General features: G+C 66.1%; 60 protein-coding genes and 1 riboswitch (1 of these 61 running past the window's edge). Of the genes, 37 read left to right on the top strand and 23 right to left on the bottom strand.

What is annotated here, in order from left to right:
- On the bottom strand, positions 1-1,629 hold a 1,629-nt coding region (locus AC5Y6X_RS05965; RefSeq protein ID WP_499985279.1), incomplete at its 3' end, for a condensation domain-containing protein.
- Between the two features lie 689 nt (positions 1,630-2,318).
- On the opposite strand from AC5Y6X_RS05965, the gene AC5Y6X_RS05970 reads away from it, so the two are divergent.
- Positions 2,319-2,555, top strand: coding sequence for a hypothetical protein (locus tag AC5Y6X_RS05970; protein ID WP_324681156.1), 237 nt, complete (start codon positions 2,319-2,321; stop codon positions 2,553-2,555).
- Positions 2,556-2,587: 32 nt separating this feature from the next.
- Here AC5Y6X_RS05970 and AC5Y6X_RS05975 read toward each other — a convergent pair whose 3' ends face one another.
- Complete coding sequence (locus AC5Y6X_RS05975) at positions 2,588-3,307, bottom strand: hypothetical protein (protein WP_324681157.1); 720 nt, start codon at positions 3,305-3,307, stop codon at positions 2,588-2,590.
- The gene (locus tag AC5Y6X_RS05980; RefSeq protein ID WP_499985281.1) at positions 3,268-3,957 is read right to left on the bottom strand and encodes a C39 family peptidase; all 690 of its coding nucleotides are present in this window, start codon (positions 3,955-3,957) and stop codon (positions 3,268-3,270) included. Before AC5Y6X_RS05980 ends, AC5Y6X_RS05975 begins: the two co-directional genes overlap by 40 nt.
- Positions 3,958-4,102: 145 nt before the next feature.
- On the opposite strand from AC5Y6X_RS05980, the gene AC5Y6X_RS05985 reads away from it, so the two are divergent.
- Positions 4,103-4,456, top strand: coding sequence for a VOC family protein (locus AC5Y6X_RS05985; protein WP_324681159.1), 354 nt, complete (start codon positions 4,103-4,105; stop codon positions 4,454-4,456).
- 19 nt (positions 4,457-4,475) lie between these two features.
- On the opposite strand, the gene AC5Y6X_RS05990 is transcribed toward AC5Y6X_RS05985, so the two are convergent.
- On the bottom strand, positions 4,476-5,111 hold the full coding sequence (locus AC5Y6X_RS05990) for an HD domain-containing protein (protein ID WP_499985283.1): 636 nt from the start codon (positions 5,109-5,111) through the stop codon (positions 4,476-4,478).
- Positions 5,112-5,288: 177 nt separating this feature from the next.
- Between AC5Y6X_RS05990 and AC5Y6X_RS05995 the strand changes: the two genes are divergently transcribed.
- The 3 genes from AC5Y6X_RS05995 to AC5Y6X_RS06005 all read left to right on the top strand — a co-directional run bounded on the left by AC5Y6X_RS05995 (position 5,289) and on the right by AC5Y6X_RS06005 (position 8,197).
- The gene (locus AC5Y6X_RS05995) at positions 5,289-6,095 is read left to right on the top strand and encodes an SDR family NAD(P)-dependent oxidoreductase (RefSeq protein ID WP_324681161.1); all 807 of its coding nucleotides are present in this window, start codon (positions 5,289-5,291) and stop codon (positions 6,093-6,095) included.
- The gene (locus AC5Y6X_RS06000) at positions 6,092-7,051 is read left to right on the top strand and encodes a phosphotransferase family protein (protein WP_499985285.1); all 960 of its coding nucleotides are present in this window, start codon (positions 6,092-6,094) and stop codon (positions 7,049-7,051) included. Before AC5Y6X_RS05995 ends, AC5Y6X_RS06000 begins: the two co-directional genes overlap by 4 nt.
- A 462-nt stretch (positions 7,052-7,513) precedes the next feature.
- On the top strand, positions 7,514-8,197 hold the full coding sequence (locus tag AC5Y6X_RS06005) for an MspA family porin (protein WP_324681294.1): 684 nt from the start codon (positions 7,514-7,516) through the stop codon (positions 8,195-8,197).
- Here AC5Y6X_RS06005 and AC5Y6X_RS06010 read toward each other — a convergent pair.
- The 8 genes from AC5Y6X_RS06010 to AC5Y6X_RS06045 all read right to left on the bottom strand — a co-directional run bounded on the left by AC5Y6X_RS06010 (position 8,194) and on the right by AC5Y6X_RS06045 (position 16,009).
- A complete protein-coding gene (locus tag AC5Y6X_RS06010; RefSeq protein WP_324681164.1) occupies positions 8,194-9,489 on the bottom strand; it encodes an acyl-CoA dehydrogenase family protein in 1,296 nt (431 codons plus the stop codon). The genes AC5Y6X_RS06005 and AC5Y6X_RS06010 overlap by 4 nt on opposite strands.
- A 24-nt stretch (positions 9,490-9,513) precedes the next feature.
- Positions 9,514-10,290: an enoyl-CoA hydratase/isomerase family protein gene (locus AC5Y6X_RS06015; protein ID WP_499986450.1), complete on the bottom strand. Its 777-nt coding sequence runs from the start codon at positions 10,288-10,290 to the stop codon at positions 9,514-9,516.
- Between the two features lie 101 nt (positions 10,291-10,391).
- Positions 10,392-10,634 carry a DUF1918 domain-containing protein gene (locus AC5Y6X_RS06020; RefSeq protein ID WP_324681165.1) on the bottom strand — a complete coding sequence of 81 codons (243 nt, stop codon included), beginning with the start codon at positions 10,632-10,634 and terminating at the stop codon, positions 10,392-10,394.
- A gap of 105 nt (positions 10,635-10,739) precedes the next feature.
- Positions 10,740-11,570 (bottom strand): oxidoreductase, encoded by an 831-nt coding sequence (locus AC5Y6X_RS06025; protein ID WP_499985286.1) that lies wholly within the window; start codon positions 11,568-11,570, stop codon positions 10,740-10,742.
- A gap of 27 nt (positions 11,571-11,597) precedes the next feature.
- Positions 11,598-13,847, bottom strand: a complete 2,250-nt coding sequence (locus tag AC5Y6X_RS06030) for a carbon starvation CstA family protein (RefSeq protein ID WP_499985288.1) — start codon at positions 13,845-13,847, stop codon at positions 11,598-11,600.
- Between the two features lie 37 nt (positions 13,848-13,884).
- Positions 13,885-15,438 carry an ATP-dependent DNA ligase gene (locus AC5Y6X_RS06035; RefSeq protein ID WP_499985290.1) on the bottom strand — a complete coding sequence of 518 codons (1,554 nt, stop codon included), beginning with the start codon at positions 15,436-15,438 and terminating at the stop codon, positions 13,885-13,887.
- A gap of 35 nt (positions 15,439-15,473) precedes the next feature.
- Positions 15,474-15,665 carry an Rv3202a family protein gene (locus tag AC5Y6X_RS06040; protein WP_499985291.1) on the bottom strand — a complete coding sequence of 64 codons (192 nt, stop codon included), beginning with the start codon at positions 15,663-15,665 and terminating at the stop codon, positions 15,474-15,476.
- Positions 15,662-16,009 (bottom strand): MerR family transcriptional regulator, encoded by a 348-nt coding sequence (locus AC5Y6X_RS06045; protein WP_499985292.1) that lies wholly within the window; start codon positions 16,007-16,009, stop codon positions 15,662-15,664. The genes AC5Y6X_RS06040 and AC5Y6X_RS06045 overlap by 4 nt, the downstream gene beginning before the upstream one ends.
- Positions 16,010-16,121: 112 nt before the next feature.
- Here AC5Y6X_RS06045 and AC5Y6X_RS06050 point away from each other — a divergent pair, with 112 nt between their 5' ends.
- From AC5Y6X_RS06050 to AC5Y6X_RS06065, 4 genes are all read left to right on the top strand, one after another.
- Complete coding sequence (locus tag AC5Y6X_RS06050) at positions 16,122-16,544, top strand: Hsp20/alpha crystallin family protein (RefSeq protein WP_324681172.1); 423 nt, start codon at positions 16,122-16,124, stop codon at positions 16,542-16,544.
- Between the two features lie 111 nt (positions 16,545-16,655).
- A complete protein-coding gene (locus AC5Y6X_RS06055; protein ID WP_499985294.1) occupies positions 16,656-17,024 on the top strand; it encodes a J domain-containing protein in 369 nt (122 codons plus the stop codon).
- 142 nt (positions 17,025-17,166) lie between these two features.
- Complete coding sequence (locus AC5Y6X_RS06060; protein WP_324681174.1) at positions 17,167-17,925, top strand: SDR family NAD(P)-dependent oxidoreductase; 759 nt, start codon at positions 17,167-17,169, stop codon at positions 17,923-17,925.
- A gap of 105 nt (positions 17,926-18,030) precedes the next feature.
- The gene (locus AC5Y6X_RS06065) at positions 18,031-20,214 is read left to right on the top strand and encodes an acyl-CoA dehydrogenase family protein (RefSeq protein ID WP_499985296.1); all 2,184 of its coding nucleotides are present in this window, start codon (positions 18,031-18,033) and stop codon (positions 20,212-20,214) included.
- A 75-nt stretch (positions 20,215-20,289) separates the two neighbouring features.
- Here AC5Y6X_RS06065 and AC5Y6X_RS06070 read toward each other — a convergent pair whose 3' ends face one another.
- Complete coding sequence (locus AC5Y6X_RS06070) at positions 20,290-20,634, bottom strand: Zn-ribbon domain-containing OB-fold protein (protein WP_499985297.1); 345 nt, start codon at positions 20,632-20,634, stop codon at positions 20,290-20,292.
- A 65-nt stretch (positions 20,635-20,699) separates the two neighbouring features.
- On the opposite strand from AC5Y6X_RS06070, the gene AC5Y6X_RS06075 reads away from it, so the two are divergent.
- From AC5Y6X_RS06075 to AC5Y6X_RS06085, 3 genes are all read left to right on the top strand, one after another.
- Complete coding sequence (locus tag AC5Y6X_RS06075; RefSeq protein ID WP_499985298.1) at positions 20,700-21,890, top strand: thiolase family protein; 1,191 nt, start codon at positions 20,700-20,702, stop codon at positions 21,888-21,890.
- Between the two features lie 7 nt (positions 21,891-21,897).
- On the top strand, positions 21,898-23,361 hold the full coding sequence (locus AC5Y6X_RS06080; protein ID WP_499985300.1) for a FadR/GntR family transcriptional regulator: 1,464 nt from the start codon (positions 21,898-21,900) through the stop codon (positions 23,359-23,361).
- A gap of 118 nt (positions 23,362-23,479) precedes the next feature.
- A complete protein-coding gene (locus tag AC5Y6X_RS06085) occupies positions 23,480-24,475 on the top strand; it encodes an anti-sigma factor RsbA family regulatory protein (RefSeq protein WP_499985301.1) in 996 nt (331 codons plus the stop codon).
- Positions 24,476-24,490: 15 nt separating this feature from the next.
- Here the strand turns inward: AC5Y6X_RS06085 and AC5Y6X_RS06090 are convergent, their stop codons facing one another.
- Positions 24,491-24,619, bottom strand: a complete 129-nt coding sequence (locus AC5Y6X_RS06090) for a hypothetical protein (protein ID WP_324681180.1) — start codon at positions 24,617-24,619, stop codon at positions 24,491-24,493.
- 244 nt (positions 24,620-24,863) lie between these two features.
- Here AC5Y6X_RS06090 and AC5Y6X_RS06095 point away from each other — a divergent pair, with 244 nt between their 5' ends.
- Together AC5Y6X_RS06095 and AC5Y6X_RS06100 are read left to right on the top strand one after the other, a co-directional pair.
- Entirely contained in the window at positions 24,864-25,013 is a 150-nt protein-coding gene (locus AC5Y6X_RS06095) for a hypothetical protein (protein WP_499985303.1), read from the top strand.
- 201 nt (positions 25,014-25,214) lie between these two features.
- Positions 25,215-25,718, top strand: coding sequence for a homocitrate synthase (locus AC5Y6X_RS06100; protein ID WP_499985305.1), 504 nt, complete (start codon positions 25,215-25,217; stop codon positions 25,716-25,718).
- Positions 25,719-25,743: 25 nt separating this feature from the next.
- Here AC5Y6X_RS06100 and AC5Y6X_RS06105 read toward each other — a convergent pair whose 3' ends face one another.
- A complete protein-coding gene (locus AC5Y6X_RS06105) occupies positions 25,744-27,225 on the bottom strand; it encodes a cytochrome P450 (protein WP_499985307.1) in 1,482 nt (493 codons plus the stop codon).
- Positions 27,226-27,329: 104 nt separating this feature from the next.
- Here AC5Y6X_RS06105 and AC5Y6X_RS06110 point away from each other — a divergent pair, with 104 nt between their 5' ends.
- A complete protein-coding gene (locus tag AC5Y6X_RS06110) occupies positions 27,330-27,968 on the top strand; it encodes a TetR/AcrR family transcriptional regulator (protein ID WP_499985308.1) in 639 nt (212 codons plus the stop codon).
- Between the two features lie 14 nt (positions 27,969-27,982).
- A complete protein-coding gene (locus AC5Y6X_RS06115) occupies positions 27,983-28,879 on the top strand; it encodes an SDR family oxidoreductase (RefSeq protein WP_499985309.1) in 897 nt (298 codons plus the stop codon).
- On the opposite strand, the gene AC5Y6X_RS06120 is transcribed toward AC5Y6X_RS06115, so the two are convergent.
- Together AC5Y6X_RS06120 and AC5Y6X_RS06125 are read right to left on the bottom strand one after the other, a co-directional pair.
- A complete protein-coding gene (locus AC5Y6X_RS06120) occupies positions 28,841-29,878 on the bottom strand; it encodes a DNA polymerase IV (protein WP_499985311.1) in 1,038 nt (345 codons plus the stop codon). The two genes, AC5Y6X_RS06115 and AC5Y6X_RS06120, sit on opposite strands and share 39 nt — an antisense overlap.
- Complete coding sequence (locus tag AC5Y6X_RS06125; protein ID WP_499985313.1) at positions 29,875-30,483, bottom strand: TetR/AcrR family transcriptional regulator; 609 nt, start codon at positions 30,481-30,483, stop codon at positions 29,875-29,877. The genes AC5Y6X_RS06120 and AC5Y6X_RS06125 overlap by 4 nt, the downstream gene beginning before the upstream one ends.
- Positions 30,484-30,574: 91 nt before the next feature.
- On the opposite strand from AC5Y6X_RS06125, the gene AC5Y6X_RS06130 reads away from it, so the two are divergent.
- From AC5Y6X_RS06130 to AC5Y6X_RS06155, 6 genes are all read left to right on the top strand, one after another.
- A complete protein-coding gene (locus tag AC5Y6X_RS06130; RefSeq protein ID WP_499985315.1) occupies positions 30,575-31,132 on the top strand; it encodes an NAD(P)H-dependent oxidoreductase in 558 nt (185 codons plus the stop codon).
- Between the two features lie 478 nt (positions 31,133-31,610).
- Positions 31,611-31,850, top strand: coding sequence for a redoxin NrdH (locus AC5Y6X_RS06135; protein WP_324681188.1), 240 nt, complete (start codon positions 31,611-31,613; stop codon positions 31,848-31,850).
- 39 nt (positions 31,851-31,889) lie between these two features.
- The gene (gene nrdI, locus AC5Y6X_RS06140; protein ID WP_324681189.1) at positions 31,890-32,342 is read left to right on the top strand and encodes a class Ib ribonucleoside-diphosphate reductase assembly flavoprotein NrdI; all 453 of its coding nucleotides are present in this window, start codon (positions 31,890-31,892) and stop codon (positions 32,340-32,342) included.
- The gene (nrdE, locus tag AC5Y6X_RS06145; RefSeq protein ID WP_499985316.1) at positions 32,312-34,480 is read left to right on the top strand and encodes a class 1b ribonucleoside-diphosphate reductase subunit alpha; all 2,169 of its coding nucleotides are present in this window, start codon (positions 32,312-32,314) and stop codon (positions 34,478-34,480) included. The genes nrdI and nrdE overlap by 31 nt, the downstream gene beginning before the upstream one ends.
- Before the next feature lie 117 nt (positions 34,481-34,597).
- Positions 34,598-35,326 (top strand): TetR/AcrR family transcriptional regulator, encoded by a 729-nt coding sequence (locus AC5Y6X_RS06150; RefSeq protein WP_499985317.1) that lies wholly within the window; start codon positions 34,598-34,600, stop codon positions 35,324-35,326.
- Between the two features lie 117 nt (positions 35,327-35,443).
- Positions 35,444-36,979: a flavin-containing monooxygenase gene (locus AC5Y6X_RS06155; protein WP_499986451.1), complete on the top strand. Its 1,536-nt coding sequence runs from the start codon at positions 35,444-35,446 to the stop codon at positions 36,977-36,979.
- Here AC5Y6X_RS06155 and AC5Y6X_RS06160 read toward each other — a convergent pair.
- Positions 36,947-37,507, bottom strand: coding sequence for a TetR/AcrR family transcriptional regulator (locus tag AC5Y6X_RS06160; RefSeq protein ID WP_499985319.1), 561 nt, complete (start codon positions 37,505-37,507; stop codon positions 36,947-36,949). The genes AC5Y6X_RS06155 and AC5Y6X_RS06160 overlap by 33 nt on opposite strands.
- Positions 37,491-37,937, bottom strand: a complete 447-nt coding sequence (locus tag AC5Y6X_RS06165) for an SRPBCC family protein (protein ID WP_499985320.1) — start codon at positions 37,935-37,937, stop codon at positions 37,491-37,493. The genes AC5Y6X_RS06160 and AC5Y6X_RS06165 overlap by 17 nt, the downstream gene beginning before the upstream one ends.
- Before the next feature lie 143 nt (positions 37,938-38,080).
- Here AC5Y6X_RS06165 and nrdF point away from each other — a divergent pair, with 143 nt between their 5' ends.
- The 9 genes from nrdF (at position 38,081) to AC5Y6X_RS06210 (ending at position 44,109) form a co-directional block, all read left to right on the top strand.
- Positions 38,081-39,055: a class 1b ribonucleoside-diphosphate reductase subunit beta gene (gene nrdF, locus AC5Y6X_RS06170; protein ID WP_324681195.1), complete on the top strand. Its 975-nt coding sequence runs from the start codon at positions 38,081-38,083 to the stop codon at positions 39,053-39,055.
- A 126-nt stretch (positions 39,056-39,181) separates the two neighbouring features.
- The gene (locus tag AC5Y6X_RS06175; RefSeq protein ID WP_499985322.1) at positions 39,182-40,282 is read left to right on the top strand and encodes a site-specific integrase; all 1,101 of its coding nucleotides are present in this window, start codon (positions 39,182-39,184) and stop codon (positions 40,280-40,282) included.
- Between the two features lie 249 nt (positions 40,283-40,531).
- Positions 40,532-40,720, top strand: a complete 189-nt coding sequence (locus AC5Y6X_RS06180; protein WP_499985324.1) for a helix-turn-helix transcriptional regulator — start codon at positions 40,532-40,534, stop codon at positions 40,718-40,720.
- A complete protein-coding gene (locus AC5Y6X_RS06185) occupies positions 40,717-41,112 on the top strand; it encodes a hypothetical protein (protein WP_499985326.1) in 396 nt (131 codons plus the stop codon). Before AC5Y6X_RS06180 ends, AC5Y6X_RS06185 begins: the two co-directional genes overlap by 4 nt.
- Positions 41,109-41,807 carry a phage antirepressor N-terminal domain-containing protein gene (locus AC5Y6X_RS06190; protein WP_499985327.1) on the top strand — a complete coding sequence of 233 codons (699 nt, stop codon included), beginning with the start codon at positions 41,109-41,111 and terminating at the stop codon, positions 41,805-41,807. The genes AC5Y6X_RS06185 and AC5Y6X_RS06190 overlap by 4 nt, the downstream gene beginning before the upstream one ends.
- Positions 41,808-41,946: 139 nt before the next feature.
- Entirely contained in the window at positions 41,947-42,231 is a 285-nt protein-coding gene (locus AC5Y6X_RS06195; protein ID WP_499985329.1) for a hypothetical protein, read from the top strand.
- Positions 42,228-42,554: a hypothetical protein gene (locus AC5Y6X_RS06200; protein ID WP_499985331.1), complete on the top strand. Its 327-nt coding sequence runs from the start codon at positions 42,228-42,230 to the stop codon at positions 42,552-42,554. The genes AC5Y6X_RS06195 and AC5Y6X_RS06200 overlap by 4 nt, the downstream gene beginning before the upstream one ends.
- A complete protein-coding gene (locus AC5Y6X_RS06205; protein ID WP_499985332.1) occupies positions 42,551-43,771 on the top strand; it encodes a phage replication protein O in 1,221 nt (406 codons plus the stop codon). The genes AC5Y6X_RS06200 and AC5Y6X_RS06205 overlap by 4 nt, the downstream gene beginning before the upstream one ends.
- On the top strand, positions 43,768-44,109 hold the full coding sequence (locus AC5Y6X_RS06210) for a hypothetical protein (RefSeq protein ID WP_499985334.1): 342 nt from the start codon (positions 43,768-43,770) through the stop codon (positions 44,107-44,109). The genes AC5Y6X_RS06205 and AC5Y6X_RS06210 overlap by 4 nt, the downstream gene beginning before the upstream one ends.
- A gap of 528 nt (positions 44,110-44,637) precedes the next feature.
- Here AC5Y6X_RS06210 and AC5Y6X_RS06215 read toward each other — a convergent pair.
- The gene (locus AC5Y6X_RS06215; protein WP_499985335.1) at positions 44,638-44,955 is read right to left on the bottom strand and encodes a DUF732 domain-containing protein; all 318 of its coding nucleotides are present in this window, start codon (positions 44,953-44,955) and stop codon (positions 44,638-44,640) included.
- 393 nt (positions 44,956-45,348) lie between these two features.
- Here AC5Y6X_RS06215 and AC5Y6X_RS06220 point away from each other — a divergent pair, with 393 nt between their 5' ends.
- Positions 45,349-45,795 (top strand): DUF732 domain-containing protein, encoded by a 447-nt coding sequence (locus AC5Y6X_RS06220; RefSeq protein ID WP_499985337.1) that lies wholly within the window; start codon positions 45,349-45,351, stop codon positions 45,793-45,795.
- A 582-nt stretch (positions 45,796-46,377) separates the two neighbouring features.
- Here AC5Y6X_RS06220 and AC5Y6X_RS06225 read toward each other — a convergent pair.
- Positions 46,378-46,857: a hypothetical protein gene (locus tag AC5Y6X_RS06225; RefSeq protein ID WP_499985338.1), complete on the bottom strand. Its 480-nt coding sequence runs from the start codon at positions 46,855-46,857 to the stop codon at positions 46,378-46,380.
- Between the two features lie 294 nt (positions 46,858-47,151).
- Here AC5Y6X_RS06225 and AC5Y6X_RS06230 point away from each other — a divergent pair, with 294 nt between their 5' ends.
- Entirely contained in the window at positions 47,152-50,157 is a 3,006-nt protein-coding gene (locus AC5Y6X_RS06230) for a DEAD/DEAH box helicase (protein WP_499985340.1), read from the top strand.
- Positions 50,158-50,506: 349 nt separating this feature from the next.
- Positions 50,507-51,109: a recombinase family protein gene (locus tag AC5Y6X_RS06235; RefSeq protein ID WP_499985342.1), complete on the top strand. Its 603-nt coding sequence runs from the start codon at positions 50,507-50,509 to the stop codon at positions 51,107-51,109.
- Positions 51,110-51,202: 93 nt separating this feature from the next.
- Here the strand turns inward: AC5Y6X_RS06235 and AC5Y6X_RS06240 are convergent, their stop codons facing one another.
- Both AC5Y6X_RS06240 and AC5Y6X_RS06245 read right to left on the bottom strand, forming a co-directional pair.
- On the bottom strand, positions 51,203-51,355 hold the full coding sequence (locus AC5Y6X_RS06240) for a DUF2510 domain-containing protein (RefSeq protein WP_499986452.1): 153 nt from the start codon (positions 51,353-51,355) through the stop codon (positions 51,203-51,205).
- Positions 51,356-52,087: 732 nt separating this feature from the next.
- Positions 52,088-52,375: a hypothetical protein gene (locus tag AC5Y6X_RS06245; RefSeq protein WP_499985344.1), complete on the bottom strand. Its 288-nt coding sequence runs from the start codon at positions 52,373-52,375 to the stop codon at positions 52,088-52,090.
- Between the two features lie 120 nt (positions 52,376-52,495).
- Positions 52,496-52,608, top strand: a riboswitch (SAM riboswitch).
- An 893-nt stretch (positions 52,609-53,501) separates the two neighbouring features.
- Between AC5Y6X_RS06245 and AC5Y6X_RS06250 the strand changes: the two genes are divergently transcribed.
- From AC5Y6X_RS06250 to AC5Y6X_RS06260, 3 genes are all read left to right on the top strand, one after another.
- Positions 53,502-53,759 carry a hypothetical protein gene (locus AC5Y6X_RS06250; RefSeq protein ID WP_499985346.1) on the top strand — a complete coding sequence of 86 codons (258 nt, stop codon included), beginning with the start codon at positions 53,502-53,504 and terminating at the stop codon, positions 53,757-53,759.
- A gap of 191 nt (positions 53,760-53,950) precedes the next feature.
- Entirely contained in the window at positions 53,951-54,175 is a 225-nt protein-coding gene (locus tag AC5Y6X_RS06255) for a helix-turn-helix domain-containing protein (RefSeq protein WP_499985348.1), read from the top strand.
- A protein-coding gene (locus tag AC5Y6X_RS06260) for a DUF2637 domain-containing protein (protein WP_499985349.1) crosses the window boundary here: on the top strand, positions 54,172-54,509 show its beginning. It continues 469 nt past the right edge of the window; 338 of the gene's 807 nt are visible here — the first part of the coding sequence; the start codon lies at positions 54,172-54,174; its stop codon lies off the right edge, out of view. Before AC5Y6X_RS06255 ends, AC5Y6X_RS06260 begins: the two co-directional genes overlap by 4 nt.

Below are 54,509 nucleotides of genomic sequence, written 5' to 3' on the forward strand. Positions count from 1 at the left end.
GATCGGCAGGTAGGCGGCCCCGGTTTTGAGCACCCCGAGCATCGCGGTGATCGCCTGGCCCGAGCGGCCCAGCAGCAGCGCCACACACCCGCCCGGGCCCACCCCCCGCCCGGCCAGCATGCGCGCGATGCCGGTGGCGGCCGCATCCAACTCCGCGTACGTCATCGACTGGTCCAGGTAGGTCAGGGCCGGCGCGGTCGGGGTGGCCGCGACTTGGGCGGCGAATAACACCGGCACCGACACCCCGGCATCCGAAGCCGGCGCGGGTGCGCTGGCCACCGCGGTGTGGTTGCCCCACCCGGCCAGCCGGGTGTGCTCGACGACATCACACACGTCGATCGCCGACACCGGCCGGGCAAGGTCGCCGGCCATCGCCACGAGTACGCGCTGCAACCGCTTGACCAAATCGTGGACGTCAGAATTGGAAAATAATTGCCCGGCACCCGGCGTGCTGAGAAACAGCCGGTCACCGTCCCTAAAGAAAACCAGCCTGAACCGATCCCCGAGGCCATCATGGGTCACGGTCGCCGATACCGCAGAACCACCGAGATCCGCCATGTGTGTGGTCGGGATGAAATTAACGACTACTCGATTCGACGCCTGGTCGAAGCCGCGGAAAGACGCCTCGTTTGCAATGGTGCGCACCGGGAACCGCTGATGCTGCAACGCTTTTCGGATTTGGGCATCGACATGCTCACAAAAACCGGCAACGGTAGCACGCGGCGAAGCTTTCAACACCAGCGGAACCATCCCGGAAATCATTCCGGGCACCAGCTTTGACTCCGGACGCACACGCTTGCTTACCGGGAAATCGAACACGACATCCGAACTCCCGCCGTCACACCCGCGCACCAGCAGCGCACATGCCGCGGTAATCACCGAAGATCGGCGTATCCCCAGCGCTTGCGCCAACTCGTCGATTCCGGAAACCGCCAAAGGGTCCACCTGGACCGGTGCGGACGATTCATCCGGATCACGCCCGCCCGCGTCGTGCGTCAACCGAAAAAACGGTTCACTTTCCGGCGGGAGGTTGCTAGTCCAATAGGCCTTGTCATCGAGATAATCGGCGGACGCTTCGTAGTCCAATTCGCACTCAATAAGATCACGGAGCGACCCGAAAAAATTAGGAGGGAGCGACGCGCCGGAGGCAAGTGCGTTGTAAACAGTTGCGATTCGATGAAGAACAAAGGCGAGGCCGATGCCATCTACCACAATATGATGGCAGCACGCAAACCAATAAAATTCGTCCGCGCGCGTTTGCAACAACGCAAATTTGAACAGCGGGCCACTAAGCGGCATCACCGTGCGTTGGATCGACGACGCCAACCGATAAGCCGCGTCCGCAGGATCCGTCGAACCTCTGAGGTCGTGGCGAGCAAGCTCGACCTCCGGGTTATCGACCAACTGCTGGAAAACTCGGCCGTCCACCTCGAAAAACACAGCTCGCAGCGGTTCGGCTTCGCGCAGCACATGACGGATCGCCGACTCCAGCAGAGCAGGGTCGACCGGGCCCGCGATTCGCATGAGCACGCCGAGCTGCGAACCGGCATCGAAGCGACCCGTTTGCTCCGCAAGCCATATATCCAGCTGTGCGCGCGTAAGCGGAAGCGCCCGTTCGTCGAGTTTCATCCGGCGTCTGCCCCCCACACGCTCAGGCCCTCATGGCCCTGCCCACCGCGGCTCTGCCTCGCGCGCCGCTGATGGAGTTGTGTCGAGCTGGCGCCGCGCCTCCGGGCGCGCTTCTCGAGCGCGTCAGGGCGCTATGCATCGCGACGGTGTTCGGCCGTCGTTGACCAGCGGGAGTTTCCACACCCTGGGCGCAGCCAAGAGTGCAGGTCAAAGCGCAGTGCAGCCGAAACCACACGTCGAGGACACGCCGAGATCCAACCCATATCGATAGATCCGCCCCATGTCGATAGGTCCGCCCCATGCCGATAGATCCACGGTTTATATATCAAAATGCGCAGCCCCGCGGGCCTCTTCGGACCAGACTCTTTGTCCGCAATCTCGATCGCCGGTGGGCCTGCGCCGCGCAAGTCCGTGCTCCAGGGGGTTTCGATGCGGTTTTGCGGCCGCACACCTGGGGCGATGTGCCCTTGGGCGGTCCTTCGTACCATGCGACGACGATCCGACGATGCGTTTGCTGCACGCGGATGGGCTTGGCGAAGGCATCCAGCGGCGAATCGCGGTTCACGATCAGGCTTTGTCACGCGAAGAAGGCCCCTGGACTCCACCGTGTACACGACCTTCGACTTATTGGCCCAGATGTGTCCCGCGTGTGACCGCACCGCGACGATGACGAAGGACGCTCGATCATCGTGACGGTGCTCGCCGGACTCGCCGCTCTCGCCGCGGCAGCATGGGTCGGCTACTACTTCGGCCGGCGTATGGGTTCGACGCCGTCAACCTGGAAGAAGCGAACGAGCCGGATCGCGCTGGGGAGGCTCGCGATCACCCTGCTCGTGTTGATGACGGCACGGCGCATCCGCCGAGGCGTCCGGGTCGCGCCACTTGGATTGGCGCGGGGTTCCGGCGCGCGAATGCGGTGGTATTGAGATGCCCCGGCCGACGACGAGCGCAGCGAATCTTACTTGGCGCCAGGTGATTTCGTCGTCTCCACGTATCCGCGGGGTAACACCGAAAAGTCGACGCACGCAGCGGCCAATACGTCGCCCAACGCTGGAGCGACCGGCGCGTCGAGTTTGAGCCGCGCCCCGGCCGACGGCGCCTTCAAGGCGGCGACGTTGCGGTTGGTCAGCAATTGAATGGCTTCGGCTTCGATATCGCTCCACCCGGTGTGAACCGTCATCAGGGTGAGGACGCCGATGTCGTGACCGGCCGGGGACAGTATCCGATGATGCCAGGCGCTGTCGGCCTTTGATCCGGCGTGCGCCAATACCGTTGCCAGCATGTTGCCGCTGCCGTCTTCGAACCGTGCGGCTCCGTCGGCGGGCAGAATTCTTCCGACGGGCATGTCCCGCCTTGTGATGGTCGTGGTTCCTGCCACCGCGATCCGGAGTTCATCGCCCGAGGCGCCGGACAACGTGTGGTCGCCATTTCCACCGTTCTTCAAACCCAACAACACCGCGGCGCCGCCCTTTTGTCGGGCGTGCGCCAATTCCGCGCCGTCGGGCGTGGCGAGCTGGACCCGCAGGGCATTGGACATCGACCTCGTCACGCGCGCGACAACGACGGTGGCGTCTCCAAGTATCGGCATGCCGAAATCGTAGGCCGGATGGACGGATTCGTCTGGCGATGCCTCTCTGCCTATGCGGTGACGGTCATTTCGTCGTCGCTGCTGGCCCACGATCGGATGAAGATGTCGATCGGCACCCGGGCGTCTCGCCCGTCCTCGCTGCCGCTGTCGTTGAGGTGCACGACGCCGTCCGCGGTGTCGACACCGGTCACCACCACGGCGTGGTTGGCCTCGGGCTTGCCGTCGGGGGTCTTGTCCTCGACGGGTTCGCCCCAGATGAGTTCGGCGTTGACGGCGACGATCACCTTGCGGCCCTGGGCCAGATCCTGCTCGAGGGCCGGCATGCCCGTGGGCACACCGGTTTTGGCCGCGCTTTGCGTGTCGGTTTCGGCGGCGTGGACGCCGTAGTGCGCCAGCAGCGCCGGTTCATCCGCAAACGAGGTGCCGCTGCCCGGCTTGCGCTTCTTCGGCGTGGTGTAGATCGGCCCGGGGTGGACGGTGCTGGGCGTCGATTGGGCCACCCTGATGATGGCCTCCTCGGAGGGCTGGCCGCCGGTCAGTTCACCGACCACGTCGGCGACCGCCATGGGCACGCAGTCGTCGTCGTATTGCTGGTAACGCCAGAACGGGGCGGCGGCCGCGGGGTCACCGTAGAGCGTGCCCGGGGCGCCTTGCGCCTCGCCCGTCGCCGATCCCAGCACCGCCACACCGGCCAGCGCGACGGCGCCGGCGATCCGGGCCGCGGTTGCGATGCCGATCATGCGGTGTCCTGTTCGACGTGACAAGGTGGGTGTCCGCAGAAATGCTCTCGCCGGTGCCTCCACGAATTCTTGGAAGATTCTCTGCAGTGACCACCCGGCGCGATCGGGCTGTTAAATAGGCACACCGTTACCCATCGGAGGCACAGTGAGCGAACACGAAGTAAAGATGGTCGTCTTGTCCACCGACGACCTGGACGAATCGATCCGGTTTTACAGCGAGACCCTGGGGATGCCGCTGAAGTTCCGCGACGGAGCTCATTTCGCGGCGCTCGACGGCGGACCGATCACCCTGGCACTGGCGACCGCGGTGGACCATCCGATACCCGGGCAGGTCGTCGTCGGCATCAAGACGGCCGACGTCGATGGCGCGGCGAAGGCCGTCGAGGCCAGCGGAGGCGGCATTGTGAAGGGCCCGTACGACGACGCACACGAACGTCGCGCCGTCGTCTACGACAACAAGGGCAACGGCCTGGTCTTCTACAAGCCACTGGCCCGGTAGCCCACGCCCGGGGCTGACCTCAGTCGCCCCACCGGCCGTGCGACGCGGCGAGCTCGAGCAGGGTGACGCCGTCGGTGTTGCGTTCACGCAGCAGGTAGGCCGGGAATGAATAGGGCGGCGCCGCCCCGGGGCTGCGCTTTGCGTGCGTGGCGATGGCGTCTATCAGCGTGCGCGCCATGGCCAGCCGCGGGTAGCGCGCGTGGATCGCGGCGGCGGTCTGCTCGTCGACGAAGTCGGCGTTGACGCCGAAGTCCACGCCCACCCCGGTGCGGACCAGGTAGCACAGCGCTCCCCGCCGCTCGGCGAGGCCGCCGGAGGTATGCAGCGCGATGGCCTCCCACACGGCGTCGACGACGCCGCGGTCGCAGCCGTGTTCGGTCAGCAGGTTCGCGGCGAGGTCCGCGCCCTCCACCTCGAACCGCTCCTTGCCCGCGGCGGCCGCGCCGACACCAAGATCGTGGAGCACACAGCCCAGGAACAAGGCCTCGCTGGAGTAATCGGCGCCCGGGCGCATCCCCTCGGGCGCGGCGAGCAGTTCGGCGAACAAATAGCTGCGCACGCTGTGGTTGAACACCGATGGCGACTCGGTGGATCGCGCCAACTCGATAGCGGCCTGCCCGACGGGGGTGTCGACGAGATCGGGGACTTGCTGCATGAGCAATCACGTTAGGGCCGCCGCGCGGACGGGGGGAGTGGCCACAACGCCATGCCGCCCACGATTTAGGCCACGACGGACACGCCGCGGCCACAGACGGCCGCACTTCCGATCGCGCGACGATAATGACATTCTCTGTTCAGGAGAAGCCATTTCCAGACGGTGAGGAGGTCGAGGATGGGCGCTGGCCGACGGTGCGACGGGATGGTCGCCCTGGTCACCGGGAGCAGCCGGGGGTTGGGCAAGGCGATCGCGGCGCGCCTCGCGGCGGAGGGGGCCACCGTGGCGCTCACCGCGCGCACGATGGACCCCGACCCCAAGTACCAAGGCTCGCTGAGCCAGACCCGCGACGAGATCACGGCCGCGGGCGGCCGGGCCGTCGCGGTGCAGGCGGACCTGTCCCAATCCGACGAGCGGGCAAGGCTTTTCGCCGAGGTGGTGCAGGCCGTCGGCGCGCCCGACATCCTGGTCAACAACGCCGCGGTGACCTTCCTGCGGCCCCTGGACGGCTTTCCCGAGCGGCGCGCCCGGCTGATGATGGAAATGCATGTGCTCGGGCCGCTGCACTTGTGCCAGTTGGCAATCCCCGCAATGCGCGACCGCGGGCGGGGCTGGATCCTGAACCTCACCTCGGTGGGCGGGGACCTGCCGCCCGGGCCGCCGTTCTCCGAGTTCGACCGGACCGCGGGCTTCGGCGTCTACGGTACGGCCAAGGCCGCGCTCAACCGGCTGACCAAAAGCCTTGCCGCCGAGCTCTACGACGACGGGATCGCCGTCAACGCCGCCGCGCCGTCCAACCCCGTCGCGACGCCCGGGGCCGGCACCCTCGATCTGGCCAAGACCGACACCGAGGACATCGAGCTGATCACCGAGACCGCCTTCCGCCTGTGCACGGGCGATCCGAAGACCCTCACCGGTCGCATCGCGCACACCCAGGCCTTCCTCGCCGAGGTCGGCTGGACGAAGCCGGCCCCCCCTGAATGACCGAGCTCGACCTGCAGGACTTGCGACGGCGGCTCGGTGGTGCCGGGGTCACCGGCGTCGAACCGCTGGCCGGGGGAGCGTCCAGCCTCACCTTTCGCGGGGCGCGGGACGGCAGGGCGGTGGTGATCAAGGTCGCACAGCCCGGCGTCGAGCCCGTCGCGCATCGCGACGTGCTGCGCCAGGCGCGGATCATGAAAGCTCTTGCGGCCACACGAGTTCCGGTTCCCGAGGTGTTGTGGGAGGACGCCGGTGACCCGCCGCTCACGCCGCCGCTGTTCGTGATGTCCCATGTCGAAGGCGACTGCGTGGAGCCGCTGTTCGACGGTTGCGCACCGACGGCCGATCTGCCCGACCGCTATCGCAACGCAAGCCGGGTCATGGCGGCCCTGCACGGCCTGTCGCCGCCCGATCTTGGCCTGAGCGGCGAACCGGTCGTCGATCCGGTCGCGGAGGTCCGGCGGTGGTGCGACACGCTGCAAACCGTCGACGAAGCGTTGGTGTCCGGCTGGCAGGGTGTCCGCGAGGCGTTATTAGCCAGTGCGCCAACGGGTGTCGGGCCGAGCGTGGTGCACGGCGACTTCCGGGTCGGGAATCTCATCGCCGTCGGGGACCGCATCGACGCCGTGGTCGACTGGGAGATCTGGTCGATCGGCGATCCACGCGTCGACGTCGGGTGGTTCTTGATCAACTGCGACCCGGACACCTACCAACGCGTTCCGGCCTCGGCCGGCATGGCACCGCCGATCACCGAACTCGCCGAGATCTATCAACGCGAGCTGGGTCGCGAAGTCACCGACCTGCCCTGGTTCACCGCGTTGGCCTGCTTCAAGTCGGCCGCGACGTGGTCACTCATCGTCAAGCACAACCGCCGAAGGCGCTCTCCGCGAGGCGAATTGGAAGCGATGGCGACCGGCCTGCCCAGATTGTTGGCGCGCGCAGAGTCGATCGTGAGCTGACCCGCCGTTTACCGGCACCGCACGAATAGATTTTCGCAATACATGCCGACGCCACCCCAATTCTGCCCCGGACCGCCCTCGTCTTGCGTATCCACTCGCAGCGCCGGGGCCGCCCCCGAGATCATCTGGTTGATGACGATGTTGGCGCCGCCGGACCCATCGGTTTGTGGGTCCGCGTTGGCCACGCCGGTGGCGCCGAAGAGGTTCGCGACACACACCGCGCCGGCAAATAGTCCGGCAGCGCACGCGTGAAGTTTCATCGCCGCCCTCTCGGATCGTCTGCCCGAACCACTGATTACCAGAGACGCCATTCTACCCCTCGGCGAATGAGGAGGGTACACGTTCTGGCGCGGCAACATCGCATATCGATCACGAGCGTGCAACAACTTTGTCCGGCTAGCCAGCAAATTTCGCAACTCGAATCTCACGCTGCGTACGGTGTCGCCCGTGAGGCCGGTCGCTGTGGTTGTCCGCCGCGTTGCGGTTGTCGCCGTCTGCTTCGTCATGTCGGTGACCATGGCGCCCCCGGGAACCGCGGATCCTGACGTCGAGCCTGCCGCCGCCGAGGCGCAACCGGCCGACGGGCAGGTCCCCTCGGCCGAGCCGGCAACCCTCAACACCCCCGACGGCTGGGTCTTGACCCTCGGGGCGAAGGACGAGTCGCAAGTTCCCGTGGCGCCGTTGACCACCGCGGTCTCGTCACGCGAATACCTCGCCAGCGGGACATTCGTTGCTTCGCTGAGAGGACCGGAACCAGCTCGAGGCGTCCTCGAGGTGGGTTACGAGATCGGCTGCGGAATCGACATGAGCACGTCCAACGGCGTCACGATGGCGGGTAGCCAGGGCCTCAGCCCGGGCCTCGGCTTTACGGGACTGTTCACCGGTGTGCCCGGTGTTGTGCCGCTGGTTACCGCGCCGATGAACGGCGTGCTCAGCGTGGGGCTCAAGCCCGGGCTGATAATCGTGGTGCCGGTGGCCAAGAAGGAGTTCAGGGGTTCCGATCCCTGGGTCATGGTCAGCAACTTCCACGTCAAGATCGACGGGTGCGTGGGCCAGTCGTTCATCCGCTCCTACTCGACCCTGACCCGCGTGACCGATGAATCCGACGTGGTGCTGTCCTACGTCGGCGTCACCAAAGCGGTCTAACCGCGCGGGATACCGGCCAGCTTGTCCGCAAACTTGGCCTCGGCGGCCGCCCGCAACCGCAGCAGGTGCTCGGAGGGGAACAGGTCGGGCGCCGGGCGACGGTCCTTCAGCAACAGGCGCGCCAGCGTCACCTTGTGCACTTCGGTGGGGCCGTCGGCAAGGCCGAGCACGAAAGACTCCACCAGGTAATGCACGAACGGCATCTCATGGGTGGTACCCAACGACCCGTGTAGCTGAAGCGCCCGCGACGACACGTCGTGCAGCACCTTCTGCATCATCGCCTTGACGGCCGAGATGTCGGCGCGCACCGCGTGATAGTCGTTGAATTGGTCGATCTTCCAAGCGGTTTGGAGGGTGAGCAGCCGGAACGCCTCGATCTCCATCCAAGAGTCGGCAACCATCTCCTGGACGAGCTGCTTGTTGGCCAGCACCTCGCCCTGGGTGTAGCGCGACACCGCCCGCTCGCAGATCATGTCGAAGATCCGCCGGACCAGCCCCACCGTGCGCATCGCGTGGTGAATGCGCCCGCCGCCCAACCGGGTTTGCGCGACGACGAAGGCGCCGCCGCGCGGGCCCAGCATGTGATCGGCGGGCACCCGCACGTTTTCGTAGCGCACGTAGCCCTCGCGGCCGCCGCCCGGCGGCTGGTATCCCAGCCCGACGTCGCGCATCACGTTGATGCCCTCGGTGTCGCCGGGGACGACGAACATCGAGTAGCGCTGATACGGCGGCGCATCGGGGTCGGTCATCGCCATCACGATGATGAACGACGCCATCGACGCGAACGACGAAAACCACTTCTCCCCGTTGATGATCCAGTGATCGCCGTCGGCCACCGCGGTGGTGCGGAAGACCTTCGGGTCGGCCCCGCCCTGGGGTTCGGTCATCGAGAAGCAGGACACGATGCGGTTGTCCAGCAGCGGCTCGAGGTAGCGCGCCTTGAGCTCGGGTGTCCCGTAGTGCGCAAGGATCTCGCTGTTGCCGGAATCGGGTGCCTGCGAGCCGAAGACTATCGGCGCGCACTCCGATCGGCCCAGGATCTCGTTGAGCAGAGCCAGTTTCACCTGACCGTAGCCGGGTCCGCCCAGGTGCGGGCCGAGATGGGTGGCCCACAGGCCGCGCTGCTTGACGATCTGCTGCAGGGGCGGGATCAGCGCCTGCCGCACCGGGTCGCCCAGGTCATGAGACTCCTTGACGATCAAGTCGATCGGCTCGCACTCGGTGCGGACGAAGTCGTCGACCCATTCGAGTTGCTGCGCCCACTCCGGGTCGGTGGAAAAGTCCCACGACATCTGGCGTCCTCTCTGGGTTGCGGTTCACCGGGACCACTTTCGGCGGCGCGCCGCCGCCTCGTCGGTCGCATGCGCGATCACCTGGTTGCGATTCTCCAGCTCCAGCGCCGACGAGAAACCGGCCGCGTCGGTGTTGACTTGCAGCGCACGCTTTGTCAGTTCCACACCCAGCGGGGCGAGGTCGGCGATCAGCGACGCCAACTCCACAGCGCGGTCGCCCAGCCGGTCCGGCTCGACGACTTCGCTGACCAGACCGCGCCGGTCGGCCTCGGCGGCCGGCACGGTGCGGCCCGTGAGCATCCAGTCGGCCGCGACGCTGGTCCCGACGATGCGGGGCAGGTGGTAGCTCATGCCCATCTCCGCGCCCGACAGCCCGAGCAGGATGGCCCCGTTGCCGAATGATGCTGTCGCCGAACAGATCCGGATGTCGCAGGCAAGGCACAACGCGAATCCCGCGCCGACGCACGGGCCGTTGACCGCGGCGATGACGGGCTGCGGCAGCCGACGGACGGCCTCGGCCAATCCGGCCATGCCCTCCTGGAACCGCATTCGGTCCGCGGCCGGCGCTGTGGCCTCCGGCACGCCGGGCCCGAAGTCGCGGACGTCGATCCCCGCGCAGAAGCCCCGGCCCGCGCCGGTCAGCACGACCGCGCGCGCGGATCGGTCGACGGCCACATCCGCCAGCGTCCGATGCAATGCGGCCCGCATGGCCGCGTTGATCGCGTTGAGGGAATCGGGGCGGTTCAGGCGCAGAACCGCGACACCGTCGCGCGGCCGTTCGAGTTCCAGCGTGCCTGACAACCGGTAATCCCCTTCGATCACCACCGATCGTAATGTGTCTCTCGGCTTGGGAGAATAACCTTCTCCGCCAAACGCCAGGCTGTTCTCGCGGGGCTATGAGGCTATGCCGACGAGTGACCGGCCCGCGCGGCGGCGCGGCGCTCGGCCTCCGAGTGCTCGGCGGCGCTCACCACCACCGCGTCGGAGCCCGGGTAGACCGTCGCCTCGTGACCGTTCACCAGCCAGCGCACGACGTACGGCGGCGAGCCGTCGTCGGCGCGCACCCCGATGATCTCCGCGTGTTGATCGTGCTGTTCGGTGGTCGTGCCCTTGACCACAAGGAAGTCGCCGACCTTGGCCTTCATCGCCCACTCCCTTCTGTCGGTGCTGTGAAATCGCGCGGACTCTTCCCATCGTGCGCGCTTTGTGCACTCGACGGAAGCGTGGGACGGACACGATCCCCGGGGCATTCAGGAATCGAAGTTCGTGCCGCTCGTCAGCCCCTCCCATTTCGCGATCTCGGCCGCCCGTGCGTCGGCGACGTGGCGATAAAACGCCAGGGCGTCGGGCCCGAGCAGCAGGAATCCCGGGGGCTCGGCCGACTCGACCGCCGCGATGATCGCCGAGGCCGCCTTGGCCGGGTCGCCGGCCTGGTTGCCGTGCATGGTGTCGTTTTCCTTGCGCCGCCGCCCAGCCGTATCGGCGTAGTCGTCGATGACCGCGGCCGACTGCACCAGCGAGCGCCCGGCGAAGTCGGTCCGGAACGCCCCGGGCTCGACGACGATCACCGAGACGCCCAGCGGCGCGAGCTCGCCGCGAAGCGCGCCGCTCATCCCCTCGATGGCGGCCTTGGCGGCCGCGTAGTAGCCGGATCCGACGGGGGTCACGGTGGCGCCGATGGAGGAGATGTTCACGATCGCGCCGCTGCGGCGTGCCCGCATGCCGGGCAGCACGGCCTTGATCATCGCGACGGTGCCGAAGAAGTGCGTCTCGAACAGGGTGCGCACTTCGGCGTCGTCGCCCTCTTCGACCGCGGCCCGATAGCCGTAGCCGGCGTTGTTGACCAGGACGTCGACGCCGCCGAACCGCTCATCGGCCTGCCGGACGGCCGCGGCGACCTGATCGGGGTCGGTGACGTCGAGGGCGACGGGCAGCGCGCGGGCGGGCGCGGCGTCGGCCAGGTCGGCGACCTTCGCGCCATCGCGCGCGGTGACGACGGCATTGTGGCCGGCCGCGATGACGGCCTCGGCGAGCGCGCGACCGAGCCCGCTCGAGCAGCCGGTGATGAGCCAGGTGGACATGGGATTCGTTCCTTCCGATGGAGGCGGCTACAGCGCGTCCCACTGCTTCCGCACTTTCCGTTCGGTGGCCGTCGCAATCAGGCCCGACGGCGCGAACAGCCTCGACGGCATCGGGTCGTGCTCGGTCAGTGGCCTGCCACCGCCGCGAATCGCCCTGAGCGCGACGAGGATTCCGGTGACGACCACGATGACGACAACCAGCGCGAAGAGGATCGACAGGGTGCCCTGGACGAAGGTGTTCCTGATGACCTCGTCGAGCTGATGGGCGTCCCTCGCCGAACCGAACACGGTCTTGCCGGCGTCCTTCGCCGCCGCATACCGGGCGTGCTGGGTCCAGTAGCCGACGGCGGGGTCCCCGGAGAAGATCTTCTGCCACGACGCGGTGAGCGTGACCGTCAAGTCCCACAGCAGCGGAACTCCCGGGATCCACGCCCACTTCAGCAGCCCCTTCTTGACGACGATCACGGTGATGACGGTCAGCGCGATCGCCGCGAGCAGCTGGTTGGCGATGCCGAACAAGGGGAACAGCGTGTTGATGCCGCCGAGCGGGTCGGTCACGCCCATCAGCAGGATGCTGCCCCACGCCGCGGCCACGGCCAGGCTGCAGATCCACACGCCCGGGCGCCAGCTCGGGTTTCGCATCTTGGCCAGCGGGCCGCCCAGATTTCCCAACGCGTCGGACAGCATGAAGCGCGCCACGCGGGTGCCCGCGTCGACGGCGGTCAGGATGAACAGCGCCTCGAACATGATCGCGAAGTGGTACCAGAACGCCCTGAGGCCCGCGCCGCCGAAGACCCGCTCCAGCACCTCGGACATGCCGACCGCCAGCGTGGGCGCTCCGCCGGTGCGCGACACGATCGACTTCTCGCCCACGCTCGCGCCGGCCCGGGTGAGCTGGTCCGCGGTGGCCGGGGCGCCCGACAGCCCGAGCCCGTTGACGTAGTGGGCGGCGGTGGCCGCGGTGCCGCCGGTCTGGGCGGCCGGGGCGTTGAGGGTGAAGTAGAGGTGCTGGTCGAGGATCGCCGCGCTGATCAGCGCCATGACCGCGACGAACGACTCGGTGAGCATGCCGCCGTAGCCGATCAGCCGCATCTGGCTTTCCTTTTCCAGCATCTTCGGCGTCGTCCCGGAGGAGATCAGCGCGTGAAACCCGGACAGCGCGCCGCACGCGATGGTGATGAACAGGAACGGGAACAGCGAGCCGGGGAACACCGGCCCGTCGCCGCGGCCGGCGAATCCCGACACGGCGGGCGCCTGCATGAGCGGGTGCGCGACGCAGATGCCGACGGCCAGCAGGGCGATGGCGCCGACCTTCATGAACGTCGACAGGTAGTCGCGCGGCGCGAGCAGCAACCACACCGGCAGCACCGACGCGACGAAGCCGTAGATGACGATCAACCACGACACCGTCACCGGCGAGAGGTTCAACCACGCTGCGCCCCAAGGCGTTTCGGCGACCCAGTTGCCGGCGGCCACGGCGAGCATGAGTAGCACGAAGCCGACGATCGACACCTCCGCCACCTTGCCCGGGCGCAGGAAGCGCAGGTAGCAGCCCATGAACAGGGCGATGGGGATGGTCATGGCGATGGAGAACACGCCCCAGGGGCTCTGCGCCAAGCCGCGCACCACCACCAGCGCCAGCACCGCGATGATGATCACCATGATGGCGAAGGCGCCGATCAGCGCGGCGGCACCGCCGGTGGCGCCGAGCTCGTCGCGGGCCATCTGGCCCAGGGAGCGGCCGCGGCGCCGGGTCGAGATCCACAGCACCAGGTAGTCCTGCACGGCGCCGGCGAACACCGCGCCGACGATGATCCAGACGCTGCAGGGCAGATAGCCCATCTGCGTCGCCAGCACCGGACCGACCAGTGGCCCGGCCCCGGCGATGGCCGCGAAATGGTGGCCGAACAGCACGCGCCGGTCGGTGGGGACGAAATCCGTTCCGTCGTCCAGGATCTCTGCCGGCGTGGCGTGGTCGTCACGCGGGCGAACGATCTTCATCTCGATCAGCCGCGCATAGAACCGGAACCCGATGATGTAGGTGCAGATCGCCGCCACCACGAACCAGACCGCGTTCACCGTCTCGCCGCGGGCGAACGCGATGACCGCCCAGGCGACGGCGCCGAGCACGGCGATCACCGCGAAGACGACCCGGTGCCGGACGGTGATGGGGGAGCGGTCGACGATCGCGACGGCCGGCAGGTCTTCGTCGGTGCGGATGTAGCGGATACGGCCCGGGTCGCTTTCCCGTTCCGCGATGCGCTCCGCCACGGTCAAACCCTACGACGGCCGGGCGTCCGCCGCCCGGCGAGAATCAGTACAGCGAACGAATGGCGTCGATGGTGTCGGCCTCGGCCGGGCCCTTGTCGTCGCGGTAGCGCACCACCCGGGCGAACCGCAGCGCCAGCCCGCCGGGGTAGCGTGACGACGCCTGCACCCCGTCGAAGGCGATCTCCACCACCTGCTCGGGCCTCACCGCGACGACGTGGCCGTCCGTTCCGCCGACGGCGAGTTCGCCAAACCGGGCCGTCTGCCACTCCAGCATGGCGTCGGTCATGCCCTTGAAAGTCTTTCCCACCATGACGAATTCGGCGGTGGCCGGATCGCGCGCGCCCAGATGGATATTGGAGAGCTTGCCGCGGCGGCGCCCGGAGCCCCACTCGACGGCGAGCACCACCAGATCGAGCGTGTGCACCGGCTTCACCTTCAGCCAGCCCGCGCCGCGGCGGCCGGCCTGGTACGGCGCCGCCGGCGACTTGGCCATGACGCCCTCGTGGCCGGCGGACAGCGTCGCGTCCAGGAACCCGGCGGCCGCCGCGGGGTCCGACGTCATCAGCCGGTCCACCCGCTGGCCGGGCGGCACCAGCGCGTCCAGGGCCGCCAGCCGCTCGGTGGTCGGCGCGTCGAGCAGGTCGACGCCGTCGCAATGCAGGATGTCGAAGAAGAACACCGAAAGCCGTTGCGCGGCAAGGGCCCCTGATTTTGTGGGCGCCACGTCGACGGATCGGCCGAACCGGGACGCGGTGACCTGGAAGCGGTGCGGCCGGTTGTCCGGGCGCAGCGCGATTGCCTCGCCGTCGGCGATCAGGTCGCGCACCGGCAGCGCCAGCGTTGCCTCGACCACCTCGGGCAGCCGGGCCGTGACGTCGTCGAGGCTTCGGGTGTAGACCGTGACCTGGTCACCGGCGCGGTGGATCTGCACGCGCGCGCCGTCCAGCTTCGCCTCGAAAACGGCTGTGCCACCAAGGCGTTCGAGCGCATCGGCCACCCCGGCCGCGGTCTGCGCCAGCATCGGCCCGACGGGCCGCCCCACGCGCAGGGTGAACGCCTCCAGCGCGGCCGCAGCGCCGGACAGCCCGGCCCTCAAACAAGCCGCAGCCACCGCGGGCAGGTCGCCGCCCAGCATCGCGGCGCGCTGCACCGCCGCGGCGGGGACGCCGGCCGCCTTGGCCACGGCGTCGGCCATGATCCCGACCAGCGCGCCCTGGCGCAGCTCGCCGCTCATCAGCCGCAGCAGAAAGGTCTGTTCGGTCTCGGTGGCGGCGGCGAACAGGCCCGCGACGAGTTGGGCACGGCGGGTCTGGGATCCCTTGCCCGCCACCGCGCCGATCTCGGAGAACGCGGCGTCGACACCGCTCACGGTCAGCGTCGGGTGCGCCGAGGGCGGCGGGCGGGACCGCAGCGACGCCCAACCCACGCCGATCTGGCGTTGCCGCAGCTCGCCGGAGAGCCACGCCACGACGATGGCGACCAGTTCGGGGTCGGGCGCGGCGCGGCGGAGCAGGTCGGCGATGTGGGCGACCTTGGCGAGGCGCGACGGCGTGGCGCCGACGTCAACGGACGTGGCGGCCACGTCGAGAAGGAGCACGGTGGTCAGCTTGGCACGGCTGGGTGACAAGCCGTTCAGGGCCGATCGTGCCGCGGGACCGGGACGACGATGGCCTGGTCGATCACGTCGGCTTCGTTGGCGTCCCGATCACCCAGCGCCTCGACGTGGGTGGTGTCCAGCCCGATTTCATCCTCGGCGTCGACGACGAGGCGCTGGTGGATCGCGTCCGCCTCGGGTGCGTCGTACGGCAGGACGATGTCGTTCATGATCGGAACCCCTCCCTTCGTTTGCGGTCGGCCTTGAGCTTGGCGTTCAGCAGCTCCAGCCGCGTGTAGTCCGATTGCAGCTGGGTGTTCTTGCTCTCCAAGTCGAGGATCTGGGCGATGCCGGCCAGGTTGATGCCCTGATCGACCAGTTCGGAGATCCGCTGCAGGCGCGCCAGGTCGTCGTCGCTGTAGCGACGGGTGCCGCCCTCGGTGCGTGACGGCGCCAGCAGTCCGCGGCGCTCGTAGAGCCGCAACGTCTGCGGCGCGATCCCGGAAAGCTCGGAGGTCACCGAGATGCCGTACACACCGCGGCCGGAAGGAGCTGCTGTCAAGTCGTCGGTCAACGTTTCCCCTTCGGAAAAATCTCAAGGTGCCACTTGCGAAGTTATACATCGAATGGTATCAAAAATCTATGCCTGCAGACGTAGATAGTCTGCCTGGATCGGAGGTGAAATCATGGTGTTGATGCGTACAGATCCGTTCCGTGACCTCGACCGCTGGACCCAGCAGGTTCTCGGCACCGCGGCCCGCCCCGCGGTGATGCCGATGGACGCGTGGCGGGACGGCGACAAGTTCATCGTCGAATTCGACCTGCCCGGGGTGAAGGCGGATTCGCTGGACCTCGACGTTGAGCGCAACGTGCTCACGGTCCGCGCCGAACGCCCGAATCTGGACGAAAGCCGCGAGATGGTTTCCGCCGAACGGCCGCGCGGCGTGTTCAGCCGCCAGCTGTTCCTCGGGGAGAACCTCGACACCGACAAGATCGACGCCGGCTACCACGACGGCGTGCTGCGGCTGACGATCCCGATCGCCGAAAAGGCCAAGCCGCGTCGCATCGAGGTCAGCCACGACGGCCGGAAATCGGCGATCAACGCCTAGCAGCCGGAGGGCCGTTCCCGCCGACCGCCGGCAGTCGACATCCGCGGGTGACGCGGGGGTTGCGCGCCGCCCGACGACTGCCGGCGCGGGTGAAAGTATGGGTGCGCCACGATGACAGACCCCTACAACCCGTACACGGTGCTGGGTGTCTCGCCGACCGCAACCCAGGCCGAAATCACGCACGCCTACCGGCGCCACCTGCGCGACTACCACCCGGACACCCGTCGCAAGGCGCCGAATCCGGGCGCCGACGAACGCCTGCGCCAGATCCTTGCCGCTTACGCCCTGCTGCGCGACCCCTCCCGCCGCGCCGAGTACGACCGCGCTCACCCCGCCCGCGCTTACCCCGACCGCGCTCACCCCGCCCGCGACGAAACCGGCTCGGTCCGGATCACCGTCACCCGCGCCGACCCCGGTGACACCCGCTCCAGAGACGAGCGGCCTCCGCTTTGGGTTGGACCGGTCCGCTGGCACCGCTGAACCCGGCCGCGAGAGGGCGTCCGGCCCGGCTTGGCATGGCTCGGTGACAAGGCCGCGGGGCCAACACGCTAGCGTGCCTAGATAACGTTACAGATCGCGCGGATTCTGACACGCCTACGAAAGCCTAGAAAGGGAGGTCCGGATGGAGATCAACGGGAAGAAGGCCGTCGTCATCGGCGGCGCGTCGGGGATGGGCCGGGCCACGGCCGAGCTGTTCGCCGAGCGCGGCGCGGACGTCGCCGTGCTCGACCGGGAGGGGTCCGACGGCAAGCAGGTTGCCGAGGGCATCAACGGCTCGTTCTACCCGGTCGACGTCACCGACTTCACCGGCACCGAGGAAACATTGCAGGCCGCGGTCGACAAGCTCGGCGGCCTGCATGTCGTGGTGACCACCGCCGGCGGCGGCATCGCCAAGCGGACGCTGACCAAGTCCGGCCCACACGACCTCGAGTCCTTCCAGTCGGTGATCGACCTCAACCTGATCGCCACCTTCAACATCAGCCGGCTGGCCGCGGCGCACATGGCCAAGAACGAGCCCGAGGACGAGGAGCGCGGCGTCATCATCAACACCGCGTCGATCGCGGCCTTCGAGGGCCAGATCGGGCAGGTCGCCTACACCGCCGCCAAGGCGGCGATCGCCGGCATGTGCCTGACGATGGCGCGCGACCTCGGGTCTATGGGCATCCGGGTGCTGGCGATCGCCCCGAGCCTGTTCCTGACGGGGCTCACCGCGATGGTTCCCGACGAGATGGCGGCCACCCTGACCCGCGACGCCGCGTTCCCGAAGCGGATGGGCCGGCCCATCGAGTACGCGAAGCTGGCCGCCGCCATCGTCGACAACCCGATGCTCAACGGCCAGTGCCTGCGGCTGGACGCGGGACAACGGTTCGCGCCCAAGTAGATCCCACCGGCGGCGCCCGCCCCGCAATCAGTACACTCTTTAGGCAGCCGCCCCGTTCCCCCTCGGAACGGGGCAGGCAGCCAGCCCGCTAGCGAGGAGGGCCCCATGGGTATCGCACTGACCGACGACCATCGCGAACTCGCCGAGGTGGCCCGCGCGTTCCTCACTTCGCAGAAGGCGCGCTGGGCGGCGCGCTCGCTGCTCGACTCGCCGGACGAGAACCGGCCCGGGTTCTGGCAGGACATGGTCGAGCTGGGCTGGCTCGGCCTGCACGTCGACGAGGAACACGGCGGCTCGGGCTACGGGCTGCCCGAACTCGTGGTGGTGATCGAGGAACTCGGTCGCGCGGTTGCGCCGGGGCCGTTCGTGCCGACCGTGATCGCGTCGGCGGTGATCGCCAAAGACGGTGGCGCCGAGCAGAAGTCGCGGCTGCTGCCGGGGCTGATCGACGGGTCCCGCACCGCCGGCATCGGGCTGGACGGCCGGGTGCAGGTCAACGACGGGGTGGCTGACGGTGACGCCGGAATCGTGCTGGGCGCCGGGCTGGCCGACCTGTTGCTGATCGCCGCGGGTGACGACGTGCTGTTGTTGGACCGCGGCCGCGACGGCGTCTCGGTGGACGTGCCCGACAACCTGGATCCGACGCGACGTTCCGGACGGGTGCGCCTGGAGAACGTGAGCGTCGCCGCCGAGGACATCCTGCCGGGGGCGCGGGAGTCCGCGCTGGCCCGGGCGCGCACGCTGCTGGCCGCCGAGGCGGTGGGCGGGGCGTCGGACTGCGTCGACGCCGCCGTCGACTACGCCAAGGTCCGCCGGCAATTCGGCCGCACCATCGCGACTTTCCAAGCGGTGAAGCATCATTGCGCGAACATGTTGGTGGCCGTCGAATCGGCGACCGCGGCGGTGTGGGACGCCTCGCGCGCGGCGGCGGAGGACTCGTCGGAGGACGAGGCGCAGTTTCGCCTCATCGCCGCGGTGGCCGCGGCGCTGGCATTCCCGGCGTATGCGCGCAACGCCGAACTCAACATTCAGGTGCATGGCGGCATCGGCTTCACCTGGGAACACGACGCGCACCTGCATCTGCGCCGGGCGCTGGTGGACTCGGCGTTGTTCGGCGGCAGTGGCCCTCAGGCCCCGGCCGGCGACGTCTTCGATCGCACCGCGGCCGGCGCCGTCCGGGAAAACAGCCTGGACCTGCCGCCCGAGGCCGAGGAACTGCGCAAGCGCATCCGCGCCGACGCCGCCGAGATCGCCGCCCTGGACAAGGAGGCGCAGCGCGACAAGCTGATCGAGACCGGCTACGTGATGCCGCACTGGCCCAAGCCGTGGGGTCGCGCGGCCGACGCCGTGGAACAGTTGGTGATCGAGGAAGAGTTCCGCGCGGCGGGCATCAAGCGCCCCGACTACTCGATCACCGGGTGGGTGATCCTGACCCTGATCCAGCACGGAACCGATTGGCAGATCGAAAGATTCGTGGAGAAGGCGCTGCGTCAGGAAGAGGTCTGGTGCCAGCTGTTCTCCGAGCCCGAGGCCGGGTCGGACGCGGCCTCGGTGAAGACCCGCGCCACCCGGACCGACGGCGGCTGGAAGATCAACGGGCAGAAGGTGTGGACCAGCGGGGCGCAGCACTGCGCGCGCGGCCTGGCCACCGTGCGCACCGACCCCGACGCGCCCAAGCACGCCGGCATCACCACGGTGATCGTCGACATGAAGGCCCCGGGGGTCGAGGTGCGGCCGCTGCGGCAGATCACCGGCGGCTCGGAATTCAACGAGGTGTTCTTCAACGACGTGTTCGTCCCCGACGAGGACGTCGTCGGGGCGCCGAATTCCGGGTGGACGGTCGCGCGGGCGACCCTGGGCAACGAACGGGTCAGCATCGGCGGGAGCGGGTCGTACTACGAGGGCCTGGCGGCCAAGCTGGTGCAGCTGGCTCAGGCGTCGGATCGGTTGGCGGGCGCGCGAATCCGGGTCGGAAACTTCCTGGCCGACGATCACGCGCTGCGGCTGCTGAACCTGCGCCGCGCCGCCCGCAGCGTCGAGGGCGCGGGCCCGGGCCCGGAGGGCAACGTCACCAAGCTCAAGCTGGCCGAGCACATGATCGAGGGCGGCGCGATCTCGGCGGCGCTGCTGGGGCCCGAGGTCGCGCTGCTCGACGGGCCCGGCGCGGTGGTGGGCCGCATGATGATGGGCGCCCGCGGCATGGCGATCGCCGGCGGCACCTCGGAGGTGACCCGCAACCAGATCGCCGAGCGGATTCTCGGCATGCCGCGCGACCCCCTGATCAACTAGTTTTCGTTCGGCGAGCAGACGCAAAAGCCCCCATTCCGGCCGGAAATTGGGGGCTTATGCGTCTGCTCGCGCCACCTAGGCGGGCGCGAACAACGGCGCGCCGCCGGCGCCCTTCTCCGGCCGCGCCTCGACCGGCATCCCGCATTCGACCGAATCCGGTTCGCAGCCAACGATATTGGCTGCCACTCGCAGACCGCTCTGCTCGGCGAGCTCGACGATGGCGATCACGTAGGGAACCGGGATCTCCGGGTTGTACGGGTGGTAGTTGACGGTGTAGGTGAAAACCGTGCCGCGTCCGGAAACCGGCCGCGCCACCAGCGCGCCGCCGCATTGGTGGCATTGGCCGGCCGCGGGATGCACCCAGCGCGCGCAATTGTCGCAATGCTCGATAAGCAGCTGGGACGGGGACTCGGCTGGCACGCGCAATACAGTACACTCTATTGGTCCATTGCGTGCGGTGGGGTTTGGTCTGGCGGGCGGTGCAAATGTATTTCGAAAAAGACGCGATCTTGTCCGGCATCGGCATCTCGCGAATCGGCCGTCGCACCGGGATTCCGGGTTTCGACCTGACCATGGAGGCGGTGCGCGCGGCCATCGAGGACGCGGGGCTGCGGCCCGCCGACGTCGACGGGATCGCGACCCTCGGTGACACCCCGGCCGCGGAGGTCAACGCCGCGCTGGGTATCGAGGCGGCCGACTGCGGTTCCGGATTCGGCACCGGCGGCCTGCTGAGCCCGGTGATGTCGGCGTGCCGGGCGGTCGCCGAGCGTCGCGCCCACCACGTGGTGGTGTACCGGACCATCCAGATGCTGGGTGGCACGGTCCCGGTGAACAAGGAAGAAAACGCGCCCGCCCCGCCGCTCGCGCGCATGTTCGAGACCCCCGAGGGCGCCGAGCGCCCGGCGGTCGGCGCGATGGACGACGTCAACGATCTCGTTGCGGCCCAAGCTTATTCCGCGGCGAACTGGCTGGCGTTGAACTGCCGCCGGCACATGGAGCTGTACGGAACCACCAAGGAGCAGCTGGGCTGGCTGGCGCTCAACGGCAGGCGCAATGCCGCGCTGAATCCCCTTGCGGTGTACCGCGAACCGATGACGATGGCCGACTACCTGGGCGCGCGTCCGGTGTCGACGCCGTTCGGGCTGCTGGATTGCGATGTCCCCATCGACGGCTCGATCGCGGTGGTGGTGTCGAACGCGGAGTATGCCGGCGACTGCCCGCACCGCGCGGTGCGGGTGGAGGCGATCGGCGGATCCGACGGCGCCGGGGGGTGGTTCCACCGCGACGACTACCCCAAGATGGCCATGTCGGATGCCGCGGCGCAGATGTGGTCGCGCACCGACCTGAGGCCCACCGACGTCAAACTCGCCGAATTGTACGACGGCTTCACGTATCTCACCCTGGCGTGGCTGGAAGCCCTCGGGATATGCGGTGACGGGGAGGCCGGCCCGTTCGTCGAGGGCGGCGCGCGGATCGCCCTCGACGGTGCGCTGCCGCTGAACACCTACGGCGGCCAACTCTCGGCCGGGCGCATGCACGGCTACTGGGCGCTGCACGAGGGCTGCCTGCAATTGCGCGGCGAGGCGGGGGAGCGGCAGGTGTCGCGGCGCCCGGAGGTCGGCGTGGTTTCGGTGGGCGGTGGCCCGGTCGCGGGATGCATGCTGCTCACCTGTTGAGCCCCGGATGAGCAGCGCCCGGCCGGAGACGGCGGACAAGTTGGCCTCGATGATCGCCCGCGACATCGAGGCGGAGATCGTTCGCCGCGGCTGGCCCGTCGGCGAGTCGCTGGGCTCCGAACACGCTCTGCGGCAACGCTTTTGCGTGAGCCGGTCGGTGCTGCGGGAGGCCGTCCGGCTGGTGGAGCATCATCAGGTCGCTCGGATGCGGCGTGGGCCCAACGGCGGGCTGCTCGTGTGCGAGCCGGATGCGGGCCCGGCGACCCGCGCCGTCGTCATCTATCTCGAGTACCTGGGCACGACGCTGACCGACCTGCTCAACGCGCGCCTGGTGCTCGAGCCGTTGGCCGCCTCGCTTGCCGCGGAGCGGATCGACGAAGCTGGCATCGACCGGCTTCGGGCGGTTCTGCGCGCGGAGGAACAGTGGAGGCCGGGTTTGCCCACGCCGCGCGACGAATTCCACATCGCGCTCGCCGAACGGTCGAAAAACCCCGTCCTGCAACTGTTTATCGATGTCCTGATGAGGCTCACCACCCGCTACGCGCTGCAGTCGCGGGCCGACTCTGCGAGCGAGGCCGTCGAGGCGGTCGATCACATGCACAACGATCATTCCGAGATCGTCGCCGCCGTCACCGCCGGTGATTCCGCGCGGGCCAAGACGCTGTCCGAGCGGCACGTGGAAGCGGTGACCGCCTGGCTGCAGCGGCACCACCCCGGCGACGGGCTCAGCGGAAACGACCGGCACGCGAGCAGGGCGCGCAGGCGACTCGACCCCGAGGCGCCGCGCGGCAAGATGGCCGAGGTGCTTGCGGCCAACATCGGCGACGACATCGCCGCCGCCGGCTGGCGGATCGGTTCGGTCTTCGGGACCGAGACGGCGCTGCTGCAGCGCTACCGGGTGAGCCGCGCGGTGCTGCGCGAGGCGGTGCGGCTGCTCGAATTTCACTCGGTGGCCCGGATGCGCCGCGGGCCGGGGGGCGGGCTCGTCGTCACCCAACCGCACGCGCGGGCCAGCGTCGACACCATCGCGCTCTACCTGCAGTACCGCCAGCCGAGCCGCGAGGACCTGCGTTGCGTCCGCGACGCCATCGAGATCGACAACGTCGCCAAGGTCGTCAAGCGCCGCGGCGAATCCGCGGTCACGGCCTTCCTCGGCACCCGGCCGACGCTCGGCGAAAACCTGCGCACCGCCGACGAGGTGCGCAAGGCCACCGTCGAGGAATTCCGGTTCCACGTCGGGCTCGCGCAATTGGCCGGCAACGCGCTGCTGGACCTGTTCCTGCGGATCATCGTCGAGTTGTTCCGCCGGCACTGGTCCACCACCGGGCAGTCGCTGCCGACCGGTGCCGACGTCATCGCCGTCGACCGCGCGCACGTCCGGATTCTCGAGGCGATTTCCGCCGGGGACGACAGCCTGGCCCGCCATCGCATCCGGCGTCATCTCGATGCCGCCGCCTCCTGGTGGCTGTGATGGGGCCGCGTTCGGGCTGAACCCGCTTTGTGATCGATTACCTGCATAGCCGAGGCGGCTCCGGGGTACTGGGGTAGGTAGCGCGGCAGGACGGCCGGTCCAGCAGGGGGTTGGCATTGTGATGGAAAGCGGGAGCGCCGAGAAATTGAGCACGGGCACGGAATCCGAACATCAGGGCTTCGTTCACTCCGCGCTCCTCTATCACTCTCAGCGGGAGTACCTGGATTTGGTGGTGCGCTTCGTCGTCGAGGGGTTGGCGATGGGGGAACCGGTGCTCGTCGCCGTCCCCGGCGACACGATGGCGCTCGTGCACGACGAGCTGTGTGCCGGCGAGCGGGCGCCGGACGGATTGCACCTGGCCGACATCACCGCGGTCGCCCGCAATCCGAGTCGATTCATGACGGTGGCGGGCTCCTTCGTCGAGGAACACCCCGGCCGGCGGGTGCGCATTGTCAGCGAGGTTCTCTGGCCCGGCCGCACCGCGCACGAGCGGTTGGCCTGCGTGCAGCATGAGGCGCTGGTCAACGAGGCGTTCGACGGTCAGCAGGTGACGGGGCTGTGCCTCTACGACGCGAGCCGGCTGGACGACGACGTGCTGGCCGACGCCCGCGCAACCCACCCGATGCTGTGGAGCTGCGGTTCGCTGCGTCCCAGCGCCGAATACGCGCCCGATGACGTGCTCGCCCGTTGCAACCAGCCCCTGCCGGTCAACCCGGGGGCCGTCACCTACATGGTCCGCAAGTCAGCGGATCTGCGGCTGGCGCGGGCCTTCGCCGTCGATTACGCCGCCTGGGTCGGGCTGTCCCGGGACGGCACCGAGGACCTGCAATTGATCGCCACCGAACTGGCCAGCAACAGCTTGATGTACACCGACGGCGCGTGCCGGCTGGCCTTCTGGAAACACGACGAGCATCTGGTCTGTGAGGCGCGCGACAACGGACGCCTCGATGACCCGATGGTCGGCCGGCTGAACCCGGGGCCCAGCGGCCCCGCCAGCAGGGGGCTGTTTCTGGTGAACGCGATATCGGATCTGGTGCGCACGCACAGCACGACGACCGGCACCACGATTCAGGCGTATCTGCGATTCAACCCATCCCCGCGGCCGGCGGGATGAAGCGTGCGGCGGCCGTCAGCCGCCCAGCACCGTTGTGACCGGCGGTGCGAGCGTCGTCGTGCATCCCGTCGGTAGCAATACTGCGGCGACCACCCCAACGGTCAGGGCGGCGACTTTCAGAGTTTTCTTGCCCTTCGCCTTCATAGGTCGTGCCTTTCACCCGGGGTGCTAGTTCCCATAGGCGGCTAGCACCTGAGCAAGATGTTACGGCCTGTATTTGACGCAAGTAAACTAGCAATTCGGGCGTTTGGCCTGGCAGCGCGCGAATCCGCGAGCGCAAGAAATTTTTCGTCGGTTAAGTTTACATGTGTACAACAGTGGTTACCCCGTTGTGGCGCCAGCCGCAGGCTGGCCGTCTGTTCCCCTCGCAGATGGAAGGACCGTGTCGATGAGGACCATGAAGTCAGGAATCAAGACTGCCGCCGCGATCATGGCGCTGGGCGCAGCTTTGTTCGGCTTGACGGGATGTTCGGCGGCCACCGCCGGCGGCGGCACGGGCATCGGCACGGGCACCTGCGTGGGCACCATCTGCATCTGACGCGACGGGCTCCGCACCCGTCGACGCGCTGAAACGAAGTTGCACTATCGCTGCGCGAGATCTAATCTCGCGCTCGTGCGTCGTCTTCAGCGTGCCGTAGTAGCCAGCACCCGCAGCGGGGTCTGATTCCAGACCGACCCCCCGCTGTGGGTCGGAAGCTACTACGTCGGTCGCTCCTGCTGATCAGAGAAGACCGACCCAATGCCTGTTTCCGATTCAACTCGTTTGTCGGCGCGCCGATCTGGCGCCGACGCATGGTTCGGATGCCACTTCGGCGCGGCGCTGCCGCGGGGGCTGCGGGAGCAGGCGGAGGGCATGTCGTGGGAGGACTTCGTCGCGACCTACTGTCATGCGGCCGGCCCGGTGCGACTCGGGCACTGGGCGTGCACGGACGCCGAGCGGCCCGCCGGGCGGCTGGGCCCACAGGCACGCAACTTCCGGGCGATGATCGCCGTCGGCGACCGCATCGGCACCTCGACCGCCTCCGCCGTCGGGCCGATCGCCGCCCTCACCGCGATGCTGCACGAGCGCGGGATCACCGTCGAGACGCTGAAGTTCCATCAGCTGCGGTCCGGCGAACACACCGCCACCTTCGTCTGCGGCAGCAACGGGATTCGCTCCGAGTGGGCGATGGGCTGGGCCGAGCATCCGACGCAGTCGGCGCTGCGCGCGGTGATCGCCTGCGCCAACCGGTTATTCACCTAAACCCTGCTCGCGCAACCAAACGCAATTAGAGCGGGCGCAGCATGATCGGCATGCCGTCCTTCGGTATCGGCATGCCGCCGTAGTCCCAGGACGGCTGGTAGCCGGGCCGGGGCAGTTCCAGCCGGTAGCGGCGCAGCAGCCGGTGCAGGATCGTCTTGACCTCCAACCGCCCGAAGGTCATCCCGATGCACTTGTGCGCGCCGCCGCCGAACGGCGTGAACGCGTAGCGGTGCCGCTTGTGCTCGCTGCGCGGCTCGCAGAACCGCTCCGGGTCGAACTTCAACGGGTCGGTCCACAGCTCCGGCAGCCGGTGATTCATCCCGGGGTACGCAATCACGTTGGTGCCCTTGGGAATGTAGTAGCCGAGCAGGTCGGTGTCGCGCACGGTCTGGCGCATCGCCCATTGCACCGGAGTCACAATCCGAATCGACTCGTCCATCACCAGGTCCAGTGACTCCAGCTTCTCCAGCGACTCGATGTCGAGCGGCCCGTCGCCGAGGCGGTCGGATTCGTCGCGGCAGCGCTGCTGCCATTCCGGGTGCGCGGCCAGGTGGTAGGCCATCGTCGTCGCGGTCGACGTCGACGTGTCGTGCGCGGCCATCATCAGGAAGATCATGTGGTTGACGACGTCCTCGTCGGAGAACTTGTTGCCGTCCTCGTCCTCGGTCTCGCACAACACCGACAGCAGGTCGGTGCCGTTCTTCCCGCGTTGTTCGGCGACCCGCTCGCGGAAGTAGTTCTCCAGCAGTTCGCGCGCCTTGAGGCCGCGCCACCAGGTGAACGGAGGCACGCTGGTGCGGATGATCGCGTTGCCCGCGCGGGTGGTGACGGTGAACGCCCGGTTCACCTTGGTGACCAGCTCGCGGTCGGTGCCGGGCTCGTGGCCCATGAACACCATCGACGCGATGTCGAGGGTCAGCTCCTTCATGGCCGGGTAGAGCAGGAAGCGCGCGTCGTTGACCACCCAGTCGTCGGCCACCACCTGAGACACGACCCTGTCCATCTGCTCGACGTAGCTGACCAGCCGGGGCCGGACGAACGCCTCCTGCATGATCCGCCGGTGGAACATGTGCTCGTCGAAGTCGAGCAGCATGAGCCCGCGGTGGAAGAACGGCCCGATCACCGGGACCCAACCCTGCTGCGAGTAGTCCTTGTTGCGGTTGGAGTAGATGACCTGCGCCGCGTCCGGGCCGAGCGCGGCCACCCCCGGCAGCACCGGCGAGTCGCCGAACACCACCGGGCCCTTGGTCCGGTAGAGGAACAACAGATAGTCCGGCCCGCCGCGCAGCATCTCGATGATGTGCCCGATGACCGGCAACCCCGCATCGCCGAGCACCGGTTTCAGCCCGCTGCCCGGCGGCGGATCGGCGAGCTTGTGCTCGGGGAACTGCGTGTTCAGCAGCCGACGCTCCACCAGGCCCATGCCGGGAAAGTTGTTGATCGACGGGGTAAATCGGCGCCGCGCCTGGTCGAGCAGATAGTGCGGGGTGCTGATGGTGGCGGGCATGGACGCTCCTTTGCGACCCGGGACTGTGTAAGAAATATCCTTCGCGACAAACTTGACGGCTGTCAAGTTTTGGTCTTTGGTGGACGGGATGACAAGGTCAGACGATGGCAGCCGACCCCACACCCACCGCCCGGCGTAGCCGCGGCGACCTTCAGCGGGAGGCGATCGTCGGCGCGGTGCGGCAGTTGCTGCAAGAGGTTTCGTTCGCGGACCTGTCCGTCAGCACCATCAGCGAGCGGGCCCGCATCGCACGTTCCGGCTTCTACTTCTACTTCGACTCCAAGTACGACGTGCTCGCCTTCATCCTGGCCGAGGCAACGCATGAACTCGAGGAGCTCACGCAGTACTTTGCGCCGCGCGCACCCGGCGAGACGCCGGCGGCGTTCGCGAGGCGCATGGTCGGCAGCGCCGCCACGGTGTTCGCCCACAACGATCCGATCATGACCGCGTGCAACGACGCGCGGAACACCGACGCGAAGATCCGGGAGATCCTGGACGGCCAGATCGACATTGTGATCGGGCAGATCGTCAGCGTGGTCGACGACGAAATCGCCGCCGGCACAGCGCATCCGATCAGCGACGACGTGCCGGCCCTGGTCCGCATGCTCGGCGCGACCACGGCGATGATGCTGTCCGGCGACGTCACCTTTCTGGGGCCCGACCGGGACCGGGGGCGCGGCGTGCGGGTGCTCGAGCAGCTGTGGCTGAACTCGCTGTGGGGCGGGGGCCCCGCGACGGCCTAGGTATCGTCACGGCCATGGCACAGAGGGCGTATTACGCGGGGAAGCGGTGTCTGGTCACCGGCGCGGCGAGCGGCATCGGCCGCGCCACCGCATTGCGGCTGGCCGCGCAGGGCGCCGAACTCTATCTGACCGACCGCAACGCCGAGGGCCTGGAGCTCACCGCGGCCGACGCCCGCGCGCTGGGCGCGCGGGTGTCCGAGCACCGGGCGCTGGACATCGCCGACTACGACCAGGTGGCAGCGTTCGCCGCCGGCATCCACGCCGCGCACCCGAGCATGGATGTCGTGATGAACATCGCCGGGGTGTCGGCGTGGGGGACCGTCGACCGGCTGACCCACGAGCAGTGGAGCAAGATGGTCGCGATCAACCTGATGGGCCCGATCCACGTCATCGAGACGTTCGTCCCGCCGATGGTGGCCGCCGGCCGGGGCGGGCACCTGGTCAACGTGTCGTCGGCGGCCGGGCTGGTGGCGCTGCCCTGGCACGCTGCCTACAGCGCCAGCAAGTACGGGCTGCGCGGCCTGTCCGAGGTGCTGCGCTTCGACCTGGCCCGGCACCGCATCGGGGTGTCGGTCGTGGTGCCCGGCGCGGTGAAGACCCCGCTGGTCAACACCGTCGAGATCGCCGGCGTCGACCGCGAGGACCCCAATGTCAGCCGGTGGATCGACCGCTTCAGCGGCCACGCCGTGTCGCCGGAGAGGGCGGCCGAGAAGATCCTGGCCGGGGTCGCAAGGAACAGATACCTGATCTACACCTCGGCCGACATCCGGGCGCTGTACGCGTTCAAGCGGCTGGCGTGGTGGCCCTACAGCGTGGCGATGCGCCGGGTCAACGCGATCTTCACGCGCGCGCTGCGGCCCGCCCCGGTGCCCTCACGCCGGCATGACCAGCTCGAGGCGCACCCCGAGTAGCCGCACCGGCCGGTCGAGCTCGAACAGGTCAAGGACGCGCAGGGCGGCGGCGACGACGACGTCGGCGTCGGTGGTGGGCGCCGCCAGCTTGCGGATCTTGGTGCGGGTGTAGAACGTCGCGGTGCGCACCGTGACCGCCACGCGGGTGACGATCCGGCCCGCCGCCACCACCTCGCCGAGCGCTCGGCGCGCCAATTCGGTTACCGCCGAATCCATTTCGGCGCGATCGGTGAGATCGCGCGGAAACGTCACGACGTGGCTGCGGGAGCGCGGCACCCACGGCTCGGCGCTGACGTCGGCGTCGCCGCCGCCCTTTGCGAGCAGCAGCAGCCACAGGCCCGTGCGCGGGCCGAAGGTGGACGTCAGCAGCTCCGCGTCGCCGTGGGCGAGTTCGCGTACCGTCGTTATCCCCAGGGCCGCAAGCTTTTTCGCGGTCTTGGGCCCCACGCCCCACAGCGCGTCCACCGGGCGGTCGGCCATCACGTCCATCCAGTTCGCGTCGGTGAGCACGAAGATGCCGGCGGGTTTCGCGAAGCCGGTGGCGACCTTGGCCCGCTGCTTGTTGTCGCTGATGCCCACCGAGCACGACAGCCCTGTCTCGGAACCGATGACGGCCTGGATCTGCTCGGCGACCTCGGCGGGATCGGCGCCGTCGTCCGCCAGCCCGAGATAGGCCTCGTCCCAGCCCCACACCTCGACCGGGTGTCCCAGGTCGCGCAGCAATCCCATCACCCGGTCGGAGGCGGCGTCGTAGGCGGCGGGATCCGACGACAGGAACGTGGCGCCGGGACAGCGGCGGGCCGCGGTGCGCAGCGGCATGCCCGCGTGCACACCGAACTCGCGGGCCTCATACGACGCGCAGGTGACGACCTTGCGCGGTTCGGTCGGGTCGCCGCTGCCGCCGACGATGACCGGCAGCCCGGCCAGTTCGGGGTGCCGCCCCAGTTCCACCGACGCCAGGAACTGGTCGAGGTCGACGTGCAGGACCCAGTTTGTCATCGCCCACAGAGCTTGCGCGCCAGGCTTTCCCACGCGTCGCCCAGCGTCTCCAGGGTGTGGCCGCCGTCGCGCAGTTGATGCTCCACGTAATCCGCGTCCAGCAGGGCCAGCAGGGCGTCGGCCTGGGCGTCGAGGTCGCCGGTGGTCTGCGCCGCGGCCAGCAGCAGCCGCACGTGCGTACGCAACACCGCGGCCGGCGGGCCGTAGCGGGTGCGCGGGTCGCGGTTGGCCGCCGACAACAGCGCGTGGTGGGTGTGCACGAAGCGGATGCGCTCCCGGCCGAACGCCACCAGCCGATCCATCGGCGGAGCGTCGGGACCCAGCGGCGGCGGGCCGAACAGGAACGCCTGTTGGCTGGCCCGCTCGTCCTCGTCGAGCAGCACCATCATCAGGCCGGCCCGGCTGCCGAAGCGGCGGAAGACGGTGCCCTTGCCGACCCCGGCGGCCGCGGCGACGTCGTCCATGGTGACCGCGTCGGCGCCGCGCTGGGCGACCAGGCTGCGCGCCGCGTCCAGCAACAGCGCGCGATTGCGCGCCGCGTCGCCCCGTTCCTGCGGGGGCTGTCGGGGAGCGGACACCGGCAACTCGCGCAACCGCTCGCTCATGCCTGCACTTTAGTGCCTCAGGAATAAACCGGACCAGAGTCCGGTTCAGTCGTGCAAAGATGTAGACCAACGACCGAAGGGGAAACGGTACATGTCCGACATCAAAGTCTTGGCGCTCGTGGGCAGCCTGCGCTCGGCGTCGATCAACCGGAAGATCGCGGAGCTGGCGGCGGCGGTGGCGCCCGACGGCGTCGCGGTTGCGGTGTTCGAGGGGCTGGCGGAGCTGCCGTTCTACAACGAGGAGATCGACGACGCGATGACGCCCGGGGCCCCGGCGCTGGATTCGGTGGTCGCGTTGCGTGCCGCGGCAGCCGGCGCGGACGCCGCGCTGGTGGTCACCCCGGAGTACAACGGCAGCATCCCGGCGGTCATCAAGAACGCGATCGACTGGCTCTCGCGCCCGTTCGGCGACGGCGCGCTGAAGGGCAAGCCGCTGGCGGTGATCGGCGGCTCGTTCGGCCGCTACGGCGGGGTCTGGGCGCACGACGAAACCCGGAAGTCGTTCGGCATCGCCGGCGCCCGGGTGATCGAGGGGCTCAAACTGTCCGTCCCGTTCAAGACCCTGGAGGGCAGGGCCCCCGCGGACGACGCCGAGCTGTCGGCGAACGTGCGCGACGTAGTCGGCAAGCTGGCCGCCGAAGTCGGCTGAATTTAGCGGTATCCGACAGGCCGGTCTCCGGTGACCAGCGACGTTGGTCAACGGCTTTGCTGGCGGCGCGCTGGCGCGACGACCGCGCCCGCCGAAAACCAGGCGATGTCGGTGGCCGGTGCTATACCGATGCCCATGGGTGTCCGGGCGCGATTTGTGATCTGCGACACGCCGGGCGCGCGCCCGGGACAGGCCGCACGACCAGGGAATTTCAAAGTTGTTATTCAGAACATCTTGTATCTCGACATCTTGTCAGCCACTAGGTGTAGTGTTTCGAGCACCGGCAGATCCCAGAATCCCCAAGCTGGCCGGGCTTGGGGCGCCTCCCGGAATCGGTACCGCCAGGTCGTTCGGCCTGACATCCGCAGAACGGGAATCTGGGGCCCTGACGGGCCGCTGAAACACAGCGCAGATGTAGTACCCCCAGCAGTTGCCAGTCCGTAACAAGTTCCCGACCTTCCGCAAAGGAGCGGCATCCATGAGCGTCACCGTGTACACCAAGCCGGCATGCGTCCAGTGCAGCGCCACCTTCAAGGCGCTGGACAAGCAGGGCATCGCCTACGAGAAGGTCGACATCACCCTGGACGCCGAGTCGCGGGACTACGTGATGGCGCTGGGCTACCTGCAGGCCCCCGTGGTGGTGGCGGGCAACGACCACTGGTCGGGCTTCCGGCCGGACCGCATCAAGGCGCTCGCCGGGGCCGCGCTGAGCGCCTAGCGCAGCAGACGATCGGGCAAGTGAGGAGGTTGCGGTGCCATGGATAGCACGCAGCGCAACCTTGTGTATTTCTCGTCCGTGTCGGAGAACACCCACCGCTTCGTGCAGAAGCTGGGTGTTCCCGCCACGCGGATACCGCTGCATGGCCGCATCGAGGTCGACCAGCCGTACGTGCTGATACTGCCCACGTACGGCGGCGGCCGGGCCACGCCGAACATCAACGACGGCGGCTACGTGCCCAAACAGGTCATCGCCTTTTTGAACAACGAGCGCAACCGGTCGTTGATTCGCGGCGTCATCGCGGCGGGCAACAACAACTTCGGTGCCGAATTCGCCTACGCGGGCAACGTGGTCTCGCGCAAGTGCGGCGTTCCGTACCTCTACCGCTTCGAACTGATGGGAACCCCGGACGACGTGGATGCCGTCCGCGCCGGTCTCGCTGACTTCTGGAAGGAACAGACGTGCCACCAACCGTCGCTGCAGAGCCTGTAACCGCCGCCGGCGCCCACGCGTTGCCGGGTGAAACGGACTACCACGCGCTGAACGCGATGCTGAATCTGTATGACGCGGACGGCAAGATCCAGTTCGACAAGGACGTTCTCGCGGCGCGGCAGTACTTCCTGCAGCACGTCAACCAGAACACGGTGTTCTTCCACAACCAGGACGAGAAGCTCGACTACCTGATCCGCGAAAACTATTACGAGCGTGAGGTTCTCGACCAGTACTCACGCAACTTCGTCAAGTCGCTGCTGGACCGCGCCTACGCCAAGAAGTTCCGCTTCCCGACGTTTCTCGGTGCGTTCAAGTACTACACCTCCTACACGCTGAAGACGTTCGACGGCAAGCGCTACCTGGAGCGCTTCGAGGACCGCGTCGTGATGGTCGCGCTGACGCTGGCGGCCGGCGACACCGGCCTGGCCGAGAAGCTGGTCGACGAGATCATCGACGGCCGGTTCCAGCCGGCCACCCCGACGTTTCTGAATTCCGGGAAAAAGCAACGCGGCGAGCCGGTCTCGTGCTTCCTGCTTCGCATCGAGGACAACATGGAGTCCATCGGGCGATCGATCAACTCCGCGCTGCAGCTGTCCAAGCGCGGTGGGGGAGTTGCGTTGCTGCTCTCCAACATTCGCGAGCACGGCGCGCCAATCAAGAACATCGAGAACCAGTCGTCGGGCGTCATCCCCATCATGAAGCTGCTCGAGGACTCCTTCTCCTACGCCAACCAGCTGGGGGCGCGCCAGGGCGCCGGCGCGGTGTACCTGCACGCGCATCACCCCGACATCTACCGTTTCTTGGACACCAAGCGGGAGAACGCCGACGAGAAGATCCGGATCAAGACGCTCTCGCTCGGCGTGGTGATCCCCGACATCACCTTCGAGCTGGCCAAGAAGAACGAGGACATGTACCTGTTCTCGCCGTACGACGTCGAGCGGGTCTACGGGCTGCCGTTCGCCGACATCTCGGTGACCGAGAAGTACTACGAGATGGTCGACGACGCGCGCATCCGCAAGACCAAGATCAAGGCGCGCGAGTTCTTCCAGACGCTGGCCGAGCTGCAGTTCGAGTCGGGCTATCCGTACATCATGTTCGAGGACACCGTCAACCGGGCCAACCCGATCGACGGCAAGATCACCCACAGCAACCTGTGCTCGGAGATCCTGCAGGTGTCCACGCCGTCGGTGTTCAACGACGATTTGTCGTATGCCAAAGTGGGCAAGGACATTTCGTGCAACCTCGGGTCGCTCAACATCGCCAAGACGATGGACTCGCCCGACTTCGCCCAGACGATCGAGGTCGCGATCCGCGCGCTGACCGCCGTCAGCGACCAGACGCACATCACCTCGGTTCCCTCGATCGAGCAGGGCAACAACGATTCCCACGCGATCGGGCTCGGGCAGATGAACCTGCACGGCTACCTGGCCCGCGAGGGCATCTTCTACGGTTCCGAAGAGGGCGTCGACTTCACCAACATCTACTTCTACGCGGTGCTGTATCACGCGCTGCGCGCATCGAACCGCATCGCGATCGAACGCGGCACGCACTTCAAGGGTTTCGAGAAGTCCAAGTACGCCTCGGGGGAGTTCTTCGACAAGTACATCGACCAGGTGTGGGAGCCGGCGACCGAGAAGGTGCGTCAGCTGTTCGCCGACGCCGGCATCCGCATCCCCACCCAGGACGACTGGAAGCGGCTCAAGGAGTCGGTGCAGGCGCACGGCATCTACAACCAGAACCTGCAGGCGGTGCCGCCGACCGGCTCGATCTCCTACATCAACCACTCGACGTCGTCGATCCACCCGATCGTGTCGAAGGTCGAGATCCGCAAGGAGGGCAAGATCGGCCGGGTCTACTACCCGGCGCCCTACATGACGAACGACAACCTGGAGTACTACCAGGACGCCTACGAGATCGGTTACGAGAAGATCATCGACACCTATGCCGCGGCCACCCAGCACGTGGACCAGGGCCTGAGCCTGACGTTGTTCTTCAAGGACACCGCCACCACCCGCGACGTGAACAAGGCGCAGATCTACGCCTGGCGCAAGGGAATCAAGACGCTCTACTACATCCGGCTGCGTCAGCTGGCGCTGGAAGGCACCGAGGTGGAGGGCTGCGTCTCCTGCATGCTGTAATCCCTCGCGCCGAGCGTGAAGCTGCTGCGAATTCTCGGCGGGATCTTCGCAACCACTTCACGCTCGGTGACGTGAGGAACGCCAGGTCAACGACCGCTACGCGGTATGGTGCTTGACGTGGTCAGAATTCCCCGGCCCCACCCCGGCGTGAAGCCCGGGGCGAAGGTCGACGCGCGCAGCGAACGCTGGCGCGAGCACCGCAAGAAGGTGCGCGGCGAGATCGTCGAGGCGGCATTCCGCGCCATCGACCGCCTGGGGCCCGAGCTGAGCGTGCGGGAGATCGCCGAGGAGGCCGGCACCGCCAAGCCGAAGATCTACCGCCACTTCCACGACAAGTCCGACCTGTTCCAGGCGATCGGGGAGCGGCTGCGCGACATGCTGTGGGCGGCGATCTTCCCGTCGATCGACCTGAAGACCGATTCGGCCCGCGAGGTGATCCGGCGCGCCGTCGAGGAGTACGTCACCCTCGTCGACCAGCACCCGAACGTGCTGCGGGTGTTCATCCAGGGCCGGTCCGCCGCCAGCCCGCAGATCCTCGAGGAGGGCCGGGGTATCACGCTGGCCATGGCCGACATGTTCGACAACGAGCTGCGCGAGATGGAGCTGGACCACGCCGCGATCGAGCTGGCCGCGCACGCGGCCTTCGGATCGGCCGCGTCGGCCACCGAGTGGTGGCTGGGCCCCGACCCGGACAGCCCGCGACGCATGCCGCGCGAGCGGTTCGTCGCGCACCTGACCACCATCATGATGGGCGTCATCGTCGGCACCGCCGACACGCTCGGCATCAGGATGGATCCCGACCAGCCGATTCACAGCGCGCTGCCCAGCAACCCGGCCGCCAGCTGACCGCCCGCGGCGTTTGACATCGCCGCGGCCGTCGCTAACATTCGCCCTATCCGATACCCTGGGTACCGGGTACTTGCGTTGAGCCAACAGAAAGACCGATCCGCCGTGACCGATGCCATGACACAAGCCGAGCCGACACGACAGGCGCGCGAGCCGGTCCACACCCGCGTCGTCATCATCGGGACCGGGTTCTCCGGCCTGGGGATGGCCATCGAGCTGCAAAAGCAAAGCGTGGACTTCGTCATCCTGGAGAAGGCCAACGACATCGGCGGCACCTGGCGCGACAACACCTACCCCGGCTGCGCGTGTGACATCCCGTCGCACCTGTACTCGTTCTCCTTCGAACCCAAGCCGGACTGGAAGAACCCGTTCTCCTATCAGCCCGAGATTCAGGATTACCTCCAGGGGGTGACCGACAAGTACGGGCTGCGCCGCTTCATCGAGTTCAACTCCCTGGTCGATCGCGGCTACTGGGACGACGACGAGTACCGCTGGCACGTGTTCACCGCCGACGGGCGCGAATACGTCGCGCAGTTCCTGGTGTCGGGGGCCGGGGCGCTGCACATCCCGTCGTTCCCCGAGATCGAGGGTCGCGACGAATTCGCCGGTCCCGCTTTCCATTCCGCGGAGTGGGACCACAGCGTCGACCTGACCGGCAAGCGGGTGGCGATCATCGGGACGGGTGCCAGCGCGATCCAGATCGTGCCCGAGATCGTCGGGCAGGTCGCCGAACTGCAGCTCTACCAGCGCACCCCGCCGTGGGTGGTGCCGCGCTCCAACCCCGAGCTCCCGTCGGCGCTGCGGGCAGCCATGGAAAACGTCCCCGGGCTGCGGGCGGTCGTGCGCCTCGGGATCTACTGGGCGCAGGAGGCGCTGGCGTTCGGCATGACCAAGCGTCCCAACGCGCTGAGATTCATTGAGGCGTACTGCAAGTGGAACATCTGGCGCTCGGTGCGAGACCGCGAGCTGCGCCGCAAGCTGACCCCCAGGTACCGCATCGGGTGCAAGCGAATCCTGAACTCCTCCACCTACTATCGCGCGGTCGCGAACCCGAAGACCAAGCTGATCACCGACGGCATCACGCGCATCACGCGCGACGGGATCGTCACCGCCGACGGCACCGAACACCCGGTCGACGTGATCGTGTACGCCACCGGCTTCCACGTCACCGACTCCTACACCTACGTCCAGATCAAGGGGCAGCACGGCGAGGACCTGGTCGACCGCTGGAACCGCGAGGGCATCGGCGCGCATCGCGGGATCACCGTCGCCGACGTGCCCAACCTGTTCTTCCTGCTGGGCCCGAACACCGGGCTGGGCCACAACTCCGTCGTGTTCATGATCGAGTCCCAGATCCGCTACGTCGCCGACGCGATCGCCAAGTGCGACAAGATGGGCGCCCAGGCGCTGGCCCCGACCCGCGAGGCCCAGGACCGCTTCAACGACGAGCTGCAACGCAAGCTGGCCGGCTCGGTGTGGAACACGGGCGGCTGCAGCAGCTGGTACCTCGACGAGCACGGCAAGAACACCGTGCTCTGGGGCGGCTACACCTGGCAGTACTGGATGGCGACCCGCTCGGTCAAGCCCGAGGAGTACCAGTTCCTCGGGGTGGGCAAGGGCTCACGCCCCAAGCGGGAAGCGGTGCCCGCGTAGCAGATTCGCGAAGGCCTGCGCCGCCGCGTCCACGCCGGCTTCGTCGTCGGTGGCGACGAGATCCAGCAGCAGGCCGCGGATGACGGCGAGTCCGAGCCTCGCCGCGGCGGGGTCGAAGGGACCGTCGGCGACTTCCGCGGCTTCGGCGAGCCAGTCGTCGACGGCGCCGGGCACCATGCGGGCGAACGGCTTCTCGCCCTGGGCGGCGCGCGCGTAGCACTCGTAGAAGAGGCGTTCCAGGTTCCGCAGCTCCGGCCGGCGGACGTCGGCCCACATGGCGGCGAAGCTGTCGGCCGGGTCGGCGGGCAGGTCGGGCAGCAGGCCCATCTGCCGGCGCTCGACCTCCGCGACGATCTCCAGGAGCAGGTCCTCTCGAGAACCGAAGTGGTGCAACAGCATTCGGTGGCTGGTGCCCACCGCTGCGGCCACGTCGCGCAGGGACCGGTCGCCGATGCCGTTCGCGGCGAACTCCTCGATCAGGGCGTCGAGCAGCTGGCGGCGCCGTGACGAGTCAGGAGTGCGCGCCATCGGCGCGGCTGAGCCGCTCGGACCGGCCCTTGAGGCCCTGCGCCTCCAGCTCGAGGAAGCGCTTGGTCTTCCTGGTCATCAGCCGCCCCACGAGCGCACCGATCGGGCCGCGCTGGTCGATTTGCTGGCGCACCCGGGTGCCGCCGCCCGGCCGGGCCTCGACGTAGTGGCGCGCCGTCACCACCGCGGCGGGGGCGCGCTGCACCCACGTCCAGGACGAGCCCGGGTCGACCTCGGTGACCTTCCAGACCAGCTTCGGCATGCCGGGCTGCTTGATCGCGAACCGCCTGCCCACCGCGAGGGCGGGCCCGTCGAGCCCGGCCAGGGAGGTGACCGAGGCGGTCCACTCCGGCCAGTGCTCGACGTCGCTGAACACATCCCACACCAGCTGCGGCGGGGCGTCGATCTCGATGGAATCTTCGGTAAACATGTACCAAATGGTACATCGGCTGCGCGGTTTTGCCTACGACACGACGAACACAAGTTGTTGTGTTGCGGCGCCTTGTCGTACCCCAGGGGTAGTGTTTGAAGCCTGGGTACCGCAGGCAAACCGTCCGGTGAAGTGGGGTTCTGGTGAGCGACAAAATCAAGCTGATTGACCGCGTCTCCGCGATCAACTGGAACCGGCTGCAAGACGAAAAAGACGCCGAGGTGTGGGATCGGCTGACCGGTAATTTCTGGCTGCCCGAGAAGGTGCCGGTGTCCAACGACATCCCGTCCTGGGGCACGCTGACGGCCCACGAAAAGCAGATGACGATGCGGGTGTTCACCGGCCTGACGCTGCTGGACACCATCCAGGGCACGGTCGGGGCGGTCAGCCTGATTCCCGACGCGCTGACCCCGCACGAGGAGGCCGTCTACACCAACATCGCGTTCATGGAGTCGGTGCACGCGCGCAGCTACAGCAACATCTTCTCGACGCTGTGCTCGACGGCCGAGATCGACGACGCGTTTCGCTGGTCGGAGGAGAACCCCAACCTGCAGCGCAAGGCCGAGATCGTCATGCAGTACTACAAGGGCGACGAGCCGCTCAAGCGCAAGGTGGCCTCCACGCTGCTGGAAAGCTTCCTGTTCTACTCCGGGTTCTACCTGCCGATGTACTGGTCGAGCCGGGCCAAGCTGACCAACACCGCGGACATGATCCGGCTGATCATCCGCGACGAGGCCGTGCACGGCTACTACATCGGCTACAAGTTCCAGCGTGGCCTGGCGCTGGCCGACGAGGTCAAGCGCGCCGAAATCAAGGACTACACCTACGAATTGCTCTTCGAGCTCTACGACAACGAGGTGGAATACACCCAGGATCTCTACGACGAGGTCGGGCTGACCGAGGACGTCAAGAAGTTCTTGCGCTACAACGCCAACAAGGCGTTGATGAACCTCGGCTACGAGGCGCTGTTCCCCCGCGACGAGACCGACGTGAACCCGGCGATCCTGTCCGCGCTGTCACCCAACGCCGACGAGAACCACGACTTCTTCTCCGGCTCGGGCTCGTCGTACGTGATCGGCAAGGCCGTCGTCACCGAGGACGAGGACTGGGACTTTTAAACCACAGGTCAGAGGGGTTAACCACACCTGAGCGGATTCGGGTACAAACCCTTCACCGGGAGGCTGTAAACGGCATCCAGTGGCTTTTGCCCACATTTTGCCCACATTCTGTCGTAGATTTGCGTCATGGCGCAGGTCGTCGCGTACCAAACCAAGGCAGGCAAGCGGTACCGCGTGCGTTATCGGACCCCCGAAAACCGGCAGACCGATAAGCGCGGGTTCCGTACCAAGCGCGACGCCGAGCGGTTTGCCGCCGAGGTGGAGGTCGCCAAGCTCAAGGGCGAGTACATCTCGCCGTCGAGCGCCAAGGTGACGGTCGATGAACTCGGCCGGGCGTGGCTACAGCGCCAGCGCGGCCACCTCAAACCCTCCGGTTACGTGACCATGGAAACGACGTGGCGGCTGCGGGTGCGGCCGCGCTGGGGCACCACGGCCATTGGAAATATCCGGCCCACCGCCGTGCAGCACTGGCTCGCCGAGTTGGGGCGAGGAACGGACGAAGTCAAACCGGTTGGGGCGGCCGTGGTGAAGCGCAGTCACCATGTGCTCTCCGGCATCCTCGGCGATGCGGTCCGGGACAACCTGTTGGCTAAGAATCCGGCTGTCGGGATCAAGTTGCCGCGCATTTCGCGCAAGCGCAAGGTTTACCTGACCCACCAGCAGGTCGCTGCGCTAGCTGACGCTGCGGGGGAGCACGGCTCCTTGGTTCTGTTGCTGGCCTACACCGGGCTGCGCTGGGGTGAGGCCGTCGGCTTGCGGGTGCGTGATTTGGACCTGTTGCGCAAACGCCTGGCCGTTCGTGAGAACGCCGTTCAGTCAGGCACCGAGATCCACGTCGGCACACCCAAGGCACACAAGCAGCGCGTCGTGCCCCTGCCTCGGCTTCTGGTGACACCCCTGGCGCGGCAGTGCGAAGGGAAGGGGCCGGGGGACCTGCTATTCGGCGACGGTCGGCATCTGCGCCGTCCACATCCAGTGTCGGGATGGTTCGCCAAAGCGGTCTCGGCATCCGGGATTCCCCGAGCAACTCCGCACGACTTGAGGCATACCGCCGCGTCGTTGGCGGTCTCGGCCGGGGCCAACGTCAAGGCGATCCAGCGGATGCTCGGCCATGCTAGTGCCGCGATGACCCTCGACATCTATGCCGATTTGTTCGACGACGACTTAGAGGCTGTCGCGACCGCCCTCGACAAAGCGGCAACGGACGCTCAAGTTATAACGATTTAATAACGGTATATGTCGCTGGTTGGGCGTCAGCATCATTTCCATTTGTGGGAACATTGCACGTCGCTGTCGATGCGGACATTAAATGCTTTAGTGGTCGTCTAGTAATGGCACAATACTTCTCTAGAACCCGTGCAGAACAACGGGTTTCGCTTTCACAGCGTCAATTCGATACTCCTGTTTTTCTGCCATAATTGTCGATGACCGGGAAACTCCCGAAACATCTCTCGACAACTGATGGAGGTTCTTGCAATGACAGAAAGGTTACTGAAAGACGGGGAAGCCGCTGACTATCTCCGCACCACGCGCGCCAATCTTGCGCGGCTACGCCACCTGGGCGAGGGCCCCGCTTACGTAAAACTGAACCGCTCGGTGAGGTACCGACTCTGCGACCTTGATTCGTGGATCGCGGTGAACGTCATCGCGGGTGGTTCTCGATGACCGCCGCTATCAACGTCCTCCGTAGCAATGGTGTGAAACCGGCCGAGGCGATGCCACCGCTGCCCCCGGATACCGACGTCGACAGCATTGGTGCTTGGGAGAATTCGGGCGGCATCACGACCCGGCTGTGCTGGTCTGCTCCGGTTTCCTTGCCCGACAGCGTGTCACACTTCGACGTCCGCGCAGTCGTCGAACAGCGTTCCGACGGTGAGGTCGTTGACGGACCCCGAATCTACCTCGGTGACCACGGGTGGAATCCGGCTGATGCGCGACTGATTGCTGAGGCACTCTTCAGCGCGGCCGATGTGGGCGAGAGGATGTCAGGGCAAAGACCGCTGGCGAACTCGGCGAGGGAGGCGGCGACCTGCCGCGTCGACGGCGGTGACAAATGACCGCCGACCTTGTTCCTGTCCCCGTTCCGGGTGCCGATGACCTCATGGCCGTCGAGTTCGACGGCCGCCGCTGGGCGGCGCTCAAGCCGATGTGCGAAAGCCTCGGCATCAGCTTCCCGGCCCAGTTGCGTAAGCTGCAGCGCAGGTCGTGGGCAGTTGTTGCTCAGAAGGCAATAACTGCCGTCGATGGCAAGACATACCAGACGAGCGTGGTCGACAGCGAAACCATTCCGATGTGGCTGGCCACCATCGACGAGAACCGCGTCGTCGTCGATACGCGATCCAAGCTGATCGCCTACCAGCGTGAAGCGCGCGCGGCGCTCGACGCCTACTTCAACAAGCGTGCCGTATCGCCCCCTTCGCTGAACCAGTTCGACGTGTTGCGCGCGGCCATCGACCAGATTGAGGCGGCGGGCCGGGATGCCGCCGAGGCCAAAGACACCGCCCAACGCACCGAGGCCCGCCTGGACGCCATCGAGGGTCGTCACGGCTGGTTCTCCGCCCTTGGCTACGCCCGCCACGCCGGGCTGACCGACACCTCGCACCTGGCGATGCAGCGCCTGGGTATACGGGCTGGCGTGATCGGCCGCCAGCGCGGTATAGAGCCTCAAACCACACAGCACTATCACTACGGGCGGGTGAACATGTGGCCCCTGTGGGTGTGGGAGATGGCGGCCGAGACGGTCAGCGCATGACTGCCACACCGGAATCCCCCGCCGACAGGTGGACCGCATGTGTCGAGAAGATGTTAGATGAAGCCGCGCCGCTCCGGGATGAGCAGCGCGCCAAGGTGGCCGAGCCATTGCGCACCGTTCGGACGGCTGGTGCTGCCTCGTGAGCGCCGAGGTCTACCTGCCACCCGATCAGGCGGTGGAGCGATACGGGCACCGCCCGATCGAGATTCGGGACGAGAATCGCCACTGGTCGCTCTTTGTCGGGGTGACAAACCTCGAAGGGCCCGAGCTTGCCGTAGAGGCGGATAGTGTCATCGGGCTGGCTATGTGGATCCAGGATTACGCCACATTGGATAAGGCCGACATCGGCTTCCGTCACAGTGCCCCATGCACCTGCGGTTGCCGCTGCTGCGCAGTCACGGGCAGCGGTGGTGAGGCCGCATGACTCCGGAAGTGGGGAGCAGGGTGCGTATCGAGCGCGACGAGGCCCGATGGCCGTCGAAAGGGACTTGGCCGCAGTACCGCGGTCGCGTGGGCACCGTCGTCGAGGTCAATAGGGACAGGAAGCACGCGTATCTGAGCGAGTTTGGCGTGGCGTTCGGGAAAGTAACGGTGGCCATGAGCTGCGAGGCCAACCGAACGCTCCGCTGGGATTCCAGTTCTGTCGCATGGTTCAAGACCGTTGAGATATGCGCTGTGGCGTCTGAACGGCCCGTAGGCGAGGATCCATGCAGCCCCGAGGGTTTGGTGCCGGGGAGTGCGGCATGAGGCTGACAACGAAATTCACCCAGGTCCCCAACTGGATGTTTGACTCCAACCTGGGACCGGCTACCTGCTGGGTTTACGCAGCGCTGCTGTCGCACGCCTGGAACGACAAGACGGAGGCGTTCGCCAGTGTGGGGCGCATCGCGGAGAGGACTGGAGCAGGGGCTACCGCCGTCCGTGAGTCCCTGCGCCTACTTGAGGCAATCGGCGTGATCGCCATCGAGATACGACCCCCAATGGTCAATCGCTATACCTTGTACGAGCTGTCCCAGGCCGACATTGACCGGATCTGTGGGTTATCGAAGGCTGAGTTGAAGCAGCTTAAGGCCAATGCCGTGAAATGCGGAAACACAAAAACGCAAACGCCCTACCAGCACCCACCGGAATCCGAGGGGAACCCACCGGAATCCGACGGATTCCCACCAGGATCCGAGGGGAACCCACCGGAATCCGTTGCCGAAGTAGACATACAAGAGAACACGAACCCGAGTAGACGAAAGAAGTCAGACGAACCAACAGGCTGGCCCGTCGGGCCAGCCCGTGATCCCTTCGGGGAAAAGGACTTCCCGCCTTCGGCGGGATCACCAGGAGAGGAAGAGGACACGCCTGTGAAGCAGGGCGGCTTTGACCTGGCCCGCCCGGAGGGCGGAAAGGCGGCCGCCTCGGCCGCGGACGAATCGCCGCCTGGGACAACGAGAAATGGGGCGGCCGTTAGTGCATCTAAGTATAGAAATTGCCTAAAGGACTCTGCCAGTGCTGAGCAGATCGTCCAATGCTGGGAAACTCTGCGGGGGCCAGCACGGCAGTCGAGTCTCCGAGTCAGGTGGGTGAAGTCAGCCATGCATCTCGTCGAGGACGGCCACCCAGTCGAGGAGATCTGTGACCTCATCCGCTGGGTCGCCGCCGACAGCTACTGGTCACGTCGTATTTCGAGCCCCTCCTTGTTGCGGCTCGACAGCAACAAGAAGCCCCGTTACGCTGACCTACTCGCTGCGTCGAAAGAGCGTGCTCCCGGCGTCAAGAAGGAGGTGACCAGCGCAGCCGAGCCCGAGCCCGGGACGAAGATGCAGCTCGGTGAGGGGTTCGGCGTGCTGAGTGACCTTGGTGACGCTAGACCTACTGCCGCCGATGGCGACACCAGCGAGACAATTGCAGTGAGGCGTGACGGTGATTTCGTAAGCCTTCGGGCCAGATTGGGGCTGCTGAAGGGTGCGCCATGATCGACGACAGGGATGTTTGCGGTGACCCGTTACGCTTGGCCCGCTTGGATGATGACGGTCTGCCCGGCTATGCCGCAGCGGTCGGCATCACCGCCGACGGCGAGGAGATTCTCGCGCTGGTTCACGTCGGCAGTACCGGCACCGACTCTCCGGTCATTCGTGACTGGCGCACCGTGGCTCCGCACGAGTTGCCCGGCCGGTTGCCTGCTCGTTGGGCGCGCGACCATGGACTTCTCGTCTGCGGCCGCCGCACCGCGACCTCAGGCAAGCCCTGCCGGAACACGGTTCGGAGGGCGGGCGATTCCTGCGAGTGCCATCAAGACCCGGAAGCGAAATGATTTCCAACTCCGATCGTCTGCTACTGGCTCCTGCAAGATGAGAGCTTCAAACACCCCACATGGGGCGGTGGCTTCGGCCACCCAATCAGGAAAAAGGAGATACACGTGCACGCAATCGGATCCATTGCGGCACTTGTCGGATCAAAGGAGGAACCATGCAGCCGATATTGACGCAGGCCGACCAGTACCCGTGGCGCATCGCTGCGGTGAAACAGGCAATGCCGATTGCGGAGTGTGATCACTGGGGCCGATTGTCGCGTACGGAGGTGGTTGCTCCATCCCGAAGTGCAGATCCGTCGCTAAGTTCAAATCTGTTCGCGGGGTGAGCCCCGGTAAGTTCAAACCTCGACTGCGCCAATACTGTACGTAGTCCGCAACTTTGGTGGCCCTGACCTGTAGGTTTTCGAGAACACAGCGTAAGAAACGATGCAGCAACCTACAAGTACGTTCAAGTCAGTGGGAATCGAAGTTTAGCCCTGATGTCCTGCACGGTGTCGCGACTCGCGGCATCGACCTATTTCCATGCCATCAACGGGTGTGCAGGTTTTCCGGACAGTAATACTTCAGTGACAACGCCACCAGGATCTGGGCATGCGATCGATCCAACTGTCCCGAGCTCACCGCGTCCTGCACGAGTTCTGCCGGGGTCTTGTTGTAGAAATTGATCTGCTCACACATCATGTTGGCTCCCCAGATGGCTTGTTGCGGCGACGCATAAGTGATCCCGAATCGGTCCAGTTGAGCCAGATAGTCCGAATGAACATCGGCCCAGGCGATCACAGGAGACAACAGGGTGAGTAATGCCCCCGTGGTTACAGCCACAGCTACCGCGATACAGCGCATCATCACCGCAACCTCCTTCTGTCAGCGACTGCTGAAAATTGACCCCTTTCGACGGGTGAGTTCACGGGGTCAGTTTTCATACGACGCGGACACCTTCCACTGTCGGCGAACCGGGCGCGGTATCAGACGCCCGTCAATCGTGTCCAGCGTCCTGCGTCCTGGATAGAGGTGCCGCCGATCCCTCGGGACTGGGATACCGCCCGGACTGCAGGACGGCTGGCATTGCGACTCCTTCCTGCGCGAACTGTGCTACCTCTGTGGCCACCTCATAGGAGACAAAATTACGCAGAAGTAGAACAAAGTAGACACATTCTGCAAAAATTCCGAAGGATGTCACTGACAACGGCAAGATCAACCCGCCTGCTGCGCCTAGTCGTTCCACTCGTAGGCGGTCTGATGGTGGTCGCGATGACTCAATGGGTGGCGGCCGCACAGCCATTTACCTCGACCGACAAGCAATACCTTGCCGCCCTGCGACACGGCGGTCTCTGTTGCCCGAATCAGCCGGACCTCCCCGTGTGGTACGAATCGCCAGAACTGGCAGTAAACACTGGCAAATATGTCGCGGAGTCATTCGCCAGGACGCCCACCTATCAGCAGTTCAAGCTTTTACAAGGCTTGGTCTGGGACCAATCCCGTAACCGTGCCGTTCATCCGCTGGACTTTCACGAAGCGGGCAAGGTCGTGATCATAGCTATCCGCTACTACGCGGGGCTTGACGCTGAGTGCAAGCTGATGAAACAGATGGGCGGTGCTATGGGGGAGGCACCGTACTGGTACGGACCCGTCACCTACTCGGGTGGCTTGGCGGTGCAGCCAGGTTGCATCAATTTCGAGAAGTAACCCGAGGGGCTGCACCCTTCCGCCACGACTCCAAGTACGTTCGAGCGCCAAACTGTCCAGGCCGGGAGCATTGCCAGAATCTGCTTGCTAGGGCGCTGCTGAGCAGCGACAGCAGCACCGTTCACGCTATGGATTTCTTGCGTGGCTGCCGCGACGGCGTAGAGCAGGCCCTCAAAACGGAAGCGAAATCATCTCAAGACCCATACCTGACCAGCACACGGACCTTGACGGGTCCGGCGATGAGTAGTGACGCTGGAAATCGTTTCGCCCACGAGGATGACGTGGGAGGGACGCCGTTCGGAAGGTATCGCCTCGTAGCGTTGGCTAGGCCACGGCGGCCTGGGAGAGGTCTGGCGGGGGTTTGATGCGGTCACTGAGCGCACCGTGGCGGTCGAGGTGCTGCGAGCGCATCTTGCTGATGGCAAGGCGTTCCGGCAGCGTTTCTCCGTGAGGCCAAGGCTGCGCCCAGCCTTTGCCAAGAGGTGCGGCAAGAGGCGAAGAAACTTGAAGCGTTGATTCCACAGGTTGAAGCGGTGCTCGACCGGCTGGATGTGCTGCAACGCCAATCACTACCTGCCCGTCTCATTGCTGGCCGGTTACCAACGGCGTGTATTCCACAGGCGTGGATATGCCATAGCGGTCCAATGCATTGATCTCGCTCTCGATCAGTTCGCCTGTTACGCGCCGAACCCAGTGACGCCCTGCGGCATCGGTGAACGCAATCTCAACACCTGGATAGTCCTGCTGAACCTGGAGGGGCACGTAGTGTCTGCCATGCGGAACCGCCTGTATGACGGCTCTTACTTGCTTAGCAGGGTGCGTCGCCGCCCCCTCCGCGACTCCGGGAGCCATGGCCTCCAGACTGTGGAGCATTTGACGAAGGTTCGCCTCGGCCTCCTCGCCCGTGCCGGGTCTGCCGCCATCCATATACACGATGTAGATCACCACCGTGTACACGGCTTCTTCCGACGTGTTGGCGATTCGCACAACTCCAGTGCTCACGGCTGCGTCAATCCAGGCGAACACCCGTCGCGCTTGCACACGGCGTTCGTCGTCCGCCACCTGTTGCTTCAGAGCCTTCGCCTCAGCACGCGCCCTGTTGGCGGTCCAAATTGCGTATATCAGGGTGCCAACGGTGCCCACGGCCCCGACGCATGTACCAACGGCCGTCCAGTCGAGTGGATTCGGACAGAAGATCATCGCCACATTCTCGGACAGTCAGGCCAGCGGCAGTACCTCGGCCTTGATCCGCAGCCATGCCGGTAACGCGGCGCGTCGGGAGCGTGGCACAACTGGCACAACGCCTACCTAGCGAAACATCCATCGCCGTCGTAGCCCTCAATTAGCATCCCCGCCATGGGGGATTTCAACGACCTGTTTGCCCGCCTTGACCCCGACCCGAGGGTCCGAGGCAAGCAGTTCGAGCACGTCTGTAAGTGGTTTCTCACCAATGACCCGCTCTACAAACAGCGACTGCGGCACGTCTGGTTCTGGAAGGAGTGGCCGGACCGTCTGAGTGACGTGGAGGCGGGGATTGACCTCGTGGCCGAGGACGCCGACGGACACCTGTGGGCGGTGCAGGCGAAGGCTTATGCGGAGGACAAGCCCATCCCAAAGGCCGAGTTGAACAAGTTCCTGTCGGAGTCCAACACCAAGCAGTTCTCCCAGCGGCTGTTGATCTCAACAACAACTGGGGGGCTGCACCAACTGGCCCAGCGGGCCGTGGACGCACAGGAGAAACCCGTCACCGCATTGGACCTGACAGACCTGCGGGCCACCGACGCGTACCTGGACTGGCCTGAGTCCCTGGCGAACCTGCGCCCATCTCGTCCACCGAAACCTGCCACGCCGCATGACTACCAGCGCGACGCCATCCGGGACGTACTGAAGGGTTTCACAATCGCCGACCGCGGCCAACTCATCATGGCCTGCGGCACCGGAAAGACGCTCACCTCCCTGTTCATTAAGGAGAAGCTCGGAGCCGAGCGGGTCCTGGTCCTGGTGCCGTCGCTGTCGCTGCTGAAGCAGACGCTGCGAGTGTGGATGGTCAACCGGCGCAGCGACTTCGACACCTTGCCCGTCTGCTCGGATGCCAGTGTGTCCCGCGACGAGGACGCCATAGTGGCGAAGACCTCCGACCTCGGGGTGCCTGTCACCACCCACCCAGAAGACATCGCCCGGTTTCTCCGTCGACGCGGTTCCCGCGTGGTGTTCGCTACGTACCAGTCCTCGCCGCAGGTGGCCGCCGCCTTTGCCGGGGGTCGGATACCCGCCTTTGATCTGGTGTTAGCCGACGAGGCGCACCGCTGTGCGGGGCCGGTGTCGTCAGACTTCGCCACGGTGCTCGACGGCTCCCGAATTAAGGCCCGGCGGCTGCTGTTCATGACGGCCACGCCTCGCTACTTCACGGGCCGGGTGCTCAAAGCTGCGCAGGAAGCGGAATACGAGTACACATCTATGGATGACGAGGCCACCTTCGGTCCCGTGTTCCACAAGCTGGGTTTTGGTGAAGCCATCGGACGCGGCCTCCTCACCGACTACCAGGTGTCCATCGTCGGCGTGGATGATGCCACCTACCGGGAGTGGGCCGAGGAGGGCACCGTCGTCCGCATCGAAGGAAACAAGGTCACCGACGCCGCCACACTGGCCGCACAGATCGGCCTTGCCAAGGCGATGCGGAAATACGGCCTGCGTCGCACCATCTCGTTCCATTCACGGGTGAAGCGGGCACAGGAGTTCGCAGCCACGCTGCCGGAGGTGGTGGCATGGATGCCCGCCCGGCAGCGCCCGAAAGGTGAGCCGTGGTGTGCGTACACGTCAGGGGAGATGAACGCTGGGTTGCGGGGGCGGCTCATCCAGCAACTCGGAGCCATCAGCGACGGAGAGTACGGACTGCTTACCAACGCCCGCTGCCTGGCCGAGGGCGTGGACGTGCCGACGCTCGACGGGGTGGCGTTCATCGACCCACGCCGTTCCGAGGTGGACATCGTTCAGGCGGTCGGACGCGCCATCCGCAAGTCCGACGAGAAGAAGGTCGGCACCATCGTTATCCCACTCTTCGTCGATGCCCAGGCCGACCCCGAAGTGGCCCTGGACAGTTCGATATTCAAGCCGGTGTGGGACGTGGTGCGGGCGCTCCGGGCACACGACGAAGAGTTAGGCCGACAACTCGACGAGTTGCGCCGCGAGCTGGGTCGTCGTGGGGGAAAGCCCCGGCTACCCGACAAGATTCACGTCGACATTCCCAATTGGGTCGACGCCGCCTTCGCCGAAGCATTCGACGTGCGCCTCGTTGAACGAACCACCGCATCTTGGGAGTTCTGGTACGGGCTGCTGGAGAAGTTTGTCCGAGTTGAAGGTACGGCCCTAGTCCCGAGCGGTTGCGAGGTCGATGGCCATCCTCTTGGCGATTGGGTTAGCACGCAACGCCAATTCAGAATGAATGGCCGCCTTACCCCTGACCGCCAGGACCGACTTGAACGAGTTCACCCTACCTGGACGTGGAACGCCAAAGACGCTCGGTGGGAGTTGATGTTCAGCCTGTTGGGGCAGTACGTCGAACAGAACGGCGACGCCGAAGTCCCGCCAACCTACGTCACTGTCGACGGCCGCCCGCTTGGCAAGTGGGTCATCACCCAACGCTCCCATTCCAAGCAGGGACTCCTTGACGCTGAACGGCAAAAACGGCTCTCAGAAGTACCTGGGTGGGCATGGGCTCCCAAAGACGCTCGGTGGGAGTTCATGTTCGAGCTACTCAAGCGGTACGTCAAGGAAAACGGCCATGCCAGCCCCTCAATTGACACAGCGGTCTCCGGCCATCCGCTAGGCAGATGGGTGCGGTGGCAACGCAACCAACGCCGAAAGGGAATCTTGAAAGCAGAACGACAAGAACGTCTTTCCAATCTGCCAGGCTGGGACTGGCAGTCTCACGTGGCTAAGTGGGAGGACGGATACCGGCACCTACTGGAGCATGTCGAAAAGTATGACAACGCGAACGTCACGCCTACATACGTATCAGCAGACGGCTACCCACTCGGCACTTGGGTGCGGACGCAACGAGTTCTATACCGGCAGGAGAAGCTCGGCTCCGACCTTCAACAGCGATTGGAACGAGTTCACCCAACTTGGACCTGGAGTTCCCGCGATTCCAAGTGGGATCGGGGTTTCGGTTACCTCTTCCTCTACGTGAAGCGGAACGGCCACGCTCAACCCATGAATCGGGACTCAATCGATGGATACCCAATCGGGAAATGGGTCTCGATGCAACGCTCTGCTTATCGTGACGGGAAACTCCCGCCGGAACGCCAGGGCAGACTTGAAAGTGTTCATCCCACCTGGACGTGGAATACGCGCACCCAATAGGTTTACCAACCGCAGGGCAGTCAACGTTGCGACCGCCCACGGGTACCTCGGCCCATTACCGATTCCACACCCACTGCCAGAAGCGATCCATGCAGGGAGACTAGACGTCGAGCCTCCCGGCCTACAGATACTTTCCGGCCGTACGAGGTGTCAACAGGAACCAGGAAAACCGAAACGAAACCTCAATTGGTTGCCCGGTGAAGCCTTTCGACTCCGTTTGTCTCAGAACTTTAGTTTCGAGAGAGCGCTGACGACTGATTATGGCAGCGCCATAGTTCCAGGCCGGGTGTCTCGAAAGCTCTCTCGTATCTAAAATCCATATGTCAGACTTTTGAGATACGATAATGGCATGATCGCGCCTACCGTCACCGCCGCTTCCACGGCGGGTCAACTGCTCGGCTACGCCCGCGTATCCACCGGGCACCAGTCCCTCGACGCTCAGACCGACGCGCTTACCGCCGCAGGGGTCCACTTGGACCGTGTCTACTCCGACAAACTGACTGGCACGTCCACCAAGGAGGAGCGTCCCGGCCTGGCCGCACTGCTGGACTACGCGCGACCTGGTGACACCATCGTTGTCGTCGGGATCGACCGGCTGGGCCGCACCGCCGCCGAGGTTATGCGGACCATCAAGGACCTGCTGGACCGGGAGATCATCATCCGGTCACTGCGGGAGGGCGTCGATAGCTCGGCCGCGACAGGGCGGGCGATCATGGGGATCATGGCGAGCCTGGCTGAGCTTGAGCTGGAGCTGGGCCGGGAGCGCCGGGCGGCAGCAAAGGCCGCCCGCAAGGCCCGCAACCTGCCCATCGGCAGGCCCCGCAAGCTTGCTCCCGAGAAGATCGCTCTGGCGCACCGGATGCGTGCCAGCGGTGAACCGGTTCCGGTGATCGCGGATCACCTCGGCGTTAGTAAGCCGACCCTGTACCGGCTACTCGCCGAGCGAGCATAGTTGGCGAGCAAGTGGCTTCGCCCACCAATCGAGGGCTACCCACCACGGGTAAACACTCGTCCGGCGCGTTGATCACCGGGACCTTCCGATTGTTCAGGTCCGAGGCTGAGTCGATGCAGTCCAAACGCGCCCGTCGAAGTACCGCATCAGACGAGGATCGCTCGGGTCGGGATACCACCCCGGTGGGGTTCCGGTCGGTTGCCCAACGCCACCAGCTGGCTTTGGCTTAGTCAGCTTCACGATCACGAAAACCAAGCCACCAATAGCACCGACGACAATGGCCAAAATGATCAGCAGAACCAAGATGTGCCAGATGCTCAAATTTTATCCTTTACCTCATGTGAACTCGTGACAGCCTACGCGGTCGCGGCGTCAGGCCTCGTGGCACGCAACGCGGGGCACCCAGGCGATCCTCTTGGCCATTGCGACGGTCACGCTCAGCATTTTCGCGGTCTTGCAGGCTTGAACGGCGGCTCGGGTTCGCGGACGGATTGGTCATCAGATGGAACCCTCATGATTGAGGTATTCAGCATGGCAAGTGCGTCACCCAATGTGTCGGGCGTACACAGCGAAACTTCGCTCTCGACTGAGGAATTGAGCCCTTCTCCCCACGCGCGCGTCCTAGGCAACCGCCTGGTCGGCATCCTGCACGGATGCCTACGCCATCACACTCCCTACAGCCGACACACACCGCCTGGGCCCACCGCACTCCGGCGGCGGCTTGACAACTTACGACGCTGGGATGTCTAGCCACGAGGTAGCAACGATGTATCGGAACTGCCTGTGTTTTGGTTGGTGACTACCGCGGTGGTGTAACGGAAGTCGGGAGAGACCGCGCCGGTGAGCGTAATGGTAACCGGGGAATAGGTCGCCGACCCTTGCGCGCAGTTCGGAACGCAGCTACGTCGATAGTCGATGCCGTGCTGCTGGTAGGCGTCCACTCGCCCCTAATCTCAGCCTGTGGCCGGACATACTCACTTAAACCCTACGGCGGGCCCGTCTTTCCCTCTGCGTTTGCTCTCTGGCCATCCTGATGGTGGTTTCGTACCACTCCTTGACGGCTTCCCGAATGGAGCCGTCGCGCAGGCCCTGAAGCTCCTCGTCGGTGAAATCGTGACTGCGCCTGTGTCTGCTGATGAAAGCCTCGATCTGATCGGGATGCTCGGCGGCCATGATCTTGCGTGAATTTCGCTGCATCCAGCTCAGATATGGCCTTAGCTCGCGCCAGGAGTCGAGCCACTCTTGCGATGATCGACTTGTCGTCATTTGTGGCATCCTCTCGGCTCTTATTGTAAAGAAACGGGAACGCATGGCGCAGTTCTCCGCAAGCCCGGATCTTCAGAATGAGTTCGTTGGTGCGGTGCCGCAAGACATATAATTGAAGGGCTTCATGAGTTGCCGTCGTCAAGCTCCGACTGGACGGTACGCCAACCCCACGCTCGTGGGTGGCTCGGATGACGAAGTGGCCGAACACCAACCGGTGTCGGCAAGAGCGCCTCCGCCATCGGAGGCTCGGATAGATGGAGACCTCCATGTCCGGGTATGTCTGGGAACTTCCAGGCCCAAATAGTCAATGCGATTCATACGTGCCGGGTCATCAGATTCACTGGATTCAGTTCAGACTTTCAATGCAGGAGCCGTCGACGGTCATCGCTGTTACCGCGTCGGTCTGCGACGACGGGCTGGTGCACATCGAGGGTGAAGACCTATTCCCTAGTGCGGTGGAATCACCGGCCAGATTTGTTGCGCTCCGCGCTGGAGCGCTTCGGTGGTATGGCGGTCTGGAAGCCGCGTTGGCACGTCCTCGCCGTTCCCACCGACGCCTTCATGGGCGGTCCGCGTAGCGTATTCAGCTTGGCAGTACCCGATGAACGGCGAGACTGCCACGCTATCCGCCGAGCAGACTCCGATGGCCCGCCTCCGCCTGCGGGTACTCCGGCCGAGCAACGTTACATGCAGAAGATCTGGGCCGAGCAAGAGGCCAAGAACGCCGAACTGAGAAGTATTGATTACAGCCACATCCCGCCGCTTCGAGTGGCTGATCGGTACGCAGAGGGGCGGAGGAAGCGACGCTGCTGAGCCACCCCACCGATTTGCTAATTTGCGAACCGGGTGGCCTACCGGTATCGACGAGCCCCCAGCGAAGCGATAGACGCTGCGCTGGTCTCACCTGGCATCGCAGTGCGGTAATGCCCTGAACAGAAAGGATTGTCGCGAGTTGCGATTAGTTGAATCATCGAACCCCGACGGGGTCACCAGGTGGAACGTACGCGCGCACTACTACCAGCGGCTGGTGTTGACCGCGACGGTTTGCCGGGAGTTGGGGTCGGCGACTCGCGCTGACGTTACTGGTCACCGCGTCCGAGCAGCACTCGGGCTGTTGTCCTGGTGGATGCGCGAGGTCTATGACCTTCCCGAAGGCAAGGACATCCGCTATACCCACGGGCTGGACGACCCGCGGCTGGCGGAGTTCGCCAGTGACCTGAAACTCGAATTAGAACTCGGGGCGATTGTTTGCGATGCGTTATCGATGGCTTATACCGCCGACAAAGAGTGGGAACTCAAGGACGACATCGAGCGAATCCGCCAGGTGCTACGTGCCTACCGGGCCGCCTGCAACAGCGACATTGAAGCCAGCGATGAACGCTGAGAATGGCTGGATTGGAGATCCGCAGCAGCCCAAGGAGTGGCACCGCTCCCATGCATCTTATGAAGCAGGCAAGATCGCCAAGAAGGAGCGCGAGCGCCTTCGAGAAGCCGAAACCGGGCATCGGCGCGCGGGTACCCACCTGACTATACTATTAGTTGAAACTATTAATAGTTTAAGCTAATATTGAATGTGTGTTTGACCTAGCGAAGATCCGGCGCGAGGCCAGAATTACCCAGGTGGAAATGGCCGCGCGGCTGTCGACCACGCAGGGCAGTGTGTCTCAGTTAGAACGGCGTGAAGACATGCTCCTGAGCACGCTGTCGGAATACCTCAACGCTCTCCGAGCGGATGCCCGCATCACAGTCACGATCGGCGACCGAACGTTCCATCACGAGCTCACAGGGGGCCAGAAATGACCGCCGCCAACCACACGTCGGCCGACGTCGCACGCCGCAACCACCACCGCGCTGTTCGCTTCTTCTGGACCTGGCTAATTCTCGCCACCGTGGTGTCGCTGGCAGGCAACGTGGCACACGCATGGCTCGCGGCCGCCGTCGATAATCGCTGGATTGCCGCCAGTGTGGCAGCCGTACCGCCGACCGTCCTGCTACTGGCGGTCCATGGTCTGGCCGTCCTCGCCCAAGCCGCCGCCTCCGGTGGCGTCTACCGCGCCTCCGTGGCCGCGACTGGGATCCTCGCGGTGGGTGCATTCATTCTGTCGTTCGTCGCGCTTCGCGACCTCGCGGTCAT

It is taken from the genome of Mycobacterium sp. NGS26 (genome assembly GCF_059813025.1).

Bases quoted from the DNA above. Each gene is read 5' to 3' on its own strand.
- AC5Y6X_RS06020 (WP_324681165.1), bottom strand. From the start codon at position 10,634: ATGAAGGCCAAGGTCGGCGACTTCCTTGTGGTCAAGGGCACGACCACC.
- AC5Y6X_RS06130 (WP_499985315.1), top strand. From the start codon at position 30,575: ATGTCCGACATCAAAGTCTTGGCGCTCGTGGGCAGCCTGCGCTCGGCG.
- AC5Y6X_RS06090 (WP_324681180.1), bottom strand. From the start codon at position 24,619: ATGAAGGCGAAGGGCAAGAAAACTCTGAAAGTCGCCGCCCTGACCGTT.
- AC5Y6X_RS06115 (WP_499985309.1), top strand. From the start codon at position 27,983: ATGGCACAGAGGGCGTATTACGCGGGGAAGCGGTGTCTGGTCACCGGC.
- AC5Y6X_RS05980 (WP_499985281.1), bottom strand. From the start codon at position 3,957: ATGATCGGCATCGCAACCGCGGCCCGGATCGCCGGCGCCGTCGCGCTG.
- AC5Y6X_RS06100 (WP_499985305.1), top strand. From the start codon at position 25,215: ATGCCTGTTTCCGATTCAACTCGTTTGTCGGCGCGCCGATCTGGCGCC.
- AC5Y6X_RS06080 (WP_499985300.1), top strand. From the start codon at position 21,898: ATGAGCAGCGCCCGGCCGGAGACGGCGGACAAGTTGGCCTCGATGATC.
- AC5Y6X_RS06160 (WP_499985319.1), bottom strand. From the start codon at position 37,507: ATGGCGCGCACTCCTGACTCGTCACGGCGCCGCCAGCTGCTCGACGCC.
- AC5Y6X_RS06230 (WP_499985340.1), top strand. From the start codon at position 47,152: ATGGGGGATTTCAACGACCTGTTTGCCCGCCTTGACCCCGACCCGAGG.
- AC5Y6X_RS06110 (WP_499985308.1), top strand. From the start codon at position 27,330: ATGGCAGCCGACCCCACACCCACCGCCCGGCGTAGCCGCGGCGACCTT.
- AC5Y6X_RS06060 (WP_324681174.1), top strand. From the start codon at position 17,167: ATGGAGATCAACGGGAAGAAGGCCGTCGTCATCGGCGGCGCGTCGGGG.
- AC5Y6X_RS06105 (WP_499985307.1), bottom strand. From the start codon at position 27,225: ATGCCCGCCACCATCAGCACCCCGCACTATCTGCTCGACCAGGCGCGG.
- AC5Y6X_RS06125 (WP_499985313.1), bottom strand. From the start codon at position 30,483: ATGAGCGAGCGGTTGCGCGAGTTGCCGGTGTCCGCTCCCCGACAGCCC.
- AC5Y6X_RS06025 (WP_499985286.1), bottom strand. From the start codon at position 11,570: ATGTCCACCTGGCTCATCACCGGCTGCTCGAGCGGGCTCGGTCGCGCG.
- AC5Y6X_RS06235 (WP_499985342.1), top strand. From the start codon at position 50,507: ATGATCGCGCCTACCGTCACCGCCGCTTCCACGGCGGGTCAACTGCTC.
- AC5Y6X_RS05995 (WP_324681161.1), top strand. From the start codon at position 5,289: ATGGGCGCTGGCCGACGGTGCGACGGGATGGTCGCCCTGGTCACCGGG.
- AC5Y6X_RS06155 (WP_499986451.1), top strand. From the start codon at position 35,444: ATGACACAAGCCGAGCCGACACGACAGGCGCGCGAGCCGGTCCACACC.
- AC5Y6X_RS06215 (WP_499985335.1), bottom strand. From the start codon at position 44,955: ATGATGCGCTGTATCGCGGTAGCTGTGGCTGTAACCACGGGGGCATTA.
- AC5Y6X_RS06075 (WP_499985298.1), top strand. From the start codon at position 20,700: ATGTATTTCGAAAAAGACGCGATCTTGTCCGGCATCGGCATCTCGCGA.
- AC5Y6X_RS06010 (WP_324681164.1), bottom strand. From the start codon at position 9,489: ATGTCGTGGGACTTTTCCACCGACCCGGAGTGGGCGCAGCAACTCGAA.
- AC5Y6X_RS06050 (WP_324681172.1), top strand. From the start codon at position 16,122: ATGGTGTTGATGCGTACAGATCCGTTCCGTGACCTCGACCGCTGGACC.
- AC5Y6X_RS06245 (WP_499985344.1), bottom strand. From the start codon at position 52,375: ATGACGACAAGTCGATCATCGCAAGAGTGGCTCGACTCCTGGCGCGAG.
- AC5Y6X_RS06055 (WP_499985294.1), top strand. From the start codon at position 16,656: ATGACAGACCCCTACAACCCGTACACGGTGCTGGGTGTCTCGCCGACC.
- AC5Y6X_RS06135 (WP_324681188.1), top strand. From the start codon at position 31,611: ATGAGCGTCACCGTGTACACCAAGCCGGCATGCGTCCAGTGCAGCGCC.
- AC5Y6X_RS06200 (WP_499985331.1), top strand. From the start codon at position 42,228: ATGACTCCGGAAGTGGGGAGCAGGGTGCGTATCGAGCGCGACGAGGCC.
- AC5Y6X_RS06190 (WP_499985327.1), top strand. From the start codon at position 41,109: ATGACCGCCGACCTTGTTCCTGTCCCCGTTCCGGGTGCCGATGACCTC.
- AC5Y6X_RS06065 (WP_499985296.1), top strand. From the start codon at position 18,031: ATGGGTATCGCACTGACCGACGACCATCGCGAACTCGCCGAGGTGGCC.
- AC5Y6X_RS06210 (WP_499985334.1), top strand. From the start codon at position 43,768: ATGATCGACGACAGGGATGTTTGCGGTGACCCGTTACGCTTGGCCCGC.
- AC5Y6X_RS06220 (WP_499985337.1), top strand. From the start codon at position 45,349: ATGGTGGTCGCGATGACTCAATGGGTGGCGGCCGCACAGCCATTTACC.
- AC5Y6X_RS06185 (WP_499985326.1), top strand. From the start codon at position 40,717: ATGACCGCCGCTATCAACGTCCTCCGTAGCAATGGTGTGAAACCGGCC.
- AC5Y6X_RS06180 (WP_499985324.1), top strand. From the start codon at position 40,532: ATGACAGAAAGGTTACTGAAAGACGGGGAAGCCGCTGACTATCTCCGC.
- AC5Y6X_RS06120 (WP_499985311.1), bottom strand. From the start codon at position 29,878: ATGACAAACTGGGTCCTGCACGTCGACCTCGACCAGTTCCTGGCGTCG.
- AC5Y6X_RS06175 (WP_499985322.1), top strand. From the start codon at position 39,182: ATGGCGCAGGTCGTCGCGTACCAAACCAAGGCAGGCAAGCGGTACCGC.
- AC5Y6X_RS06040 (WP_499985291.1), bottom strand. From the start codon at position 15,665: ATGAACGACATCGTCCTGCCGTACGACGCACCCGAGGCGGACGCGATC.
- AC5Y6X_RS06095 (WP_499985303.1), top strand. From the start codon at position 24,864: ATGAGGACCATGAAGTCAGGAATCAAGACTGCCGCCGCGATCATGGCG.
- nrdI (WP_324681189.1), top strand. From the start codon at position 31,890: ATGGATAGCACGCAGCGCAACCTTGTGTATTTCTCGTCCGTGTCGGAG.
- AC5Y6X_RS06250 (WP_499985346.1), top strand. From the start codon at position 53,502: ATGCGCGAGGTCTATGACCTTCCCGAAGGCAAGGACATCCGCTATACC.
- AC5Y6X_RS05990 (WP_499985283.1), bottom strand. From the start codon at position 5,111: ATGCAGCAAGTCCCCGATCTCGTCGACACCCCCGTCGGGCAGGCCGCT.
- AC5Y6X_RS06000 (WP_499985285.1), top strand. From the start codon at position 6,092: ATGACCGAGCTCGACCTGCAGGACTTGCGACGGCGGCTCGGTGGTGCC.
- AC5Y6X_RS06165 (WP_499985320.1), bottom strand. From the start codon at position 37,937: ATGTTTACCGAAGATTCCATCGAGATCGACGCCCCGCCGCAGCTGGTG.
- AC5Y6X_RS06205 (WP_499985332.1), top strand. From the start codon at position 42,551: ATGAGGCTGACAACGAAATTCACCCAGGTCCCCAACTGGATGTTTGAC.